This is a genomic window from Shewanella sp. SM55, from assembly GCF_025654025.1.
Lineage (GTDB): Bacteria > Pseudomonadota > Gammaproteobacteria > Enterobacterales > Shewanellaceae > Shewanella > Shewanella oncorhynchi.
Genome location: NZ_JAKKRS010000001.1, coordinates 692,056 through 744,651 on the forward strand (window position 1 = coordinate 692,056; position 52,596 = coordinate 744,651).

Annotated in this window: 37 protein-coding genes and 1 other RNA gene; 12 read left to right on the forward strand and 26 right to left on the reverse strand. The window is 45.9% G+C overall.

What is annotated here, in order from left to right; all coding sequences use genetic code 11:
• Positions 1-39 precede the first annotated feature (39 nt).
• Positions 40-1,395: an MATE family efflux transporter gene (locus L5L91_RS02980; protein ID WP_028760699.1), complete on the reverse strand. Its 1,356-nt coding sequence runs from the start codon at positions 1,393-1,395 to the stop codon at positions 40-42.
• A gap of 400 nt (positions 1,396-1,795) precedes the next feature.
• On the opposite strand from L5L91_RS02980, the gene L5L91_RS02985 reads away from it, so the two are divergent.
• Positions 1,796-3,337, forward strand: coding sequence for an MFS transporter (locus L5L91_RS02985; protein WP_263160750.1), 1,542 nt, complete (start codon positions 1,796-1,798; stop codon positions 3,335-3,337).
• A gap of 100 nt (positions 3,338-3,437) precedes the next feature.
• Here L5L91_RS02985 and L5L91_RS02990 read toward each other — a convergent pair whose 3' ends face one another.
• On the reverse strand, positions 3,438-3,962 hold the full coding sequence (locus L5L91_RS02990) for a DUF3087 domain-containing protein (protein WP_263160922.1): 525 nt from the start codon (positions 3,960-3,962) through the stop codon (positions 3,438-3,440).
• A 384-nt stretch (positions 3,963-4,346) separates the two neighbouring features.
• Here L5L91_RS02990 and L5L91_RS02995 point away from each other — a divergent pair, with 384 nt between their 5' ends.
• Positions 4,347-5,108, forward strand: coding sequence for a substrate-binding periplasmic protein (locus L5L91_RS02995; protein ID WP_263160752.1), 762 nt, complete (start codon positions 4,347-4,349; stop codon positions 5,106-5,108).
• A gap of 79 nt (positions 5,109-5,187) precedes the next feature.
• Here L5L91_RS02995 and L5L91_RS03000 read toward each other — a convergent pair whose 3' ends face one another.
• The 9 genes from L5L91_RS03000 to malQ all read right to left on the reverse strand — a co-directional run bounded on the left by L5L91_RS03000 (position 5,188) and on the right by malQ (position 23,965).
• Positions 5,188-6,294, reverse strand: coding sequence for a CobW family GTP-binding protein (locus L5L91_RS03000; protein ID WP_263160753.1), 1,107 nt, complete (start codon positions 6,292-6,294; stop codon positions 5,188-5,190).
• Positions 6,295-6,534: 240 nt separating this feature from the next.
• Positions 6,535-7,953 (reverse strand): DEAD/DEAH box helicase, encoded by a 1,419-nt coding sequence (locus tag L5L91_RS03005; RefSeq protein ID WP_263235635.1) that lies wholly within the window; start codon positions 7,951-7,953, stop codon positions 6,535-6,537.
• A 129-nt stretch (positions 7,954-8,082) separates the two neighbouring features.
• Positions 8,083-11,130: an EAL domain-containing protein gene (locus L5L91_RS03010; protein ID WP_263184765.1), complete on the reverse strand. Its 3,048-nt coding sequence runs from the start codon at positions 11,128-11,130 to the stop codon at positions 8,083-8,085.
• Positions 11,131-11,258: 128 nt separating this feature from the next.
• Complete coding sequence (locus L5L91_RS03015; protein WP_263235637.1) at positions 11,259-12,878, reverse strand: glycogen synthase; 1,620 nt, start codon at positions 12,876-12,878, stop codon at positions 11,259-11,261.
• A 103-nt stretch (positions 12,879-12,981) separates the two neighbouring features.
• Complete coding sequence (gene glgC / locus L5L91_RS03020; RefSeq protein WP_006085131.1) at positions 12,982-14,244, reverse strand: glucose-1-phosphate adenylyltransferase; 1,263 nt, start codon at positions 14,242-14,244, stop codon at positions 12,982-12,984.
• A gap of 185 nt (positions 14,245-14,429) precedes the next feature.
• Positions 14,430-16,964, reverse strand: a complete 2,535-nt coding sequence (locus L5L91_RS03025) for a glycogen/starch/alpha-glucan phosphorylase (protein WP_263160760.1) — start codon at positions 16,962-16,964, stop codon at positions 14,430-14,432.
• Between the two features lie 18 nt (positions 16,965-16,982).
• Entirely contained in the window at positions 16,983-19,178 is a 2,196-nt protein-coding gene (gene glgX / locus L5L91_RS03030; protein WP_263235638.1) for a glycogen debranching protein GlgX, read from the reverse strand.
• Between the two features lies 1 nt (position 19,179).
• On the reverse strand, positions 19,180-21,411 hold the full coding sequence (gene glgB / locus L5L91_RS03035) for a 1,4-alpha-glucan branching protein GlgB (RefSeq protein ID WP_263235639.1): 2,232 nt from the start codon (positions 21,409-21,411) through the stop codon (positions 19,180-19,182).
• A 127-nt stretch (positions 21,412-21,538) separates the two neighbouring features.
• A complete protein-coding gene (gene malQ / locus L5L91_RS03040; protein WP_263235640.1) occupies positions 21,539-23,965 on the reverse strand; it encodes a 4-alpha-glucanotransferase in 2,427 nt (808 codons plus the stop codon).
• 566 nt (positions 23,966-24,531) lie between these two features.
• Here malQ and L5L91_RS03045 point away from each other — a divergent pair.
• Positions 24,532-25,161, forward strand: a complete 630-nt coding sequence (locus L5L91_RS03045; RefSeq protein ID WP_028760712.1) for a peptidylprolyl isomerase — start codon at positions 24,532-24,534, stop codon at positions 25,159-25,161.
• A gap of 87 nt (positions 25,162-25,248) precedes the next feature.
• On the opposite strand, the gene L5L91_RS03050 is transcribed toward L5L91_RS03045, so the two are convergent.
• From L5L91_RS03050 to betI, 6 genes are all read right to left on the reverse strand, one after another.
• Positions 25,249-25,725 carry a MarR family winged helix-turn-helix transcriptional regulator gene (locus L5L91_RS03050; protein WP_198572150.1) on the reverse strand — a complete coding sequence of 159 codons (477 nt, stop codon included), beginning with the start codon at positions 25,723-25,725 and terminating at the stop codon, positions 25,249-25,251.
• Positions 25,726-25,826: 101 nt separating this feature from the next.
• Positions 25,827-26,531: a TorF family putative porin gene (locus tag L5L91_RS03055; protein ID WP_263160766.1), complete on the reverse strand. Its 705-nt coding sequence runs from the start codon at positions 26,529-26,531 to the stop codon at positions 25,827-25,829.
• Between the two features lie 14 nt (positions 26,532-26,545).
• Positions 26,546-27,763: a BCCT family transporter gene (locus tag L5L91_RS03060; RefSeq protein WP_263235641.1), complete on the reverse strand. Its 1,218-nt coding sequence runs from the start codon at positions 27,761-27,763 to the stop codon at positions 26,546-26,548.
• A gap of 350 nt (positions 27,764-28,113) precedes the next feature.
• Complete coding sequence (betA, locus tag L5L91_RS03065; RefSeq protein ID WP_263235642.1) at positions 28,114-29,799, reverse strand: choline dehydrogenase; 1,686 nt, start codon at positions 29,797-29,799, stop codon at positions 28,114-28,116.
• A gap of 9 nt (positions 29,800-29,808) precedes the next feature.
• Complete coding sequence (gene betB / locus L5L91_RS03070) at positions 29,809-31,272, reverse strand: betaine-aldehyde dehydrogenase (RefSeq protein ID WP_263206072.1); 1,464 nt, start codon at positions 31,270-31,272, stop codon at positions 29,809-29,811.
• Complete coding sequence (gene betI / locus L5L91_RS03075; protein ID WP_212600358.1) at positions 31,263-31,868, reverse strand: transcriptional regulator BetI; 606 nt, start codon at positions 31,866-31,868, stop codon at positions 31,263-31,265. Before betI ends, betB begins: the two co-directional genes overlap by 10 nt.
• Before the next feature lie 601 nt (positions 31,869-32,469).
• Here betI and yiaY point away from each other — a divergent pair.
• From yiaY to L5L91_RS03090, 3 genes are all read left to right on the forward strand, one after another.
• Positions 32,470-33,618, forward strand: coding sequence for an L-threonine dehydrogenase (gene yiaY, locus L5L91_RS03080; RefSeq protein ID WP_263167149.1), 1,149 nt, complete (start codon positions 32,470-32,472; stop codon positions 33,616-33,618).
• An 837-nt stretch (positions 33,619-34,455) separates the two neighbouring features.
• Positions 34,456-34,821, forward strand: a complete 366-nt coding sequence (locus L5L91_RS03085) for a hypothetical protein (protein ID WP_028760718.1) — start codon at positions 34,456-34,458, stop codon at positions 34,819-34,821.
• A gap of 288 nt (positions 34,822-35,109) precedes the next feature.
• Positions 35,110-35,316 (forward strand): hypothetical protein, encoded by a 207-nt coding sequence (locus L5L91_RS03090; RefSeq protein ID WP_028760719.1) that lies wholly within the window; start codon positions 35,110-35,112, stop codon positions 35,314-35,316.
• Positions 35,317-35,396: 80 nt separating this feature from the next.
• Here L5L91_RS03090 and L5L91_RS03095 read toward each other — a convergent pair whose 3' ends face one another.
• The 3 genes from L5L91_RS03095 to aceB all read right to left on the reverse strand — a co-directional run bounded on the left by L5L91_RS03095 (position 35,397) and on the right by aceB (position 39,410).
• Positions 35,397-35,765 (reverse strand): acyl-CoA thioesterase, encoded by a 369-nt coding sequence (locus L5L91_RS03095; protein ID WP_006080843.1) that lies wholly within the window; start codon positions 35,763-35,765, stop codon positions 35,397-35,399.
• 529 nt (positions 35,766-36,294) lie between these two features.
• Entirely contained in the window at positions 36,295-37,620 is a 1,326-nt protein-coding gene (aceA, locus tag L5L91_RS03100) for an isocitrate lyase (protein WP_012588215.1), read from the reverse strand.
• A 140-nt stretch (positions 37,621-37,760) separates the two neighbouring features.
• Complete coding sequence (gene aceB / locus L5L91_RS03105; RefSeq protein WP_212600360.1) at positions 37,761-39,410, reverse strand: malate synthase A; 1,650 nt, start codon at positions 39,408-39,410, stop codon at positions 37,761-37,763.
• 860 nt (positions 39,411-40,270) lie between these two features.
• On the opposite strand from aceB, the gene L5L91_RS03110 reads away from it, so the two are divergent.
• Entirely contained in the window at positions 40,271-42,715 is a 2,445-nt protein-coding gene (locus L5L91_RS03110; protein ID WP_263235646.1) for a TonB-dependent receptor, read from the forward strand.
• A 93-nt stretch (positions 42,716-42,808) separates the two neighbouring features.
• Here L5L91_RS03110 and L5L91_RS03115 read toward each other — a convergent pair whose 3' ends face one another.
• The 4 genes from L5L91_RS03115 to L5L91_RS03130 all read right to left on the reverse strand — a co-directional run bounded on the left by L5L91_RS03115 (position 42,809) and on the right by L5L91_RS03130 (position 47,769).
• A complete protein-coding gene (locus L5L91_RS03115; protein WP_105249794.1) occupies positions 42,809-44,578 on the reverse strand; it encodes a monovalent cation:proton antiporter-2 (CPA2) family protein in 1,770 nt (589 codons plus the stop codon).
• Between the two features lie 331 nt (positions 44,579-44,909).
• On the reverse strand, positions 44,910-46,643 hold the full coding sequence (locus L5L91_RS03120; protein WP_263235666.1) for a GGDEF domain-containing protein: 1,734 nt from the start codon (positions 46,641-46,643) through the stop codon (positions 44,910-44,912).
• Between the two features lie 63 nt (positions 46,644-46,706).
• Positions 46,707-46,919 (reverse strand): hypothetical protein, encoded by a 213-nt coding sequence (locus tag L5L91_RS03125; protein WP_028760725.1) that lies wholly within the window; start codon positions 46,917-46,919, stop codon positions 46,707-46,709.
• A gap of 58 nt (positions 46,920-46,977) precedes the next feature.
• Positions 46,978-47,769, reverse strand: a complete 792-nt coding sequence (locus L5L91_RS03130; protein WP_028760726.1) for an SAM-dependent methyltransferase — start codon at positions 47,767-47,769, stop codon at positions 46,978-46,980.
• 428 nt (positions 47,770-48,197) lie between these two features.
• Here L5L91_RS03130 and L5L91_RS03135 point away from each other — a divergent pair, with 428 nt between their 5' ends.
• Positions 48,198-48,689, forward strand: coding sequence for an outer membrane protein assembly factor BamE (locus tag L5L91_RS03135; RefSeq protein WP_263235647.1), 492 nt, complete (start codon positions 48,198-48,200; stop codon positions 48,687-48,689).
• An 89-nt stretch (positions 48,690-48,778) separates the two neighbouring features.
• Here L5L91_RS03135 and L5L91_RS03140 read toward each other — a convergent pair whose 3' ends face one another.
• Both L5L91_RS03140 and L5L91_RS03145 read right to left on the reverse strand, forming a co-directional pair.
• Entirely contained in the window at positions 48,779-49,111 is a 333-nt protein-coding gene (locus L5L91_RS03140; protein WP_263235649.1) for an RnfH family protein, read from the reverse strand.
• Positions 49,101-49,538 carry a type II toxin-antitoxin system RatA family toxin gene (locus tag L5L91_RS03145; protein ID WP_028760728.1) on the reverse strand — a complete coding sequence of 146 codons (438 nt, stop codon included), beginning with the start codon at positions 49,536-49,538 and terminating at the stop codon, positions 49,101-49,103. Before L5L91_RS03145 ends, L5L91_RS03140 begins: the two co-directional genes overlap by 11 nt.
• Before the next feature lie 278 nt (positions 49,539-49,816).
• On the opposite strand from L5L91_RS03145, the gene smpB reads away from it, so the two are divergent.
• The 4 genes from smpB to L5L91_RS03165 form a co-directional block, all read left to right on the forward strand.
• Complete coding sequence (smpB, locus tag L5L91_RS03150; protein ID WP_006080832.1) at positions 49,817-50,308, forward strand: SsrA-binding protein SmpB; 492 nt, start codon at positions 49,817-49,819, stop codon at positions 50,306-50,308.
• Positions 50,309-50,379: 71 nt separating this feature from the next.
• Positions 50,380-50,735: a transfer-messenger RNA gene (gene ssrA, locus L5L91_RS03155) on the forward strand.
• A gap of 268 nt (positions 50,736-51,003) precedes the next feature.
• Positions 51,004-52,251, forward strand: coding sequence for an integrase domain-containing protein (locus L5L91_RS03160; protein WP_263193384.1), 1,248 nt, complete (start codon positions 51,004-51,006; stop codon positions 52,249-52,251).
• 180 nt (positions 52,252-52,431) lie between these two features.
• Positions 52,432-52,596: transposase (locus tag L5L91_RS03165; protein WP_263235667.1), on the forward strand; the 165-nt coding region annotated here is incomplete at its 3' end.

Below are 52,596 nucleotides of genomic sequence, written 5' to 3' on the forward strand. Positions count from 1 at the left end.
CAATAAATCAGGCGAAACCAATACAACCCAAAGCAAGGATTAATGCAAACGAGCCTCGACTCGCTTCATGGCGTAAAACATCCATATGGTCAAGATTGTGCTACAGGTCGCGAGCGACACCCACACACCAATCACGCCGAACGCCCAGGCAAAGCAGTAGATGATCGCAGCGATAAGAATAAGCTTAGCGCCCGTCAGCATAGAAGCTTGTTTCGAACAGTTAATCGCTTGGAAGAAACTCGCACCGACTAAGATTAAGCCTTCCATAGGCAAGCCCCAAAAATACCAGCGCATACCTTCAATCGCCACTGGTGTTAAATTCGGATTATCACCGGCAAACAAATACACTAACCATTCAGGGCGAGAATAAATCAGCGCTAAACCTAAAGCTGCGGTGAGTAACGTCATACCAAAAGCAATATTGCGCGCTTGTTTAACCCTGTCAAAACGCCCAGCTCCCGCGTTAAAGCTATAAATAGGTTGAGTACCAAGCGCAATGCCCTCAAAAATCAGATAGAAGAATGCTTCTGTGTAACTCACCACACCATAGGCTGCCACGTGTAAGGGGCCGCCCACCCATAAAAAAGCTGTGTTGTGTAGGGTTAATACTATCGATAAATAGAGATTCATCAAAAAGCTGGGGAAACCAACGCGGGCTATATTAAGGCAATTATCGAGCTTGAGCTTCATCTGCTCAAAAGTGATTTTAAGCTGAGTGCGCGGACTGAAAAAATGCTGCAAACACAAAAGCCCCGTTACCGCCTGCGACAACATAGTCGCAATCGCAGCACCTGCTAAACCAAAGGGGAAAACCACAATAAACAGCCAGTCTAAGAAAGTGTTTAATACACCACCCAAAATCAGCACCCAAGTCACCATGGATGGCCTGCCATCATTACGCAGCAGTGTGGTGAAGGTCATTGAAATTATGGGAAAATGACACAGTGCAAAATACCAGAATAAGTATTCGTTAGCGTTTTCGAGCATCTCCCCTTGCGCCCCGAGAGCAACCAAAATATCTCGCGAAAATATCCCACCAACAAGGGCAAAAAAGCATCCCGTTAATAAACATAACGTAAAGGCATTACCCAGTAGTTTACGGGCCTTGACTACATTACCTTGGCCAAGATTGATTGACACTAATGCCGCACTACCCATACCTATCATGGCGCCAATAGCGTATAAAATCGCGCCCACAGGGTAAGCTAGCATCATCCCCGCCAGCCCTGTTTCACCTAAATAGTGGCCAACAAAGATGCCATCAATTGTCACATATACGCCCGTGACCAACATAGAGGCTATGGTGGGTATGGTATAGCGCCAAAAAAGCTTCGCAATCGGCTCCTCGAGCAAGCTCATATCCGCAGGAGCATGATTAGATGTTGTTGCTGTCATTAGCGTTTCTCACAAAAAGGGGGGCTAGAGTCGTATCTATCTAGAAAAATGATCGGGTGAACAAAAATGCGACAATGGATTGTACCTAAAAATAGCGAGAACTCAAAGCATGTTCATTGTGAATAATTAACAATAAAGATTAATCATCACAATGACTTAAGCAGAAACAGTCCAATTTCAGCCAAATGACAAACTCAGTACAGTTCAATAACAGATGTGGGTTAATTCATCATTTTCTGCTACTTTTTTGGTGTTTAAGGCCGAATTAGGTAAAGTATCCGTTCAAGCAAGCCCATTAACGTATTTAAGCAAGATGAAATCATTAACTTTATAAATTTAAGTTTTTGATAATTAATGGGTTAAACAGAAATAAATTCAATAACAATAATAAGGGAAGGACATGAGTCAGAATAGTCCAAATGCAGGCAACGATCTGCGAGAAGTCAAACAGCTCGGCATGTGGGCCTCCATTACTAGCTTAGGTTATGTGTTTTGGTTAGTTGGTGGTATGGAGTTAGTCGAGCGTATCGCCTACTACGGTGTTAAAGCCAGTGCTGGATTGTACGCTAAAGCGCCAGAGTCTGCGGGCGGCCTTGGGATCAGCCTAAGTGACTACGGCATTATTATTTCCCTCTGGGCGATCATGCAAACCTTTGTGCCCGTGTTCACCGGTGGCATGTCTGACCGAGTGGGCTACAAAGAAACCATCTTCGGCTCCACCATCATTAAAATCTTTGGCTATCTCGTCATGGCATTCTTCCCCAGCTTTTGGGGCTTCCTTGTCGGTGCATTACTCCTTGCCATAGGCACAGGGATATTTAAACCGGGCATTCAAGGCACCTTAGTGCTGTCCACTAATCGCAACAACACTTCAATGGCTTGGGGCATTTTTTACCAAGTTGTAAACATTGGCGGTTTCCTAGGGCCTTTAGTTGCTGTGCATATGCGCCAATTGTCGTGGGACAATGTATTTTTCGCCTGCGCCGCGATTATCTCACTCAACTTCTTATTCTTACTCACCTATACCGAGCCAGGTAAAGCCGAGCGACTGGAACGCAATAAGCAAATAAAATCGGGTGAAGTCGAACAAGAATCCCTGTGGCGTGATGCTTGGCGCGAGTTGAAAAAGCCGATTGTAATCTACTATATGCTCGTTTTTTCAGGATTTTGGTTCTTGTTCAATGCCTTATTCGATGTGCTGCCTATCCATATTTCCGAATGGGTCGATACCAGCGTAATCGTCACCTCCCTCTTTGGCAGCGAAGGCACCAGTAACGGCATTCTGCAATTTTGGCTTGGCCTCAATAACGAAGGCACTAAGGTGATGCCCGAGGGCATGCTAAACCTCAATGCGGGCCTGATTATGACCTGCTGCTTTATCGTTGCGGCGCTGACGGCTAAATACCGTATTACTACCGCTATGTTTATTGGTTGTTTGCTGAGTATTTTAGCTTTTGTGTTTATCGGTGCTTTCCATGCGGCATGGTTTATCGTATTCGCGATTGCCATGTTCTCCATTGGCGAAATGATGATTAGCCCGAAGAAAAACGAGTTTATGGGTAATATTGCTCCCGAAGGCAAAAAAGCCATGTACTTAGGATTTGTGATGTTGCCCCAAGGGATCGGCTGGGGATTAGAAGGCTACTTTGGCCCTAAACTCTACGAGATTTATGCATCAAAGGAATTGTTTTCGCGGGATTTATTGCTAGAGCGCGGCATGAACAGCACTGAGGTCAGCGCCATTCCCCAAGGTGAAGCCTTTACTACCTTGGTGAGCTACACAGGTGAAAGCGCCCAGGAACTCACCCAACTGCTGTACCACAGCCATAACATTGGCATGGCGTGGTACATCATCGCCGCCATAGGGACTATCTCAGCGGTAGGGATTTACATCTATGGTAAGTGGTTACTCACACTACAAAGAGCCCAGCAAGCCGCCTAAGTGAAACTCGCTGACCTCATTCTGGGCAAGGACGACAAAGACAAGATAAGGGCTAGATGATGGCAAGGTGAGGAGCGATCCTCATCTTACCTCATCAGTATCAGAAAGATCTTGTCAGCAACTCAGGCGTAAATTGTTCGGGCGACAGCAATAAGCCTAGGCTTTCGATTTGTGCATTCAAACGATTGAGATCTTGAGTCAGTGCCGGCAAGGTCAGCGTATTGTCATCGAGTACATACACTTGCCTTAAACTGGTGTAATAAAAAAGCAATATAATCAAAGCATTCACGTCATTTTGCGCCGCAGCGGCTTTAATCTTTATCAACTTGCGATAAATACGATTATGGAGCTGCTTCAATTGCCACACATAATAAATTTCACTGAAAAAAGGTCGGTCTTTTAAGTTGTAAATCACGGCGCTACACAGACCCAGACTGAAAATCACGCCTAAGAGATTCAAGTGAAAATTACCTGTTGGCTCACCTGGCACTGGCGTCGCCCCAAACAGCGCAATGAGTCCAGTACCAAAAATCAGCGATAACACGACTAAGCTAACAACTAGAATCACAATGAATAAATTCATATTTTTACGATACAAGGTTTTATCTATTTCCTGCAGCTTCATAACATCCCGCTCAAATAAACCGCCCAGCATTGGCGTATAAATCAATGAATGGCAGAGCATACCGCAATCCCCTTTATTCGGCCTTAACTGATTTAAACGCATAAGGAAAATACATTTCTCCACCCCATCAGTGAATGATACAAACTGAAACCTTTAAGCGTAACTAAGCTGACTGAGGGATAGGATGACGTATCGATTGAAGATCAACGGCTTAATGCCCTTACGATTAATCTTCCATTTATTTCAAAACATTAAAATGTTAACGTGCAATCAAATCTGAGTAAAATTTGCTAACCTTAACCCTAGTGAATTGCATAACGATATCGCCGCTTTTACGAGAGACAGTGTTCTAACCTCCCGCATTCAAACCACACAAGGAATGCCATGATACTCAGCAAAGGCTTTGCACAAGTCGTCCTTTTGGCGCTCAGCAGCCTTTGCTTGACTGCACAGGCCAAAGACCTGCTCGCAGTGGGTTCGAGTTTCAGTCAAATTTTTGAACTACAAGCCAATGGCGAATATACCGGCTTAGGTGTCGATATTTTGAATCGCTTCGCCCAGCAGCAAAGTGTGAACATTCACTATCAAATTACCCCATGGCGCCGCGCTATCTCTATGGTTGAACGTGGCCAAGCGGATATTCTTATTGGTCCCTACGATACCCCAGAACGTAATGCCAACTTGGTTTTTGCGGCGAAAGCATTTTACCGCGATGATATGGTGTTTTATGCTCGGGCAGACAATGAAATAGTGTGGAATGGCGACTATGCCAGTATTAAAACGCAACGGATTGGAAAAATGCAGGGTTGGAGTTATGGCACACGGTTTACTGAACAAACTAAATCATTAAATATCAATGAATTTGTCGATATTAAAAGTGGCATAGAACGGCTTTCGCGGGGTGATTTAGATTTACTCGCCACCAATAGTCGCAATACCAATGCAGTGCTCGCCCAAATCAAAATCCCTAAAGCAATTACGCCAATCATGCCGATAATCGATGTGCGAGACGGCTTTATGGCTTTTCCGAAACAAGCTAAATTTGATCCGCTAAGAATTCGTTTTGACAGCTTCTTCGAGGAGATGATCCAAAATGGCACACTCACGACACTCGGCCAAAAATACCGCGTGACCTTGCCTTACTGAGCCGGCCTTACTATTCCCACCAAATCTGACCCCTCTTACCTATGCTCACACCTGTAATAAAGAGTGATGGGGAACTCTGTTAGCTAAGACAAGCAATCAACTGCAGCTCAATCTCGTTCCAATTGACGTCGTCCATGGTAATCATTTCTAGTCTGGAATCTAAGGTGTCATCGAGTTCAACCACAGTAAACTCATGGTCAATCCAGTTAAATCCTGCAATTCCATCAGTAGTGATCATCACGGCCTTTAATCTAAGCAACACTTGCCCAACGTTGGATGACTGAGCTTGCCGCTGAATAAAATCCATTAATTTATCAAAATCAAATTCTTGACTCGGTTCAAACACCCAGCCGCAGCTAAAACAACCTTCACCTTGATTCTGCTTTCGCACTATACCGCGATCATCAAAATCAAGTGCGACTTCGATTGCACCTTCGGCAAAGAGGCTCAACTCACTCAAGCGCGAACCACCAGCACGAAACAAGCTTGGGGCAGTCGTCGGTAGGCTGCCCAGCTTTAGGCCCGCGCTAGCATGCCCATTTATATTGAGTGACACGCGCCTTGGTTGGTTAAGATAGTCCAGCAAAGCGCTAGGTAAAGGCTGTTGATTTGAGTGGCTCACTACAGGAATATCAGTACGTTCAATATGGCTTAAATAAGTCTGCAATTCATAGAGTAACTTAGTATTTTCAGCATCATACAAGTCAGACTTAGTTGCGATGATCACATCGGCCACTTGCAACTGTTGAATAAAATTTGCATGTTCACGATAGCGAGGATCGTGGATCTTACGCGCGTCCACCAAACATAGAGTGCTACGCAGTGAAATCACATTCTGATAATGGGGCGCACTCAGTACTTTAATGATTTCATTAGGATGCCCAAGCCCAGTCGGTTCAATCAATAAGCGGTCAGGTTTCGCTTTCGCAATCAACTGATTGATGGCCACTTGTGTCGGTACGCCCGCGGCGCAGCACATACAGCCACCCGCAACCTCACGAATTTGTATGCCGTTATCGGAGGAATTCAGTAACCCCGCATCAATGCCGACCTCACCAAATTCATTGACCAACACAGCCCAAATTTCATCCGCGGGTTTAGTCGCCAGCAATTGCTTAATCAGAGAGGTTTTACCTACACCTAAAAAACCTGTAATGATATTGGTGGGAATCGCTTTGATAATCATAAGGAAACTCGCTCGAATAGAAAGCTTGGCGCTCGAGTGTAGAAGTATTGGCTTTGAAGCTCAACAAAAAGCGCATCGGTGAGGATGCACTTTTAGAATAGCGACAGGCTATGTAGCAAAATATGCAACTGACTATTCAACAGTCAAATCAACAAACTAGGCAACCGTTAAACGGCTAAACTAATAGGCACTTTGCACTTATTAGCCTTGATTGTTGGGCTTAGCTTATTTTGACTTAGCTTATTTTGACTTATTGGTGCGAGAGCCAAAACCTGACTTATTGCTCACCAAATTCGACTTAGGTTTAGTTGCATTAAACGGCTTACCTGAGCCAGAAGCTGGCTTAGCACGGCTAGAGGATTTCTCTGCACCTGCTTTGCTGTCCAGCGCTTTACCTTTAGCGTACTTGCCCTGACGAGACTGACCAATAGTGCGATCCTGCGGCGCCTTATGGCTCCACTTTCCAATCGGCTTAATCGGTGCCGCGGGCGCATCACGGTAACGGGCAGGCAAAGGCGTGCCTTCTTCATAACCAGATTGTACCGACACGGGCAGTTTTTGCTCAATCAAAGCTTCAATTTCAGCGAGCATTTCATCGTCAGAAGGTGACACGAACGAAATCGCGCGACCGGTTAATCCAGCACGGCCTGTACGGCCAATGCGATGGATATAATCTTCGGCAAGGAAAGGCAATTCAAGGTTGATCACCATAGGCAAGGCTTGAATGTCTAACCCACGTGCAGCCACATCGGTTGCCACCAGCACCCGCAATTTACTGGCTTTAAACTCTTCCAACACCCGATTACGGGCGCCTTGAGTTTTATCGCCATGGAACACGCCTGCGGCTATGCCATCCAGCTTTAATTCTTGTAATAAATGCTCGGCGCTTTCTTTCGTGCTGGCAAAAACCAGTACTTGGCGCCAATTGTTGCGGCCAACGAGTTCTGACAACAGCTCGGCTTTACGACGTTTATCAACGCGATAGACTTCCTGCACAACTGTGGATGCGGTAGTCGTGTCAGCAACATTCACCCACTGAGGTTCATTCAGCATTTTCTCAGCGAGTTGTTTGACGGCATCGCTATAGGTCGCTGAAAACAACATGGTTTGATGCTGCGGCGCAATTAAGCGTTTCACTTTTTCAATGTCGCGCACAAAACCCATGTCTAACATACGGTCGGCTTCGTCGATCACTAACGTGGTAACGCTCGACAAATCTAACTGGAATTGGCCGATAATATCGAATAAACGACCAGGAGTTGCCACCAAAATATCAACGCCCTGCTCAACCCCTTTACGCTGGGGATTCATGTTGGCGCCGCCGTAAACAGCTAAGGTTTTCAGGGGTAGGAACTGGCTGTATTTTTGGATATTTTCGCAGACTTGAATCGCAAGTTCGCGGGTGGGCGTCATCACCAACGCGCGTAAAATCGGTTTATCATTGCTGTCGCTTGTTAAAGACTCAGCCGCCAACTTTTCAAGTACAGGCAGAGCAAAGGAAGCCGTCTTACCTGTCCCCGTTTGGGCGCAGGCCATAATGTCTTTGCCTTCAAAGGCAAGCGGGATCACTTTCTCTTGCACTTGAGTGAGTTGCTGATAGCCACACTCAGTTATCGCATTCAAAATAGGAGAAGATAAACCGAGTGTTTCAAATTTCATAGGGACTCTTTAGCTAAGTAGTAAAACTTTGATGCGAGGTGATACTCAATGCCCCAACGCGGGGCCGCGGAGTCTAGCAAAATCCGCGGCGTTTTTATAGGCAATTATCGCCACTAAGTTAATATCTCCTCAGACATGGGAGACTAAAAGCGGATCCTGTAAGTATTTTTGGCTAAATTCACCCGCAGGCACAGGTCTTGAGAACAAGTAACCTTGGCCGTAGTCACAGCCTGCAGCCAACAAGACTAGCCGCTGCGCATCGGTTTCGACACCTTCGGCAATCACCTTCATTCCCAACTTGTGGGCCATCACTATAATCGCCTCGCAGAGAATTTGATCGTTTGAATCGGTATCGATATGGCGGGTAAAAGATTGATCAATTTTAAGATAATCAATGTCAAACTTTTTCAGATAGGCGAGTGACGAATAGCCAGTACCAAAATCGTCCAGCGACACTTGCACACCCGCATCGCGGTAGGCCAGTAGTTTTTCGGTTACACCCATACTGGCATCCAATAACAAGCCTTCGGTAATTTCAACGCACACGCCCGCGCCTGTAATATTAAGATCTTGCAATAACTTCAACCAATCATTGAGCAGCGTGCCTTCATCACGAAATTGGATTGGGGATTTATTGACGCTGATTTGGATTTCAACCCCTAATTCATGACGCCACGCCGCACTCTGGCGAGCGGCTTGCTCGAACACCCAATTGCCGATTTCAACAATCAAGCCAGTATCCTCCGCCACAGGAATAAACTCAGCAGGCGACACAGCACCACGCTCTGCATGATGCCAGCGGATCAAGGCTTCAGCCTTGGTCACTTCACCCGTTGCTAAGGCAACAATCGGCTGATAATGCAGTTCAAATTCTTTATTCACGACCGCTTGACGTAAGTCTTGAATCAAGCGCATGCGGTATTTGGCGTATTCCTGCATCGACGGGGTGAAATAGTTGAAGCGATTACGCCCTTGATCTTTCGCCGCATACATCGCCTGATCCGCATGCTTGAGAAGCCCTTCAATACTGGTAGAGTCATCGGGATATAAAGTAATCCCAATACTGACGCTGATATAAGCGGTTTCTTCCCCTAACACATAGGGTTCGGCAATTCGTCGCAAAATATTCTCGGCGACGCGCTCAATCCCCTTATGGTCTTCCATCGAACTTAACACCACAGTAAATTCATCGCCGCCAAGACGCGCCACGACGTCAGCATCACGCACACAGGATTTCAATCGACTCGCGGTTTCTATCAGCAGTAAATCGCCCATGGCATGGCCTAAGGTGTCATTCACTTCTTTAAAGAAATCTAAATCCAAGAACAATAAAGCAAAGTGGTTGCGATTGCGGTCAGCATTTTTCACTTCACTGCTTAAATACTCCAACAACATGCGCCGATTAGGCAACCCCGTCAGCGTATCGTAGTTAGCCTGTTTCCAAATCAGATGTTCATTTTGCTTCTTATCGGTAATGTCTGAGAACAGGGCAACACGTCGATAGGGATGGCCTTCTTTATCATTAATCGTATTAATGGTTAACCAGATAACATATTCCTCGCCATTTTTGCGCCGCTGCCACATTTCCCCCTGCCATTGGCCTTTCTCGCGAATATCATTATTCATTTTGTTGTAAAAATCGCGGCCATTGAGGTCACAATAAAGCAGCCGAATATGTTGGTCCCGCACTTCAAATTCGCGATAACCCGTCATCACACTAAAGGCAGCATTGACGGTAATAATCACGCCCTTTTCATCGAGGACACTCATGGCTTCAGAGCTGTTATCGTAAACCAGTGCCGACAACTTTAAGGATTCTTCGATAAGTTTTGCGTCGGTAATATCGGTATAGGTTCCGCACATACGCAGAGCATTGTTGTTTGCATCTCTGCTCACGACTTTACCTGTATCAAGGATCCACCGCACCTTACGGTTTACGGTATTTAAGCGGTACTCCATCTTATGTTGCGCCGTTTCGCCACGAATATGGGCCTCAATCGAATGCAGCACTTTAGGCCTGTCCTCGGCGACTATCGCATCCATCCATTGGCGACTATTAGCGTTGAGCATATCAACATCGCAGCCAAGAATATCGGCACTGCGGGCATTACGTTCAATGCGGTCATTGCGAATATCCCAATCCCACACTCCAAGATCGCTACTGCTTAACACCAGTTCGAGTTGTTCTCGGCTAGCGAGCACCTCTTGGTCGGCAATGGCCTGTGAGGTGATATCTAAATATCCAGCAATAACAAGCAACACGGCATTATTACCACCGCGCTTACAGGCGACTGTCATATGGGTGTAAACCACGCTACCGTCCTTAACGATAAAACGTTTATCCATCTCGTAATTATCGATATCCCCCCGCAGCATAAGCTCAAATTTCAGGGCATCCGCTTCTAAATCATCGGGATGGGTAATTTGTGCCCACGTCATCCGTAGCAATTCAGCTTCTGAATACTTGAGCATTTGACATAACCGTGGATTCACCTTTATCCACTTTTGATCTATCCCCGTTATTGCAATACCAATATTGCCCGCGTTGAATTGGCTCCGAAAAAGGAAATCATCCTGCAGACGAATTTGTTCATCACGCTCTAATTCAAAACGTCGCGATAACAAGCGGCTCAATAGCCAAGTCGCAATTGGGAAAATGGTCAATACTGGGAGGGTCACTTTGGCGAGCAATGGCATTGCTATGCCATCGGGTAGAAATAAGAACCACAACAACATCACGATATGAACGGTATAGGCAAAGAGAAAAATCTCTCCACCTGAAATATTGGCTAACAGAGACTTACGATATTGACGCCAGATCACCCCGATTAACCCGGATGACACTATCACGCCGACGCCAATCCATATACCAGCGCCACCGATACTGATGCGATACAGCGCCGTCATCACGACAGCAACTAAGGTCGGTAAACCACCGAAAAATAGACCAGAAATACAGAGAATAACCGAACGGGTATCAAAGAAAACGCCAGGCAAATATACCCAAGGCGTACTCATAATAGTGATACCAATACCACCGATGAGCATCCCAATAATGATGCGCCACAGTAAAAAATACTGCCGCTGGTGTTTTTTAGGGATCACGTCGTACAAAAATACCAACGCCAGCAATAAAGCCGCATTTTGTACTAACGGAAAGAGAATACCTTTATCCATAACTCAGAGAGCGACTCCAAAAATGAGGGGGCTTGATACCATTTTAACATTCCCCCACAAGTGTAGCAGAATCACTTAGAAATCATGCGTTAATTCCCTTTGCCGCATCACACTTTGGACTTACCACATTACATTTTGCAATAGAGTTGTTGACGATATTGCTCTGCAATAGAATGCCAGTCAAAACGCTGTGCCATGGCCGCAGCACGCACTTGTGGCCATGTTTTTCCCTCGAAACAAGCAATGGCTTGCACCAACCTTTGCAAAAACGCTTCGGCTTGCTCATTTAAGCTATTGCCGTTAAAAGCAAAACCATTAACACCATCCTCAACGGTATCCTTTAAACCGCCTACACTATGCACTAAACATGGCTGTCCCGCGCGCATAGCCAACATTTGACTGATGCCACAGGGCTCAAAGGAACTTGGCATCAAAAATAGATCGCCATGCTGATACAGCGCTTCGGATAACGCCTCGTTGTATCCCTGCAAAAATAATAGGTTATCGTATTTAGCCCCTAACGCTTGGAAAGACTTAGCAATCGATGCGTCGCCACTGCCGAGTAAAATCAGCAGCGCCGTCGGTTTTGTCTGCTTCAATGCTTTAAGTAAGGTCTCAAGCACAGATAAACCCGAGGGCAATTGATGGCGCAGCAGTAAGACTTTTTGATCGGTCAAGCGGCCCACCGAAGTCAATAGCAGACTCGGTACTTGCTCCGCCATCGCTTGACGCCAATGGGCTTGAATGCGGGCAAAAGCAATCATGTCCACGCCGCTCACTTGCGCTTGATGTCCCTGCCATTGCACTAACGCAGTCTCAATCGCACTGAGCAATTGCTTGAACTCGGGTACTTGAATACGCGCAGGTGGCTTAGCGGGTAAATCCGATACTGACGAATATACACAGCCATTTAAAATCCCCACCACTTTGTCATCATTGGCCTTGGCCTGTAAGTCTTGCTCTAACCCTTCACCACCAAAAAATCCCGCTTCAGGTTTGGACGGCTGCAACACTTCCTTGGCATAACTGGGTGAGACTAAATGCACTTTGTCGCTCAGCACTATGCCCATGCGCATAGGGTTAACACAGTAGGGATAACGGGGATCGGTGATCAGCTGTTTTTGCCCCTGCGTCAAAGTGGCAAACAGCTCGGGAAACCAAGCAGCAAAAGAGGATGAATCTTGGCTTAAGGGACGTATCCCCTGCAGCGCAAGATTGTGGATAGAGAACACACACTCAATGTCTTTGAGAGCACTGAACTCAGGCACGAATGCTCTTAACATGGCTAAGCAGCCCGCATGCCAGTCATGTAAATGCAGCACAGTCGGCATAGGCACTCGGCCAGTAACTAATGCTGTCGCGACGCTCGCGCAAAGGAAAGCAAACTTAGTCGCATCGTCGGAGAAAGGACGCTCGGCACTGCCTTGGCTATAAATCTGCCCAGGTACGGATTGCCATAATGCATGTTCGAGCAGATAAATCATCGCCTCTGGCACATGGGGATGGGGCATGGAGAACACATGCACTCGCTCCAAGCGACCACCAAAGGCCACAGTTAACTCACCCAGATCTTGGGGTTGATTCGCTACCGCAGTTAAAAAGCCATAGCTTGGCATGATCACATCGGCGCACAAATCAACACCCGCCAGAGCGGCGGGTAAATCACGGATGACATCCGCCATACCGCCAACCTTGGCGCCCGCAAGGGCACCGTTTTCAGCCGCGACCATCAAAATGCGTTGTTTCAATTAATTGGATACTCCCGCTACTTCAACTGTGCAGCTTTTATTCAGCTGCCTATACCTAAGCCATTTTTACTTTAATGATCAATTTACTTTAATGATCAAAGCACTATTCATAGCCTACAGGCAAACCTAGCATGTCACGGGTCACTAAAGTCACGCCTTTTTCGGACACCCTAAAGCCTTTAGCTCTGTCGTGATCATGGTTATAACCTATTACCATGCCTTCGGGAATAATGCAGCCACGGTCAAGTATCGCATTCTTGATTTTGCAATGGCGCAGCACGACTACATCGGGTAGCACTACTGAATCTTCAACCAATGAATAAGAACAAACGCGTACTTCGTTAAACAATACGCTACGGCGCACTGTCGCCCCCGAAATAATACAACCGCCCGAAACAATCGAGTCCAACGCCATACCGCGTCTGTCATCGTCATCAAACACAAATTTAGCCGGAGGCAATTGTTCTTGGAAAGTCCAAATTGGCCATTTCGCATCGTACAAATTCAGTGCTGGCGTAGGCGATAACAGTTCCATATTCGCTTGCCAGAAAGAGTCTAGCGTACCCACATCGCGCCAATAGGCTTGCTCGTTCGGGAAAGCGCTCTTAAAGGGATAGGCGAACACATTATGTTTTTCGATGATCGCAGGAATAATATCCTTACCAAAATCGCGATCTGAGCTTTCGTTTAAGGCATCTTTCTTGAGCTGGTCAAACAAAAACTCTGTGTTAAACACATAGTTGCCCATAGATGCTAAACACATTTCAGGATTACCCGGAGAATGCTTAGGTTGCAGCGGCTTTTCTTCAAAGCCTAAAATGCGCATCTCTTCATCGACTTCCATCACCCCAAACGAACCCGCTGCTTCGGCAATCGGCACTTCAAGGCAAGAGACTGTCATATCTGCACCCGACTCGGCATGGGCGGCTAATAACCCAGCATAATCCATGCGATACACGTGATCGCCAGACAACACCATCACGTATTTAGGCAGCTCGTGGCGAATGATATCGATATTTTGAAATACCGCATCGGCCGTGCCTTGGTACCAGTTTTCCGAATAGCGTTGTGAAGCGGGTAAAATCTCCACCGACTCGCCCAGCTCCTTCTTAAAATGGCCCCAACCGCGCATCACATGGCGGATCAAAGAATGCGACTTGTACTGTGTGACCACACCCACGCGGCGAATACCTGAGTTGATGCAGTTAGACAGCGGGAAATCGATAATACGAAACTTACCACCGAAATACAGTGCAGGTTTAGCACGCCAATCCGTGAGTTCATGCAAGCGAGACCCGCGCCCACCAGCTAAAATCAACGCATAGGTTTCACGAGTTAAATTACTGATATAACGAACATTAGACATAGGCTCTTACTCCGAAATCGGCAAACTGATTGCCCATAAATGGCTTATCGATACGGCAGACACTGCCGTACTCCCCTGAGTATTTCTCACTTGCATTCCCCATTCCTTCCATTGATTGCTGCATTCCTTTCAAACACTTATACTCATCCGCTATAACAAGAGACTTATAACCAAGAGCCCTACCCTTACAGTTTCCAAATTTCATCGCGATAACCTGCGATCGTCACATCACTCGAAAAACGTCCACTGGCGGCGGTATTGCGAATACTCATCTGCGTCCACACCTGCGGATCTTTATAGGCTCGCGCCACGGCTTCTTGCACGACTCGGTAACTGTCAAAGTCGGCGGCCGTCATCCATTGATCATCGCTACTTTCGATGGCGGTAATAATAGGATCGAAAATCCCCGGCTCCAGCAGATTGAAGTGACCACTTTTGAGTAACTTCATCACCTCAGATAACGCCAGTGAATCGTCAATAATGCTGCGCGGATGATAGTGGTTACGTACCTGCGAGACCTGCTCCGCATTGAGTCCGAACAGGAAGAAGTTCTCTGAGCCCACTTCCTCTAACATCTCGATATTGGCGCCATCCATAGTGCCGATGGTTAGGGCGCCGTTCATCATGAACTTCATATTGCCCGTGCCCGATGCCTCTTTGCCCGCGGTTGAAATTTGCTCGGACAAGTCAGTCCCTGGGCAGATTTTTTCCATGGCGCTGACGTTGTAGTTTGGTAAGAAAGCAAAGCGTAGGTAAGGCGTCACCATAGGATCGGAATTGACCATATGAGCAACATTGCTGGCGAGCTTGATGATCAACTTAGCCATAAAGTAACCGGGCGCCGCTTTACCGCCGATCAATACACAACGTGGCACCATGTTTTCGGTGTGGCCTTGCTGGATCTGATGATAGAGATGAATCACATGCAATATGTTGAGTAACTGACGTTTATATTCGTGAATACGCTTCACTTGCACGTCAAACAGCATAGCCGGATCGAACTCAACCCCACATTCCTTAACAATCATCTTAGCCAGCAAAGCCTTGTTGGCTTGCTTCACATCACGCCATTTTTGGATAAACGCATTGTCCTGTGTGAGGGCATTGAGCGCCGTTAACTGGCTTAAGTCTGTCACCCATTCTTGACCTAAATGGGCGGTCAGTAACTTAGCTAAGGCAGGGTTACAATGGGCAAGCCAACGCCTTGGGGTCACGCCATTGGTGCGGTTATTAAACTTATGCGGCCACAACTCATAGAAATCCTTAAACAACCCAGATTTGAGTAGTTGCGTGTGTAAACCCGCGACACCGTTGACTGAGAAACTCGCCACAATCGCCAAATACGCCATACGCACATGGGGATGTGGACCATCTTGAATAATTGACATACTCGCCAATTTCTCACTATTTCCTGGCCAATGGTGGGCGACTATATCTAAGTAACGGGCGTTGATTTCATAAATAATTTCTAAGATGCGTGGCAACATTTGCGCCATCATACGCACGGGCCAACGCTCTAATGCTTCAGGCAACAGGGTATGGTTAGTGTAAGCCATGGTCTGACTGGTAATCGCCCACGCACTGTCCCATTCCAAACCGTATTCGTCGATCAATAACCGCATCAACTCAGGCACGGCAATGCTAGGGTGAGTGTCATTCAACTGCATGACATTTTTAGCGGCAAACTGCGTAAAATCATGACCATGACGACTCACCCAACGTTTGAGTAAATCCTGCAAGCTAGCGGAGGATAAAAAGTATTGCTGACGTAATCGCAGCTCTTTGCCGTTCTCGCTCGCATCATTTGGATAGAGCACCATAGTGATCTGCTCGGCCAAGTTTTTACGGGCCACCGCTTCCGTGTAGTCGCCTTGGTTAAACTCAGCTAAATCAAAATCATCGGTGGCTTCAGCCTTCCACAATCTCAGGGTATTTACCCGCCCATTGCGATAACCGGGAACTGGCATGTCATAGGCGACGGCGAGCACATCTTGGGTTTCAACCCAAATAATGTGCCTACGGCCTTGTTTATCGACATAGGATTCGGTATGACCAAAAAATGGCACTATTACGTTGTGGGTAGGGACACGCACTTCCCACGGATTACCTTCGCGCAACCAACGGTCAGGGCGTTCAACTTGGTAACCGTCGACTATCTTCTGGGCGAACATGCCATATTCGTAACGTATGCCATAGCCTGTCACTGATAAGTCCATGCTGGCGCAGCTATCGAGGAAACACGCGGCTAATCGACCTAGGCCGCCGTTGCCTAAACCAGCATCATGTTCGGCCTCTTCTAACTCTTCTAGCGATACGGCATAGTTGCTCAAGGCATCACGGCTATCTTGTTGCAAATCTAAACTCAGTAGTGCATTACCTAGTGCTCGGCCCATCAAAAATTCGAGGGATAAATACGCCACTTGCTTGCGCTTAAAATGGCTGTCATCCACTCGAGTCTGACGCCAATTATCTAGCATCTGTTCTTTCACGCTGTAAGCTAACGCTTGAAATAATTCGCAGCTCACGCCTTCGCCACGGCTGAGTCCATAACGTAAATGGCGCTCAAAAGAAGCGGGCAAAGCATCGCAGGGTTCACAGGGCTCAGCGGCTTTAGACTTAGTCTGACGCTTAGCGGGAGCCTTCTTGCTCGCGGCTTTTGACTGAGCTAGTGTTACTGGTTTTTCGCTGGTATTGGGGCTCAGCTCGCTTTTGTCACTCATAGTTAATTCCTTCATTTCCTATAAAATCAAATCAGCATGAAAAAGCATGAGACTACGATCTTGCAGTAAGTATCGCGTCGCAGAGATCTGAACATCCAGCAGCTCAGTTTGGGTATGAATAAGGCATTGCCACGGACTCAAGTGCTCGAAAGTCGGCAGGGTAAAAGCGAGAGGGTTGTCGTCGGCATTAACCATCAACAGTAAAGCTTGCTGCTTGCCTTGATCTTCTAAATCACCGGAAAGCACCACAGACAAACTGCGGCACATAGATTCGGTCCACAAGCTCTTGGTCATTTGTTCACCTTGGCGACTAAACCAATCTAATCGAGTACCAATATCGGCTAAGGATTCAGCCAATAACTGTTCGTGAATGAAGCGCTTAGCACATAACAGCGGGAAACGTTTCCGCAGGGCAATAAGCTGCTGAGTAAAGGCCAACAACTCAGTGTCCATGCCCTTTGCCGACCAATCAAACCAGTTCAGTTCATTGTCTTGGCAATAGGCATTATTGTTGCCTTGCTGAGTGCGGCCTGTCTCATCACCGCTCAACAACATAGGCACACCTTGAGATAAAAATAGCGTAGTCAATAAGTTACGTTGTTGACGACTGCGAAGTTCTAGAATTGAGCTATCTTCGGTTTCCCCTTCAATCCCATAATGATGGCTGAAGTTTTCTTGGTGACCATCGCGGTTATCCTCCCCATTTGCCAAGTTATGGCGCTGGGTATAACTCACTAAGTCTTTAAGAGTAAAACCGTCGTGACTGGTTAAAAAATTAAGACTGGTCGCAGGTGGACGGCCACTGTGCTCAAAAAAATCCCCCGAGCCGTGAAAACGCCGAGCAAATTCGGGCAACATGCTGTGATCGCCGCGCCAAAAGCGGCGCATAGTGTCTCTATATCTGTCATTCCATTCGCTAAAAGCCACGGGAAAATTGCCCAATTGATAACCACCAGGGCCGATATCCCAAGGCTCAGCAATTAATTTCACTCGGCACAAAACAGGGTCTTGCAACAGCGCATCGAAGAAACCTGAGCCGGGATCAAAACCATAGGCCTCGCGACCTAAGCAAGCCGCCAAGTCGAAGCGAAACCCATCGACGCCCATGATTTCTACCCAATAACGCAGCGAATCTAGCACTAGCTGTAACATGCGTGGATGATTGATATTTAAGGTGTTTCCGCAACCCGTATCATTAATATAAAAACGCTTATCATTCGGATGCAGACGGTAATAACTGAGATTATCTATGCCACGAAAACTAAAGGTCGGCCCAAGTCGACTCCCCTCTGCGCTGTGGTTATAGACCACATCGAGGATCACTTCGATACCTGCGCCGTGAAGTGCATCCACCATGGCCCGAAACTCACCAATATCGTCGGAGGATAGATAACTCGGCTCAGGGGCAAAAAAGCCGATACTGTTGTAACCCCAATAGTTAGTGAGCTTTTTCTCGAGCAAAAATGGCTCAGTGAAAAAGGCCTGTACAGGAAGTAACTCGACACACGTTACCCCAAGTTCGGCCAAATAATCGATAGCTGGCTGAGTCGCTAAACCCGCAAAGGTGGCACGTTTATGGGGTTCAATCTCAGGATGCGCCGCCGTAAAGCCTTTAACGTGCATCTCATAAATGATGCTGCGCTCTAGGGGTTTGGGCTGAAACCTCGACACAAGGGGCTGAATCGACTGCTTGGCAGCTATCTCGATTAATGGACGAATGTCCACGACCTTGCATTTTGGCACATAGGCAGCGTTATCTAACTTACTGAAAGATAAATCTTCATCCATGTGGTTCAGCTCGTAACCATAGTTAGACTCATGGTCGCGATATTCACCGACGAGCTGGCGCGCATAGGGGTCGAGCAATAATTTATTGGGGTTAAATCTATGACCAAGCAGAGGCTCATAGGAGCCATAAACGCGATAACCGTAGAGTTGCCCCGCCTTAAGCCCTTGCACAAACACATGCCAGATTTGCTGGGTTTGTTCAGTTAACACAATACGCGCGATTTCTTGCTCGCCATTGTCATCAAATAAACATAACTCGACCGCTGTGGCGTTAGCTGAAAATAACGCAAAGTTGACGCCATCGCCTTCAACATTAGCACCGAGCGGAAAAGGCTCACCTACCCCTAACGCCCATTTTTCGCTTTGAAATGGGTGGTTTTTAGCGTCAGGATTAAGCTTAATATCATCAGCCGTAGGCTTTTGCATGCTAGTTCGCCTCAGCCAATCCAGTTGCAGGCCCTATCACTAGGCAGCCCAAGGGCGGCACAGTGATCAGCGCGCTCTGCGCCATTCCCTGCCACGGTAGCGACTCAGCAACCACAGTGCCCGCATTACCTTGATTACTGCCACCATAAATCTGGCTATCGCTATTAAGATATTCGCGGTAATCCCCCGCCAAAGGCAAACCAATACGGAACCCAGTGTGCAATTGGGGCGTCATGTTGATGACAAACACTAACGGTGCATCACCCGCTAACCCGTAACGCACAAAGGTAAAGATGCTGTCGCGGCTATTCTCACAATCTAGCCAACTGAATCCTGCCCCCTCGTAATCCTGAACTGATAAGGCTGGCATTTTTTGATATAAGTGATTGAGATCTTTAAGCCAACGTTGCACACCTTGGTGCGGTTCATAAGCCAATAAGTGCCAATCTAAACTCTGGTTATGGTTCCACTCATTTCGCTGACCAAACTCGCAGCCCATAAAGAGTAATTTCTTCCCGGGATGCCCCCACATAAAACCGTAATAAGCACGCAGGGTGGCAAATTTCTGCCAATCATCACCGGGAATTTTATGCAGCAACGAGCCCTTGCCGTGGACCACTTCATCGTGACTCACGGACAACATAAATTGCTCGGTATAGGCGTACATCAAACTGAAGGTCAATTGATGATGGTGGAATTGGCGGTAAAGCGGATCGCGGCCTAAGTAGCTTAAGCTGTCATTCATCCAGCCCATGTTCCATTTAAAGCCAAAGCCAAGACCTTGCTGATCCGTCGGCTTAGTCACCCCTGCAAAGGCGGTGGACTCTTCGGCGATCATGCAAATGCCGGGGAAAGCTTGGTACAAGCGTTGATTCAAAATTTGTAAGAAACTAATGGCCTCGAGATTCTCCCGTCCACCATAGGCATTGGGCAGCCATTGGCCCGGCTCGCGGCTGTAATCGAGGTACAACATAGAAGACACCGCATCGAGACGCAGGCCATCGAAATGAAACTCCCGCAGCCAGTAACAGGCATTACTCAACAAGAAACTGCGCACTTCACCGCGATCATAATTATAAATTAGGGTATCCCAATCGGGATGTGTACCCTTGCGAGGATCTTCATGCTCATACAAACAAGTGCCATCGAAACGCACTAAGCCGTGGGGATCCTTAGGAAAATGCGCCGACACCCAATCGAGGATGATACCAATTCCCGCCTGATGGCAGGCATCCACAAAGGCCTTTAACCCATTGGCATCGCCAAATCTGTGGGTCGGCGCATAGAGACCCACTGGCTGATATCCCCACGAACCATCAAAGGGAAACTCGCTGATCGGCATCAGTTCGATGTGGGTAAAGCCTTGCTCCTTCACATAGGGAATAAGCTGTTCAATCAAGTCTCGATAATCAAGATATTGCTCGCCTTGCTCTCCCTTACGACGCCACGAACCTAAGTGCACTTCGTAGGCCGACATGGGCGCTTTATGCCAAGCAGTCGCCGCTCGCTTACTCATCCAAGCGGTATCATTCCAGCTATGGTGGGCTTTTTGGGGCACGATAGAAGCATTGTGGGGCGCGCATTCCATTTGGGTTGCCATGGGATCGGATTTAGTATGGCGCTCACCATTTTGATAAACCAAATCAAACTTATAGTGTGCACCTTCAGCCACATTGGGTAAAAATAGCTCCCATAAACCATTGGCAATATGTTGGCGCATCACATGGCGAGTATCGTCCCAATGGTTAAAATCTCCCACCACAGAAACCCGCTTAGCATTGGGTGCCCACACACAAAAATGCACGCCTTCGACGCCTTGGGTTTGACGCCAGTTGGCACCTAAAAATTCATAGGCTCGCTCGGCGCTGCCTTCACCAAACAGGTAAATATCGTCACTATTGAGCAGTGAATCAAACTGATAAGGGTCGACTATATCTAACTGACACAGGGGATATTCCACCCGTAGCAAGTAGAGAAACGGCTTGACGCGTCGTCCCAGAGTGCCGGCGAACAGTCCCTGCTCGTTGACCTTGTCCAGACTCGCCACTTTGCGGCCATCTTTAATGCTGATCACATCCACACTGAGGGCATTGCGAAAAAAACAACGAACAATTAATGCCTTACCCTCGTTGGCACTGTGCATACCCAAGAGCGAAAAAACATCAGTGTATTGACCATTAAGTAGGGCGACGTCGGCACCATCGTAGAAATAGGCATTGGCTTGAGTCATCATTTTTCTTCCGTTTATCAGTCAATTAAACTTGCAAATTGGCACTCTTTACCCACATCCCCCTAATAATCTCATCTTTAGGGATGGCATAATGTGGTGCGACTTAGGCAGCCTTTCGCTGGTGCTAGATTTAGCTCGGTAGCTGTCTCGCCACAGCGATATTTTGTAATCGCTGCAGTATCTCTGGCGAAATCGATACTTGCGTTAAATTCAGCGGCAGGCGACGCTGCCAATTTGGATATTCGAGCCAAGTACCGGGAATATTCACCGCATGGCGATCGGCTAATAAATCGCACAGTTGCACGCTGTATAGCGCACTATTACCGCGAGCTCCTAAGGTCATCCAAGCCGTGAGCAAGGTTTGAATATCGAGTTCGGCTATCGCCACATCGGCTAACAGACCTTGAGCGACTAACAGTGAAATGAGTTGCTGCTTTTCATGTTCACGCCCCGCGAGCGCCTCGCCTAGCTGGTCGTCAGTTTCAAACAGGGATAACTGTCGACGCAGGTGTAAATCACTGCCACACCACCAAGCCACTAAAGTCGGCACATCGTGGTTCGCCAGCATCATTAAGCTTTGGGACTTATATTGATCCGGTGATTTAAAGCCTTGATGGTCTTTGCAGAAATAGAACAACTCGTTGGAATAAATGCCAGAAGAGTAGAGACGATGAATAATGTCAGGTGGCACCAGTCCTAAATCTTCGCCAATCACCACACAGCGAGCACGTTGGCTCTCAAGGCAAACGATGGCAAGCAAGGTTTCGACGGGATAATACACATAGGCACCGTGACCGAGTTGCTTATCCAGCGGCCACCACCAGAGTCGCAGTAAGCCCATCACATGATCGATACGCAAGGCACCACAGCTTTCCATATTGGCGCGGATCAAGGCGATAAAATGGCTGAAATTATGTTGTTTTAACTTCACAGGATCGAGTGGCGTTAAGCCCCAATTTTGTCCTTGGGGTGCAAAGGGATCGGGCGGTGCACCTATGCTGGCATTCAAACAAAACTGCTCGGCATTGGCCTGCACTTCACTGCCGTGCAGCGCTGCACCAACAGCCAAATCACGGATCAATCCCAACCCCATACCCACCTCTTTAGCTTTTAGCTGACAGAGGTGTAACTGCTTTTCAGCCACAAATTGCAGGTAAAGATAGAAACCTTCCTCTTGCACAAACGCTTTAGGACTACGTAAATATTCCGCTTGAGCAAACTCTTGTAGCGCACTGCCCTGCTCACGCACAAATTCATGGAATCTTTGCGCTCTGGGCGTGTCATTCGCCAGATGCGTGTCACAAAAAACGCGATATAACTGCTCAAAGGCACGGTATTTCAGCTCGCTCACTTTAGGATAATCGAGCCAATTATCACGATTCAGTAAGGCGATAGCCTCTACCCAAGTAGAACTTGAAAATTCAGTGGCAAGAGTTTGGTATTCAGGAACGCTTTGTAATTGAATATATAGAGGATTAAGTCTGCGGCGATCGCACGGACTATAGGGACTCGGATGCTCTGGCGCCGCGATATCGAGGGCATGCAAGGGATTGAGTTGAATGAAATCCGCGCCTTGTGCCGCCACCAGCCCGATCAGTTGTTCTAAATCACCAAAATCGCCAATGCCCCATTGGCTCTCACTGCGCAAACTGTAGAGTTGAACGCTGATCCCCCAAGGTTTATGGCGTTTACCTTGGGCGACAGCCGTGAGTACGCCTTGGTAGGCGGCCCGCGGCGCCACCATTAAGGTGCCAGAAAACAAAGTGCTGGTATCAGCTTCAGCCGTCACACAGCTCTCTAGCGCCAAGCTTGGCGCTTGTGCACTTGTCGATAGGGTATGTTTTAAGCTTAAAGCTATGCGATGAAAGCCCAAACCTAACACAGAGAAATCACTCGCATTTTTGTCGGCTACATGCGCAAATGAGTCTTGGTTTTTGATTAAGGCAGGGTTGTTAGTGAACTCTTGGCTGCTCAGGAAATAGGACGCTAAATTCACCGCCTCAGTCTCGGCGGGCATTAAGTTGTCAGGGAAAGCTTGGGTCTTGGCCTCAGCTAGATCGAGGCGTGCGAATCCCAGTTGCGTAAGATCAAGGCGATAGTGTAGATAAAGCGTTTGTTCAATGCGGTAATCGCCAATGGACTTAAGCGCCGAGAAAGGCACATCAAATACGATGGACTCACCCTGTTCGCATTCAATCGCCACACTCAGATCTGAGGTGTAGGTTTCCGGTAAACAAAGGCTTATCCAAGGTTCATCCACAAAACACCAATGGAATTCAGGTAGAACCTGAGTCCAAGGACGGGCATCCAGTAAATCAATTTGCGACGCGATCAGTGATTCGGTCAATACCGTATCGACACAGGTCAGCCCAGCATCACTCGATAACGCTTCTGTAGCAGGAGCATCAATGGCAGTACCTGCCACGCTGTTTTTTTCCTGTAACATACAGGTCAAGATACCTTGCCTGTCTACCTCGGAAATATGGATATTTTGGCCAAAACAATCAGTAAATTCTGCTCCAACTCCCCGCAAATACAGCAACTTTTCCAGCCCCATATTTTGTCGCCCCCGCGACCGCTCATCCATAGCTTTAGATATACAGTAACCATGCCAACGAAAAGTAACAAGAAGATGACATAAATATTTCAGAGAAATAACAAAAAACATTTTCAAAAAATCAGTAACTTACTAGAAGCACTCAGTTAAGTTGGCGCTCAGTAGCTATCAGGATATAAAGAGTGGAATGCACTAAATTGGGGCATGCGTTCAGCAAGAGGGCAAGCATGGCTCCTAAAGCATGCAATAAGTGAAGAGCAAAGGGATAGAAATAACATGACAAGCGTAAGTCATTTTTATGTCATTGCATTCAGACTAATACTAACAAATAAGTCAGGTGACATATTAACCACAGATATCAGTGCAACACTTTGTATCAATTGTGTTTTATAACTTGAACAGCCTATCTCTCCTCTGTCAACATCTCGTCTCGCTACAGCATAGAAACATAATAACAACATTAAATTCATGGAACCTGATATGCCCTCGCATATACGCCAGTGGCTCAAACCCATGGAATGCTAAAGCAAAAACACCCCAATGATGATTGAGAATAAGGATATGAAATGAAGAAGTTATCAGGATTACTATTTGTCGGCTGCATAGCCTTGACGGGTTGTGAAGGAAGTACAGATGGTGATTTAACGCCGACGCCACCGACACCCGATCCCACTCCGCCAGCCTTAGCTGCGGATGTGTGTTATTTAATGAAAACGACGAAAGGCGATATCACACTTGCCATTGACTTAACTAACATGCCAATCACAGGTAAAAACTTTAAGCAGTATGTTGATAAGTCTTTCTATAACGGCACCTTATTCCATAGAACCATCAATAACTTTATGATCCAAGGCGGCGGTTTTACCACTGGTCTCAAAAGCAAACCGACCAGTGCCTCAATCAAGAATGAAGCCGCAGTCGGTATTAGCAACAAACGTGGCACTATTGCGATGGCAAGAGCAAATGCACCTGATACCGCTGCCTCTCAGTTCTTTATCAATGTATTAGATAATCCACATCTAGACGCGTCAGCGAGTAGTTATGGTTATGCCGTGTTTGGCAAAGTGGTTGACGGCATAGAGGTGGCAGATCAAATCAGCATAGTCCCAACAAAAAATATCGAAGGCTTCCAAGACACACCAGTACAAGAGATCCTCATCAATTCAGTAACAGAAACAAGCTGCCCTGCAGTCTGATCTAACGCTTAATCGGCTAAAAGCAAAAAAGCACTGAGAATTCAGTGCTTTTTTATCTTATAACTTTAGTCGTTGAAAAAACGAAACTTACTCATCCCCTTGGATCTTCCCCACCAAGAGCATAGGCGCCGCATCAATTTTATCGGCGTCCATCATAGTCGCTATACGCTCAACGGCTGAGAGCAATTGACTCTGCTCCCATTCTTCAAGATTCTGATAACGCTTAATAAAATGATCCTGTAGCGGTTTAGGTGAGTCCTGTAACAGTACTCGGCCCGCATCACTAAGGTATAAATGCACCTTACGTTTATCAGTCTCACTGCGCAGACGGATCACTAAACCACGTCCCTCGAGTCGATCGATAATGGTCGTCACAGTCGCAGGGCTGAGCGTAATTTCTTCCGCCACGGTTTTAGCCAATGGCGCATCCAATTGGGCGATTTTCTGCATCACCATCAATTGCGGCCCAGTTAAACCTGAGTGTTTGTTCAGCTGGCGAGAATGAATGTCGATAGCGCGTATCACTCGGCGCAGCGAAATAAGCAGTTGTTCGTACTTTTCCATCGTTCTTTTCATTCTCCCCATTCTAAGCAACGAGTGCACCTTACCAGAAAGCGCGACTGAACTCACCCACGGGAGGTGCTTTTACGGTAAAATCCCTGATGTTACAACATGAACTGTCGCGATACCGACAACACGAGACGCTCGTCACTGGTATCTAAGTTCATGCTGGTATCTTCGGCTGCAAGACTGAAATCAAAGCCACTCCAGCTGGTCAGATAGGCGACACGGAAATGATTAAAAGATTTGCCACCATCCCATGACCATTTATCCTCATCAAGTGATGTCGAGCGATCGACACTAAAGCGAATATCATGTCCTTCAGCGACACTAACAGTATGGCCAAGCAACATAGTGTAATGCTCACCACCCAAACCAAAGTAATCCCATGTATAGGTCAACTTAGCCTCAGAGTGACCCAGTGAACTATCATATCCTAACTTGCTATACAGCTCAGGATAGTTGTACTCATCGGAAAACGACTCGCCGTGGTAAGTGTAATAGGCCAGTCCGACATCGAAACTCAGTTGCTCATTGAGCTGATAAAACTTACCCGCATAGGCATCGAGCTCCAACCAAGTGCCATCGCTGCCCCCAAAGTCGACGTTCGAGGTAAAGCCACCCACGTACCATCCCGAATCAAAACCGTAATCCAAATTGCCTTGCAGTGCTGGGCCGCTGTCAGTTTGGCTGACACCGTTAAAGGTGTAATCCGAAGTGGCCGTCACAGTGGCCGATAATCCGGCATTGGCCGCTGTTGACATCAATAACAACCCACCGGCGATAAGATAAAAACATTTTGATTTCATTATTAATTTTTCCATTAGTTAGCTAGCTCAATTTTAGTAAAGTCGATTTTGTTCTCTTTTGGCGAGCGCTCAATGGCACGAACAGTTTGCAATTGCGTCATCATGATGTAACCAAAACAGCTAAAGATCAGGCCCAGTGCGATTGCACCAACCCATTGAATTTGAAGAAAGTCTAATTGAAAGAGTAATGTCAGACTGCAGAGCAAGACTAAGTTAAAACTGACATATTTAAACTTGCCTAACCGCTCAATGGTCAGATTAAGATTATCGGTATACAGGCGCACCAGTGAGTCGAGGGAATTGATTACAAAGGTCACTCCCACGATCACCATCGCCAGATTATAGAAACCCGAAGTATCTAAGCCATTGGCGCTGTAGTAATAAAGTACGGTGAACCAAATCGCGATGGGGATAGACGGATACACCATCATGGCCAACAGCACTTGATAGGTTTTCATGCCGCCGACAAAGCGCGAGGTAAATTGACCGATCATAATGCTCCACGCAAACCACCAGAACAGATAAAACTCATGGTAGTCATTGATGGGTAACACAAAATGTTGAATATTGCCGAAGTAGTCACCCAGCATGGCAAAGGTCATAAAGAACTCGCCCACACTCGAGTCAGCCGATAAAAATGCACTGGCCCACATGATGGCAATCAGGCCTAAAAATAACCAAGTGCTCGCCAGACTCAAAATACGCACATAACGTATGCTAGTGCTGGAATACACTGCCGCGGCGATCACCATAAATACGATTAAATAGAAGCTACCGACTATGGTTTCGCCATCACCTAATTCGAGTAAATACCAAGGTAAATTGCTCAATAGCAAATAGGCGGTAAAGGCGCAGGTGCCAATAATTACGATATTATTGATGAACTTAACCCAAGGAATATCGAAGAATCTCACCCTAGGCTCGATGACACAAAAATAAAAACAGGTTAAAAAGTAGAAGCTCCAAATCAAGAAGGCCCAGAAGCCAAACTCAATCGCCAGCGGATTACTAAAGCCATATTCAGGACTCGCCGCCACATTGGCGTAACCCGCAAACTCGGTGAGCGGAAACATGATCAAGCCAACATCAAGTCCTGAGGTAAACAGAATCGCGATAAAGGTAAAAGTACGCACAGGCGTCACGCCGATACAGCGAATATTGCCCCAACGGTAAATCACAAACGCAATCGCGGTAAAAGTGAACAGTATCCCTGCGGATAATAACCAAGTCATAATGAGCACTCAGTCCCAGTCGATACTGGGTATAAGTCGGCATCTGGATATAAACCCATAAAATGTAACTCCATGTTTTTATTTAATAATAAAAACTGAACCATTTTTAAAGGCAACGTTCTGCCCTCAAGCCTTAAATATCGCTACTTAAAAACACTCCGCGATAGTTAAACCCTGATAGATGATCAGTCGTGAAAGCGGTCATTTGCACACTCACTGCGGGCTGACCGACCCTTTAGACAAAATGAATCATGACCCTTTTGAGTCATCAATTAATGAGTCACTTCAAAATTGAAGCCGCCAGTCCGTCGATACGACGGACTGAGCAGGCGTGTTGTTAACTTATGGCTTTAACTTGTTGCAGTGCTTCTTTGTGTGGTTTGCCAAGCGTCGGCAACCACAACGGCGGAATCTGCTGGCGCTAACATCTCAGCGTCTAAGATCAGATCCGCGGCGCGCTCGGCCAACATTATGGTCGGCGCGTTCAAATTGCCGTTCGGGATAGCCGGGAAAATAGAAGAATCCACCACCCGTAAATTCTGCAATCCGTGCACGCGGGTTTCGGGATCCACCACAGCCATCGCATCCGTACCCATCTTGCACGAACAAGAAGGATGATATGCACTCTCAACCGATTGACGCACAAAGGCATCGATTTGCGCATCGGTTTGCACTTGTATGCCGGGTTGAATTTCCTCACCGCGATACTCATCGAATGGCGCTTGATTGATGATCTCACGGGTTAAGCGTACGCAGGCCCTAAAGCCTTCAATATCATCGGGATGCTGTAAATAATTGAACTGAATTTTGGGCGGCACTTTTGGATCTGCCGACACTAAGGTCACGGCACCACGGCTTTTAGGCTTGTTATGGCCCACATGCACCTGAAACCCATGACCCGCAAAGGCTTCTTTACCATCGTAACGCATAGCCGCTGGTAAAAAGTGGTACTGTAAATCCGGCCACTCCAGACCCGCTTTTGAGCGAATAAAACCACAGGATTCAAAGTGATTCGTGGCCCCTAGGCCAGACTTATCTAAGATCCAACGGGCACCGATTAAGAACTTGCTGAAAGGATCTAGCTTGCCATTGAGTGAAATCGGTTTAAGGCATTTGAATTGGAAATAAAACTCTAAATGATCCTGTAAATTCTGGCCGACACCGGGCAATTCATGTTGTAACTCGACCCCTGCATCGGCCAATACTTGGGGATCACCAATGCCAGATAATTGCAGCAAATGCGGCGAACCTATTGAGCCCGCGGCTAAAATCACTTCTTTATTACAACGAATATCTTCAACTTTGCCTTTGTGCTCAATGCGAACGCCAACGGCCGCTTGCCCTTCCAATAACACTTTATGCACTAAGGTATGGGTCAACACAGTAAGGTTACGTCTGGCCATCGCTGGGCGTAAATAGGCATTGGCGGTTGACCAGCGTACGCCTTTTTTGACCGTCATATGCATAGGGCCAAAACCTTCTTGCTGCGCGGCATTATAATCGGCGGTCGATAAATACCCAGCAGCGATACCCGCATCCACAAAGGCTTGGTACAAGGGGTTTTGCATTTGATTGCCGTTATTCACCCCTAACGGCCCTGACTCACCGCGATACTCATCACCACCAAAGGCCCAGGTTTCCGCCTTCTTAAAGTACGGCAAGCAATGGCTATAATCCCAATCGGTCGCACCTTGCGCCTGCCACTCATCAAAGTCCCTGGCATGACCACGAACATACACCATGCCATTGATCGAGGATGAACCGCCAAGCACCTTGCCCCGAGGGCAATGCATCTTGCGATTATCTAAATATGGCTCAGGCTCAGTTTCAAACTGCCAAGCATATTTAGGGCTGTTCATCGGAATTGATAACGCCGTCGGCATTTGAATAAAGATGCTCTTATCGCTGCCACCGATTTCTAATAACAGCACTTCGTTTTTAGGATCCTTTGACAAACGATTGGCAAGCACACAACCCGCAGATCCTGCACCAACTATGATGTAGTTATAATATTTTTGCTCTAATGACTGAGTCAAAATGCCTCCTTAAAATGGGCTTTCTAAGGGCTGTAGACCCACGTAAACGGCTTTAACTTGGGTGTAATGCTTGAGTGTCTCGCTACCGTTTTCACGGCCAATGCCCGACAACTTATAACCTCCCACGGGCATTTCGGCTGGCGAGGCACCATAGGCATTGATCCAGCAAATACCCGCCTGTAACTGATGAATGACCCGGTGAGCACGGCTGATATCTTGGGTAAACACCCCAGCGGCCAAGCCCATAGCGGTATTGTTTGCCCGAGCAATCACTTCGGCTTCATCTTTAAAGGTAAGCACGGACATTACAGGGCCAAAGATTTCTTCTTTACAGATGCGCATCTCGTCGGTGCAATCGGTGAAAATCGTCGGGGCAACAAAGTAACCATTAGGGGCATTCTCTGGCGTTAACGTTATGCCTCCCGTGAGCAGAGTTGCGCCGTCATCGATACCTTGCTGAATATAATCGAGCACTTTTTGCTGGTGATCTTTGGAGATCAAGGCGCCAAAGTTAGTCTCTGGCGCCATAGGATCGCCCACCACAATATTGGTTTGAGTACGCATAAGCAGTTTTTCGATAAAGCGTGGATAAACTGACTCATGGACAAACACCCGCGTCCCATTAGTACAGACTTCACCTTGGGTATAGAAGTTACCGAGCATGGCACCTGAAACGGCATTATCGATATCAGCATCATCAAATACGATCAGCGGTGATTTACCACCGAGTTCCATAGTGACGTCTTTTAATGAACTTGCCGCCGCGGCCATGACTTTCTTGCCTGTACCGACTTCGCCTGTGAAGGACACTTTGGCAATATCCGGATGCCCCGTTAACCAAGCGCCAACCTTGCCATCGCCCATGACGACGTTAAATACGCCATCAGGTAAACCCGCCTCACTTAAGAGTTGCGCTAATTTCAGTGCGCCAAGCGGCGTTTCTTCCGAAGGTTTAAAAATCATCACATTGCCGCTAGCTAAGGCAGGTGCGGCCTTCCAACAGGCGATTTGCAATGGATAATTCCACGCGCCAATGCCAGCACAAATGCCTAAGGGCTCGCGGCGGGTGTAATAAAAATCCCCACCGACTTGCTGCTGCGCGCCTTCAAGCCCTGGGGCAATATGGGCAAAAAATTCGATAGCATCTGCGCCTGTGACCACATCAACCACTGAGGCTTCTTGCCAAGGTTTACCTGTGTCGCACACTTCGATTGCCGCGAGTTCATCATTACGAGCCCGCAATAATGCGACCGCCTTTAACAGAATACGACTGCGTTCGGTGGCACTCATGGCAGACCAAATCACAAAGCCTTTTTTGGCGCTCTCGATGGCCGCTTGCTGAATTTTTTCATCGGCCACTTGCACTCGGTACGCCAATTGCCCAGTGGCAGGATTGACGACGTCGAAGGTTTCGCCGCTATCGTTAGCGAGCAGCTGACCCGCAATAAAGTTGTACTGTACTTCTACTGACATGTTTTGACTCCATGCTGCTTTATCACATTGTGGATAAAGGTTTTGCATAATTTTTCGGCCTGAACAAAATCCTGCTCAGGGGTTTCACTTAAGGCGCTGCGTAACCAAAATCCATCGATCATCGCCGCCGTTTGCTTAGCAGCCATCAGAGCAAACTCTTTGGGCAACACGTGCCGAAAGGAAAAATGTAAGTTGCTGTATAAGCGGCGACTATTAATATTCTGCAAACGGGCTAACTGGGGATCGTGGACGGCCTGTGCCCAAAAACTCAGCCAAGTGTGAGTGACATTTCGTGAGCGCTGTAACTCGGTAAAATTCGCTTCAACTATCATCATTAAGCGCTCTGTTGGCGCCAACACTTGTCCTTGGATTCGATTGAGCAACGCCTGCTTTAACTGCTCGAGCAAGTGGCGCAGCGTCGCTTGGATCAAGCCCTGCTTACCACTGAAATAATGACTGATGATCCCCGACGACATCCCCGCCAACTGACTAATGCTGTTGATGGTCGTGTGCTGCAATCCATGCAAGGCAACCGATGCTAATGTCGCATCGATAAGCTGCTGTCTGCGTATCAATTTCATTGCGGCTTTAGGCATACATACTCAAGGAATAACCACTCTCTCAATACTCTGAACGACGTTAATTGAACGTTCAATTAACAATCATAGTAATGATTAGTGATGTAACTATCAACCTAAAATGCCACAGTGACAAAGCTCACAAGTTAGTTATGTAAAAAAGAATTAATCTGTAAAAACAAGATAAATGTATAGATTTCTTTGACTTGAGGCCCTACCACAACCACAGCAGCACGCATAAATTAATATTAGATATCAAACTAATTAACTGGAGTTAATGCTACGAATGAGAGTATTAATGAGGTTTAACCTCTGTTAGATTTAACAATTGAGCCGTCAAACTCTGGATAAGAAAGTGGGATAAAAAGTAAACGAAAAATGCACAGAAATGATGCATCACCAGGGGCGCTAACAACGCTAAAAAAACCATATCGTACGCCAACACTAATACCCGTCATAAAAGTCCGAAATTTAGTTACCCAGTTCCAACTTTAGTGGGAAATTACCCTCAGATAAGCGCCGAACTCGATCAAGCTCACACTTTCACTACCTCCAAATTGGTAGCTTGATCACCAGAAAAGAACACAACTTAATCTTTACAAGCAAATAGGTGGATTTTATGGCTGCTAAATTTTTTATTCCTTCTGTCAACGTATTAGGCCAAGGCGCAGTGGATGATGCTATCGGTGACATCAAAACCTTAGGCTTTAAACACGCACTCATAGTGACAGATAAACCCTTAGTCAAGATTGGCTTAGTGGGTGAAGTGGCCGAAAAACTCGGTCAAAATGGCATTACCGCCACCATCTATGATGGCGTACAACCTAACCCAACAGTGACGAACGTCGAAGCGGGTTTAGCCCTGTTAAAAGCCAACAAGTGTGACTTTGTGATTTCACTCGGCGGCGGATCACCCCATGATTGCGCCAAGGGTATCGCCCTTGTTGCCACCAATGGCGGCAGTATTAAAGACTATGAAGGGTTAGATCAATCCGCAAAACCACAGTTGCCGTTAGTAGCCATTAATACGACGGCAGGCACAGCCAGTGAAATGACGCGCTTCTGTATCATTACCGACGAAGCCCGCCACATTAAAATGGCGATTGTCGATAAACACACCACGCCTTTGCTGTCGGTCAACGACCCTGAGTTAATGCTGAAAAAGCCTGCGAGCCTAACTGCCGCAACCGGTATGGATGCACTGACTCACGCGGTTGAAGCCTATGTGTCTATTGCTGCTAACCCGATCACCGACGCCTGTGCGATCAAGGCCATGGAATTGATTCAAGCTAACTTAGTCAACGCAGTTGAAAACGGTCAAGACATCAACGCCCGTGAACAAATGGCCTACGCCCAGTTCTTAGCGGGTATGGCGTTTAACAATGCCAGCTTAGGTTATGTGCATGCGATGGCGCACCAATTAGGCGGTTTCTACGATCTGCCCCACGGTGTGTGCAACGCCCTGCTGCTGCCCCATGTGCAGGAATACAACGCCCAGGTCGTCCCTGCTCGCTTAAAAGACATTGCCAAGGCTATGGGCGTGGATGTGTCTGCGATGACAGATGAGCAAGGTGCCAGTGCGGCGATAGCGGCAATCAAAAAACTGTCTGTTGCGGTTAAGATCCCTGAAAACCTGACCTTATTAGGCGTGAAAGCGGAAGATATTCCAACACTTGCGGATAACGCGTTAAAAGATGCCTGTGGATTCACCAATCCAAAACAAGCGACCCATGCGGAGATCTGTCAGATCTTCACTAATGCGCTGTAATCGCCATACCTTACCAATCGCAAGTTAGCACACAACAATCGTGCGCTAACTTGCTGGATAACGACTTATTGTCCTGCTAGTGAGTAAACACGACTTCATCCTCCAATGAATTCGTTTTAGGCCCCAATAGTGCACAGATTATTGCTGCACTATTGGGGCCTTTTTTACACCTGTATCAACAAGATGGCGAGGTAAGTTGCTATCTTAAAAATTGAGTAACAAAAACCAACATAAAACTCAGTGTCTATGCACCTTTGCACTGACAAAACACTCACAAATCAGCATATTCAAGAAGAAAGGATCTGAACCTAAAATATTCATAGCAAAATGATATAAAAAACGTGATCTCTGTGGGTTACAGACTGTTACAGATCCGATAAGATGGCCCCAGTTCGCTTTTTCCCTGCAAAAGATGAAGCCAGCTGAGAGGCCCGTTCTAACGAATGGGCCTCTGTCCATTCTGCCTTCTGCGTTTCCTCTGCAACAACTTATGCTGCCACTTAATCGTATTGCGCCCACCAAAGCCTAATTAACCTATTTACTCCGCTGTTCGCTCTTTTTATCAATAAGACTTACTGACGACCAAGTTGTTGCTTTATTAATCAGTAATTCAGCAAAAGCGAAACTTCACCCAAAACTGAGATCTAGCACAAAGTTATTGGCATAAAACTCATGCTAAATAGAGACATGACAGATTAAGTAAATGGTTAATTTTCATGCAGTAACTATCCTTCTCCGTCAAAAAACATCAAGGCTATATAGACTTAATTAATGATTGACCGAATTCAAAAACGATGCCTATGATGGCAACAATATCCTCGAACAGGTAGGTACGCTATGACTGCAATCACCCATGTATATAACTACACAGTTAGATGTCCACATTACAAAGATCCTGAACATCCCGTTACTTGGTTAAATCATATTGAAATGAACCAGTCCTGTGAGATCGCGTTAAATCGCATCACTAAATGGCACGAGCTTTCTGGGGAAAAAACCTTCGAAACAAATAAGTTTGTGGTTCGTAAAGCCGAAAATGAAGATGCTTACTTCTCAATGCAGAGTGACAGACTCAAAAATGACGGCCATGCCTTAGTCACCTTTAAAATCTTTTTAGACGATTGCTGTGACGATGCGGCGCCTGAAGAAATCATGCAGCACCTGATTGAAGACTATCAACAACGCTTAGCCAAACTCGAATAATCTTTGCAGTATTATTTAGCGACCTTAGACGCCAGTGCGCAAAACGCCACTGGCGTTTTTATTTGTCGAGTTCGATAACTCAACCCACGACGTCATTTAATGCTCTTAGTTTCACTCACTCGGTTGACACTCGCCCAGAAGCATTGCAACAGCGACTCGGCAGATAATATCGCCATAGCGTGATTCAGCTCAAGATCTGTTATATTGTCCCGAATGTCATTTAGCACAGTAAAAATGGCAAGGCCCAGTAAATTGAGTTACGAACTTAAATTGAGGATTAGCATCACAATGAATAAAGCGACGCTCATTATTATTCCTTTATTACTCGCTACATCCGCCTGTGCGGATTTAAAGGACGCAGGCCGTGCCATCGGCACAACGACTAAAGAAGTCACCACAGAGATAGGCCACGCGACTCGAGACACGACAAAAGCCATAGGTCATGCTTCACGGGATGCGGTCAAATCGGTAAAAGAAGATTTAACCAAAGACTAATGACAGTGACGCCTAGGCGTCACTGCTCATTTTAAGCATCTTATACATTTAAGCATCACGCATTTTAAGCGCCACGCCCCTTAAGCCGCATTCGCCCGAATACCATGGGGCACAGGCAATCCTTGGGCATTGACATGCACAAACACCATCTTATCTATGCTCACCACTGGCGCCTGCGTCATCTTATTGCGTACTTGACAGCTGACAGTAATCGAGCTGTGGCCGAGACTCACCAGCTCCAGACCAAACTCAATCACATCCCCTTGATGCGCTGGCGTCATAAAGTTGATTTCAGAAATCAGCTTAGTCACATGGCTCGTGCTCTTCATCTGGCAGGCAGCAAAGATGGCGGCCTCCTCGTCTATCCAACTGAGCAACTGACCGCCAAACAGGGTATTTGCTGGATTTAAATGTTCAGGTTTAACTAAACGGCGACTGTAATATTTCATGGCGGTGACCTCAATGTGAATGCCAATAATCAGCTTTAATGCACTGTAACTTCCCGTAATATTCAGAGCATTATTCAGGCCACATTTGATAGCTATTAAATAACAATGAGATAGCAATAAGATGCTGTAAAATAATCCGATTATTGCACCAAGTCGCATCAGAGTTGCACCATATTAATCAGCGCAATAGTGAACCAATAAGCAAAAAAATAGCGACTCATAGAGTCGCCAAGCTAAGGCAAGCAAAAACTTACTGGGTAGGAAGTTAAGTCACAAGGTTTGACTTAAAAACCCGCACAGCACATGTAGGCGAACTGCACGGGGACAACAGCTGCAAAGCAGCTAAACACAGGTTTACAGGTAACACTCTTTCACACTCGAGATTTAAGCTGCAAGCTCAGTAACTCATCACAGTCCGCCTTGCCCTCTATTTCGAGTTTTTAACCACGCCTCACCACAAACATCAGCATAAGGCGTGCTAAGGAGTGATCCACAATCACAATGGATCATCCTAAGCGCTGCTTACTGCTTAAAACTGCTCTTCTTCGGTAGACCCAGTCAGTGCAGTCACTGAAGAATGGCCACCTTGAATAACCGTAGTCACTTGGTCGAAATAACCTGTGCCCACTTCCTGTTGATGCGCCACAAAGGTGTAACCTTTCTTCGCTGCAGCAAACTCAACTTCTTGAACTTTCTCGACATAATGCTTCATACCTTCGCCGCGCGCATAGTCGTAAGCGAGGTCGAACATGTTGTACCACATGTTGTGGATGCCGGCTAAAGTGATGAACTGGTACTTGTAGCCCATGTCTGACAATGCTTGTTGGAAGCGCGCGATAGTGGCGTCGTCCAGATTTTTCTTCCAGTTGAACGAAGGCGAACAGTTATAAGCAAGCAGTTGATCTGGGTACTGAGCATGAATCGCTTCAGCAAAAATACGCGCTTCTTCAAGATCCGGTTTAGCGGTTTCACACCAAATCAAATCCGCATACGGAGCATAAGCCAGACCACGAGAAATCGCTTGGTCAAGACCAGCTTTAACACGGTAGAAACCTTCATTGGTGCGCTCGCCAGTCACGAAATCACGATCGTATGGGTCGCAATCTGAAGTTAACAAATCGGCCGCGTTAGCATCGGTACGTGCGATAACCAGTGTATCGACACCGCTCACATCCGCCGCTAAACGTGCAGCAACCAGCTTTTGTACCGCTTCTTGGGTTGGCACTAATACTTTGCCGCCCATGTGACCACATTTTTTCACTGAAGCTAACTGATCTTCAAAGTGAACACCGGCAGCGCCCGCGTCGATCATCGACTTCATCAGTTCGAAGGCATTTAATACGCCGCCAAAACCCGCTTCTGCGTCAGCAATAATTGGCAGAAAGTAATCAACAAATTTTTCATCTTCTGGATTAACGCCATTGCCCCACTGAATTTGGTCAGCGCGACGGAATGAGTTATTGATGCGTGACACCACAGCTGGCACTGAGTTGGCAGGGTATAAAGATTGATCTGGGTACATAGTGCCGGCTAAGTTAGCATCGGCTGCCACTTGCCAACCTGAAAGGTAAATCGCTTCGATACCCGCTTTCGCCTGTTGTACCGCTTGACCACCCGTTAACGCACCCAGTGAATTCACATAGCCTTTTTTAGCGCCACCGTTAACCAATTCCCATAACTTAGCAGCACCGCGCTTAGCGATAGTATTCTCAGGCACGATAGAACCACGAAGTGCAACCACTTCTTCTGCGGTATAAGGACGACGCACGTTTTTCCAACGTGGGTTTTCAGCCCAATCTCGCTTGATTGCATCAATCTGTTCTTGACGTGAAGTCTGAGTCGTTGCCTTAGTCATAGTGTCGCTCCTTTCTCTTTGATGTTGTAGCTATCATGAAACTGCCCCCCAGTTTCACTCTGCTAAATTGTTTGGTTGGCGGTAGCCCCGCCACAGCTAAATCTGGTTTACCTAAAACGGTTCAAGCAAATGAGTTCATTCTAAGCTGTCAGCATTTCGTAACCGGGTAAGGTTAAGAAATCGACCAACTCGTCGGAGGTGGTAATGTCTTCGAGCAATACCGCCGCTTGGGTGAATTTGCCATGGGTGAATCTGTCGCTACCCACTTCTTTTTTCACGTTCGACAGCTCTTCAACCAACATGTCTTTAAAGAGTTGCTTGGTCACGAGTTTGCCGTTTGACAGCGACTTACCATGTTGGATCCATTGCCAAATTGATGCTCTAGAGATCTCAGCCGTAGCCGCATCTTCCATTAAGCCGTAAATAGGTACACAACCATTGCCACTGATCCACGCCTCTAAATACTGCAGGGCGATACGAATGTTCAGACGCATCCCTTGTTCAGTGCGCTCACCGTCGCAGGTTTTAAGTAACTCGCTGGCAAGGATCGGCGCATCGACATCACGGGTAATATGTAATTGATTACAGTGATCTTGGCCTATGTATTCGTTGAAAATCCCCATAGCGGTGTCGGCAAGGCCAGGGTGCGCTACCCAAGTGCCATCGTGGCCGTTACGCGCTTCTAGTTCTTTATCCTTACGCACCCGCTGCAATACGGCTTCGTTCTGAGCAGGATCTTTAGCAGGAATAAAGGCTGCCATGCCGCCCATCGCTAAGGCACCGCGTTTGTGGCAGGTCTTAATCAAGAGTCTTGAATAAGCGCTTAAGAAAGGCGTATCCATAGTGACGGCTTGGCGATCCGGTAAGACTCGGTCGCTATGACGTTTTAATGTTTTGATATAGCTGAAGATGTAATCCCAACGACCACAGTTGAGTGCGACGATATTGGAACGTAATTCATAGAGAATTTCGTCCATTTCGAACACGGCAGGCAAAGTCTCAATCAAGCAAGTACATTTAATCGTGCCCGCTTGCAGACAAAACCGTTCCTCAACAAAAGCAAACACTTTTGCCCACCAGCGCGCTTCAATATGACTTTCTAACTTAGGAATATAAAAATATGGACCACTGCCCTTGGCCAAAAGTTGGCGATAGTTGTGGTAGAAATACAGTGCGAAATCAAACAGTGAGCCAGGAATCGCTTTGCCATTAAACTGCACGTGTTTTTCTTTAAGGTGCAGACCACGAACGCGGCAGATAAGCACTGCAGGATTTGGTCCTAATTTATAGTGCTTACCCGTGTCCGGTGCTGTGTACTCAATATCACCACGCACGGCATCACGTAGATTGATTTGACCTTCGACGACTTTTTCCCAGCTCGGTGCTAAGGAATCTTCAAAGTCGGCCATAAACACTTTGGCGTTGGCGTTGAGTGCGTTAATCACCATTTTACGTTCAACGGGACCGGTGATTTCCACGCGGCGATCAAGCAAGTCATCGGGAATACCGCGAATCTGCCATGCACCATCACGGATAGCGCGGGTTTCAGGCAGAAAGTCAGGTAATGCTCCTTTATCAATACGTGCTTGTTTATCTTTACGTTTAGCGAGTAAGGCGGGTACTTCGTCGGCAAATTCACGACAAAGGGATTCGAGTAAGGCGACAGCCCCTTCGGTAAAGATGACTTCTTGGCCTGGAATGTCACGACCCACAATATTAAGCGTGGCGTTTGCTGTAGCTTTACCCAGTGTCGAATTCAATTGCTGTTCACTCAAAGTGTGTTCCGTCATCTTGATGCCCTCCCAAGAGGCTCCACTATCACAGGCTTAACGCTGACATATAAAGCAGTAGCATCCCCAATCACCACAGCTTATAAACTCACCAAAAAACCATCAAATGTTTGTTTCGAACTAAAACTTACCGACAAACGTTTGTATTTGCAACAGTCCAAGATTGACAAAAACATGCATTAACCTAAGTAAAAACCATGCTAAAATTGGTCTGACCAAGCAAGAAAATTAACTACAAATAACTGATAAATATGCAATTAAACATTTTAATCACATATGACAATTGCAGTTAAATGAAACTTGTCAGACAACTTTACCAATCAATACGCAAAGTAATTAATTACGTAATTAAATAACTAAGAGTAAATTTATTATTACATCATTTTTACTATATTAGACCTAAGTAGAAAATGCTCAATGTTTTGAACTAACCTAGAGGTAAGTCAGATAAATTCATATGAATCATAATGATAAAGACTGTTGCTATTGCTGCAAATTAAAACGACCGTTTTATTTTGACGTTTACGTAAACGAAACAAGTGTCGTGTGCGATTCAAACTAAGTACCAGGTTGCGTTTCCCGATCAACAAGGTGGGATGTGATGGTTAACTCAAAAAATAAATCACTTTTTTATAAAAAAAATGAAACAAATTTGACATTACAGCGGGATGAAGCTTAGACGCGACTTTTTATGAAGCTTTTCTCCTGCGAGAACCCATACCTTACTTCCTCAAATACATGCCTTTTCGTAACACTTATTCGCAGCACTGCACATTTCAACCACGACATCTGAAACATATGTTGCCAACTTAAATGCAAATCATTACTATTCGCGACCTATTTATTTGGGGGAACCATTAATGAAATCATTTCGTTTGTCACTAACTGCACTCGCCTGCCTTTCCGTTTTATCGCAAGCTGCATCCGCCGAAGCTAACTCGGTATCAGCAAATACTGAAGCCAACGTTGAGCGCATCACGGTTTATGGCAGACAAAACTCAGTGGTGAAAAATTCAGGGCTAGCGACTAAATCCGACATGTCTCTCATGGAAACACCCGCTGCAGTTGTAATTGTTGACCAAGAACTGATCGAAACCCAAGGTACAGATAATCTGCAAGACTTGATCCGTAACATCAGTGGTGTGACTCAAGCGGGTAATAACTATGGCATCGGTGACAACATAGTCATCCGTGGTTTAGGCGCAAATTACACCTATGACGGTATGTATGGCGGTGCTGGCCTTGGTAACACTTTCAACCCCACGCGCTCTTTAACCAACGTTGAATCCGTAGAAGTATTAAAAGGCCCAGCGACTGGACTCTATGGCATGGGGAGTGCTGGCGGTGTCATCAATTTAATTGAGAAAAAACCGCAATTCGAGTCAAAAAACAAATTTACCGCCGAAGTTGGACAATGGGATACCTACTCCCTTGCTCTGGATAGCACGGGCGGCCTGAGTGATGATGTCGCTTACCGTTTAGTGGCAAAATCCGGCCGCAGTGATGGGTATCGCGATATAGGTACAGACAGAGACGAAATCTATGGCGCCTTAAAATGGGTATTAAGTGATAGCCAAGATGTAATGCTTTCAGGTGCTTACATCAAAGATGCTATTGCCGTTGACTCTATTGGCCACCCGATTCGAATTTACAATGCCGATTCAGTCGGCGGTAAGAGCGCGGGAGAGGTCACTTGGCAGGATTTGATCAACGATCCAAGTGGTAAAGGTCTACAACTGACCGATGCACAGCGTCAGCAGTTAGCGGCCTCGTTGTCGGGTGCTGACGGCTTAAGGCCCTATTCGTTTGGTGATGCAGGGCTGATTTCACCCATGGCGAAGGACAATGAAGGCGAAGAGTTAAGATTTAAACTAACCCACAATATTTACTTCAACGATAGTCTGTTTCTTAATCAGCAATTACAGTATCGCGACTACACTTCAGGCTTCGCCCGCCAAACAGGTGCTTATAACTACGTCTACTGGAAACAAGGCAAAAACCCGATCAACGCAGATCCCCGCGCGCCATTAGTTGAAAACGGCGTACTTTATCCTTTTGCTGCAAGACGTCAGGAATACCGTAAAGTGGATGCCGACGAGACTTCGTGGCAGTACTTTGCCGATTTACGTTATGACTTCCAAATTGGCAATATAGACAATGAATTATTGGTCAATGCCAACTACGAAGACCGTAATATTCGCTTCCAGCAATATTCTATCTTCGATGCCGATCAAATCTATAAAAACAAAGATGGCAAAATCATTTACCAAGGATCTCTGCCTTATATATACGACATCCGCAATCCTAACTGGGGCACAGGTAAATTCGAGGACTATGACCCACTCAAAACAGCGAACTATGACAAAAAAGTCAGCGCTTGGGGCGTAGGTTTACAACATGTCAGTTATCTGCCATACGGCTTTACCACGCGTATTGGTGTTGCCTTTAATGAGATTAAACAAGCCTATGAGCACTTTGGTGTTGATCCACGCTATAGCACTAGCCAATCCCAAGCGACACCAGAAGCCGATACCACAGATAACGGTATGACCTATAACCTAGGGTTAACCTACATGCCAATTGAGGATTTATCATTTTTCATCAACCATTCTAAAGGGCGCACCGCTTACAGTGTACTTGATGCAGTAAAAGATAATGCTACCGACCGAGATGATTCAGAATCAATTAGCAATGATCTAGGTATGCGCTTTAAAGCATTTGAGGATCAATTGCTTGGCTCACTGGTATTCTTTAAAAGCTCGCGTACTAATGTCGCCTATAACAACCCTGATTATACCAATGGCATATTAACCCCTAATATTCCCGTATATTTTTACGATGGCAGCGAAGATACTCAGGGGGTCGAACTCGATCTCAATGCCCACCTGAATGATCAATGGCGCGTTAACCTTAATGGCATGTACCAAGATGCAAGGGATAAGCAAAACCCGAATGACGTCGCAAATTACGACAGCCGTCAAAAAGGTGTGCCTTATGTCACCGCCAGTGCTTGGGTTACCTATGGCGCGGATTGGTTTAGATTATCAAACCCAATCGAGCTGAGCCTTGGTGCAAAATTTGTCGATGATCGCAGTACGCACTCAAGCTCATTTGGTATTCCAGACGGTTATGTGCCTAGCTATACCGTCGTTGACTCGGCGGTGAGCTACAACGCGGATTCTTGGAAAATCCAGCTGAACATCAATAACCTTTTCAATAAAGACTATTACAGTAAAGCCATGTTCCTCGGTGGTATGCCGGGTGAAGAACGCAACGTCAAACTGCAATACAGCTATAGCTTTTAACACTTAAACATCAGCGTTAAATTTGATGTTGTAAACCAATAAAAAAGAGAGCATTTATGCTCTCTTTTTTATATCCAAATCAGAGTGACAACATTAACTCACATTCTCCCTATCGCCACGCATGAGGGATTCCAACTCTGCCTTACCCTTATTCGATAGATTGATTAACGTCGCCAAATCATTTTGATGGGCTGCGCTAGCAATCACCAGTTTCTTATCATGTTCAGCAAAGATTTTTACCCGCTCATTGGCTTGTACCTGCGATAAACCTAGGCCTTGGAGAATCTTCTCACTGGCCGATAGCGCCGAACCAAAGGTCTCACGAAACACATCCGTCACCCCAAGGCTCATCAAACGATAAGCATGGTTACGGTCCCTCGCCCGCGCGACTATGTTGATATGGGGAAAATGTGTTTTCACTTGCTGAGCAATTTCAATGGAATCCTCAACACTGTCAACGGCCAACAATAATAAACGCGAGCGCGCGATCCCCGCCGACATCAACATGTCTAAGCGTCTGGCATCACCAAAATACACTTCACCACCGTATTTACGAATAACATCCACATGACTCGCATCCTTATCCAAGGCGACAAAAGGGATACCTGATGAGGCCAAAATACGCCCCGTGATCTGGCCTACTCGACCAAATCCAGCAATCACCACTTCAGATTCGGTGACATTAATCGTATCTGGCAGACGAGTATCCACCACTTTGGCTTTAGTTGCTCGGAACAAAGTAAACAATAGAGGTGTTACTGCCATAGACAAACCAATAGCAAGCACAAGGACTTGCGCAATTTTATCGCCGACAATACCAGATAGCTGCGCCTGAGATAACAGCACAAAGGCAAATTCGCCCCCTTCAGCAAGGATCAAACCTAGTGCAATACTAGGCCGCCATTTGTGGTGCCGAATGCGACCCAACACCATAAGCACAAAGGTTTTAATCAACAACATAGCCATTAAAATACCCAGAATAAGTAACGGATCAGATATCAATAATTTCAAATCCATACTCATACCGACAGCCATGAAAAACAGCCCAAGCAATAAGCCTTTAAAAGGTTCTATGTCAGTTTCGAGCTGGTGCCGATAACTTGAGTTAGCGAGCATAATACCCGCCAAAAATGCCCCCATACCCGCGGAAAGTCCCAACCACTCCATTAACTCAGCGCTACCCATGACCAGCAATAATGCAAAAGCGGTGAGCACTTCACGCACCCCACTGCTTGCCACTAGTTTAAGGAATTTAGGCAGTAAATATTTCCCCACTAACACAAAACCAACGAGCGCAAGACACGTCCAGTACCAAGGCACCGCATGATGTTCAATCTGAGCAGAATTGGGCGCCAAATATGCTGTCAGCAGCAACATAGGGATAACCGCAAGGTCTTGCATTAACAAGACACCAAAAGCATCACGTCCAAGTGGGGTTGTAAGCAACCTATGCTCACTCATTAACTGCACGGCAAAGGCTGTCGATGATAAAGATAGCGCGGCGCCAACCACTAAAGCCGCCTCAATAGACAAGCCAAAGCCCCAAGCCAAACCTCCAATCGCAGCCCATGACAACAACAGCTGACCACTGCCTAAACCAAAGATAGCACTGCGAAGTTCCCATAATTTACTTGGATTCAATTCGAGTCCAAGTACAAACAGCATAAGTACCACACCTAACTCGGCAAAATGCAACACGGCTGCAGGATCAGAAACCAACGCCATACCACCTGGGCCTAAAATAATCCCTGCAGCCAAATAGGAAAGAATAGGGCCCGCGCCAAAACGTTTACCCAAGGGAACAAAAATAACCGCCGCCAATAAAAATAGCAGCACCGACGTGAGTAAACTCGACTGTTCCATGAAGGCTCCAACGGAAAAAGGAATGCGCATTGTTCTATGTAAGGCCCCAGCAATAGCTAGGCAATTATCAGCTATGATATCCCATTTATTTATTAACAAGGTCAAGGCAATTCATTAAAAATGAGAAATTTTTGATACGAAAAACACTTAAGCGTGGGGGAAATCAACTGGAGCAACAAAGCAGAGTAAAAGAGCCCTTAGAGACACCTTAGACTGTTATTGCATTTTAGCGAGTGGCTGCAAAATAAAAAACGAGCAATAAACTAAGGAAGGATAAAACCAGTAAGGGCCTACCAACTCTGGATGAGACTAAATGCTCACTCGACTTGCATTACACAGAGGGCGATGCGATATGACGCCGTAAATCAGTTGCCTGCTTGTCACATTTTAATATGTCAGAATAGCGTACTACGGTGTTGCGACCATTGGCCTTAGCGGCATAGAGCGCCATGTCGGCTCGATGAAATAATGGATCCAAACTCAGATCATCAGCCATTAAACCGCTCACGCCAAAACTCGCCGTTATGACGAACTTATGCCCTGAATGTTGGGTATCAATGGCCTCGATACGAGCTCGACATTGCTCAGCCACTTCCATACCTTTCTCTTCATCGGCATAAGGTAATAAAATCGCAAACTCCTCACCGCCGATACGAGCAAAAACATCACCATTTCGGATATGGGATTTAAGGGAGTCAACCACCTTTTTAAGCGCCCAATCGCCAGTTCCATGACCAAAAGAATCGTTGATGCGTTTGAAGAAATCTAAATCGAATAAAATGACACAGAACCCCCCGCTACGAGCCGTGGCTTGCACAAAAAGGTTTTCTCCCAACTCTTGCCCTGCACCACGATTCAATATGCCTGTTAAGGCATCCATTCTCGCCATACGCATAAACTTACGTTTCTGCATCTGACCTACGGCTAACAAAATCCCAAGGAAGAACAGCCCACCCACTAGAATAGTGATAAACATCAGCATATTGGTGTATTCCCGCTCTTTTACCATTTGCTGAGCGATGTAAAGTTCACGCTCTTTATTGAGTAAATTGATTTCACGCGACTGTTCATCGGCATTAAACTTAGCCGCCTGATAAGCGAGGGTTTTCATTCTAGATTGGTCAAAAATCAATTGATTATAATATTGTTCTTTTCTTGTGTATTCATAGGCTTGCTCAAATTGTTTATCCGCCGCCATCAGTTCGGCAAATACCTTATATGCAATATGCTTATATTCGATGTAGCTATTATCATCGGGGAATGAAAGCACTTTAACGGCGTGACTTTTCGCTTGAACCTGCTCACCCATGGCAAAGTAATTCTCGGCAAGTAGTGCATGTACATGGCTAATTTCTAACTGAAATTGAAAAGCTTCATACCCTTTTAAGGCTAATAGCAGAATCGCTCTCGCGCCTAAAAAGTCGCCCCGCTCCTGCAAAACCATAGCTTTGCCTTTCATCGACATAGTCGCCAGAAGGGGGAATTGCTTCGCATCACAGTATTGACGGCTATCTTCGAAGGCATCGAAGGCGTCGGGATTTTTCACGCCGAGTAAATAAATAGCGCGCAACAATTTGGCATGACAAATATCGCGGACATCGGTTTCCTTTGCGAGTTGTAGCACCTTATTGGCATAAAGGCCCATATCGCTATAAGCGTCCATTTCGGAATAAATATTGGCAATTCTTAGATATGAGTGCCGTTTAATCGTAACATCATCAATATTCACCACTAGGGCTAATGCTTGAGCGACTGCAGCCAAGGCTTTGTCATAGTCACGGATCCCTATATATACCGTGGCTTTGTAACTATAAACTGACGCCAATAAATCAGTATTTGGCACTAAGGTTTCGGCTTGGTGAAGATCATCTAACGCTTTAGTATATTCACCGATGAAAAAATAACCTATCGCTCTATCTATCCTCAGTCGTCCTTGTTGTATTGTAGTTAAACGACTGAATTCTTTCTCATATTCGGCAAGCTTTTTCTGCGCAGCACTAAGATCAGATTGCAGTAATACATCAAGCTCATTGAGTGCCTGATCAAAATCGAGAGAGTTAGCCATCAAAGCTGTCGAACACAAGGCGAAGATGGCTAATAGGGCACAACGTAACCGTTTCAAGATTAGTTAATTATTACCATGATTGACTAAAATAAATGTTTGATAATTTTGGTCGCCACTCAAAACTTTTAGTTTTGTCATATCCCCTGTCATTACAGCGCTAATTTCTTCATCAGTTAACCCATGGGCACGCATAATGGCCTCAGGGTCCTGTTGATACGCTTCCATCAGCAGTGCATCTTGGCCTAACTGGGTAAAAAAATCGGATAATGCAGACATACCTTTCCTTATTTATATGATGACTCCCGAATTCAGCTCAGAAGTACAGCACTCACAATTAGCCTAAATCTTCAGGTCTAATGCCTAATTTAGTTAAAATAGCATAGTTGTATTCGAGTTTTTTTGCTGGCGGGATCAGTAAGGTACTGATCGGAGATAAGTTTGCCTCGGGCAGCTTACTCAACGGCAAATACTCAATTCTAGGGGCTTGAACTGGCAGATTAGCAGCTTCGTAGATCACCACTTGATGATCTCGCGGATACCATTGATTCAGTTGTTCAACCAAAATCTGCAGCCTGTCACTCGTAGTATGGAACTGAGTTAAGGTATGTTCACCAGCAATCGCAATTTGCCATAACAATAAATGGGTTGTCGGATCGGGCACATGATTAAAAAACATAAACTGGCTAGCTTCAAAACTTTGATGCCCAGAGCTGCCGGGGTCAATACCCAGATCAGCCCATAAACACGCCTCGGCCGAAATCCCCGGCTCCATCTTCGCTGAAAACCCTTCTGCCCTCGCCCGTGTAATCGCCATATGGGAAACACAGGCAAAGACTCCAGGATGACCATAGAGCGCACAAACGGTTTTTTTGCCAGCCCTTACGGCCTCCAATATAGAATTAACCATTTGTTCGTAGGTTTCTCGGCGATTTTTAACTTCACCATTTTGTGCATAAAACGGCTGTAAATTGATGACATTGGGATTAATGTTCTGGATCCAACGCTGCGAAAAACCATCGGGCAAGAGTGAAAACACGACATCAGCGTGCTCAATATAACTACGACTCATCACACTGATCTGTCCGGCCAGTTGTAAACCCGTACCTACGCAAACTAAAGAACCCAATGCATCTATCCCACTATTTTATTTCGAACACTGCAAACTTACGGCAAAAAGCCACAGTACAAGAACACAATAAAAACATATCGGTAACTTTAATCTGATTTTAACGAGATTACTATGCTTATCGCCACACATACTGTCTATCGACTTGCTAACTAATTGCTTGGCTTTAAAGAAGAAATCGCTCACATTTACTCTTTTCCCAATCCAGCCAACAGTAAACCTGTACGGCTCTGAAGCAGAAAATCATACTCATAGCCCCATATGACTTCAGCGAATAAATATCCTTAAAGATTGAGAACTAAAGCCAACATACTGGGTCGAAAAGTCACACAATTCGATCTATGACGGTTGCAAAGCCCGATTGCCCTTGTCATGAGGGGGAATGCTTGGGTATTATGGCCGCCAGATTTTCAGAAGTAGCGCATACAATGATCAATAAAAAGCAAAGTCTTACCCTACTGGGCGCTGTGGCGCTCTCTGTTTCACTCAGTGCCTGTAGCGTGTTCGATTGGTTGATTTATAAGCCCGATATTCCACAGGGCAACTACATGGAACCGCAACAAGTTGAAAAGTTGCGCATTGACATGACCAAAGAACAAGCCGAATACATTCTCGGCCGTCCGGTATTACGAGATAGTTTTGCTGACGATACTTGGTACTATGTGTATCACTACAAGAGTGGGCGTGATGCCAGCATTACGCATAAAGAACTCATACTGCACTTTACGGGCGATAAACTTACCTCAGTGAAAGGCGATTATGAACTGAGCAAAGAATTTAGTACGCCGCTAGAACAAAGCAGCTTGCCAACAGGTAATAAAATTGAGCTAGTGCCACAAATTCCAGCACAGCGCGCCGATGAAAAGCCATTAGTGAAAGAAAATCAAGCTGAAGCGCAAGTTCAAAAACCAATTAAGTAATATCCTAAACTTTGCTTATGCTCTTCTCAGTCAATCAAATACAAAAAAGCGCCCAAGGGCGCTTTTTTATTGAGCAATGATGTCAGTATTTAAGCCCGTCCGCCCGTCACTTTATTCGCGCGGCCTTCATCTTTAGCTTTATCTGCTCGGCGACGACGCACATCCTTAGGATCAGCAATCAAAGGACGATAAATCTCAACCCTTTGCCCCGGTAAAATCACTTGGTCATGCTTAACCACATTACTAAATACACCGAGCTTAACCGTCTCTAAATCGATCTCAGGAAAAAAACTCACTATGTTACTTAAACGCACCACCTCAATCGCTGACGTGCCGGTATTCACATTCACCGAAATCACTTTTTGCTGTGTAGGCAAGGCATAAACCACATCAACTACAAACTTATCTGTCTCATTTGTCACTGTAAATTACCTTAGCGCGACTCGTAAATGCCGTCACCATTGATACCATAAGATCATTAAACACTTTACCAAAGGCCATATCGGCTAACGAGCTTGAAAACTCAAAACTCAGCTCGAATTCTACCTTGCAGGCCTCTTCAGTCAGCTCAGTAAAACGCCACTGCCCCAATAAATGCTTAAAGGGCCCATTTTCCAATGTTAAATCAATACTCTTACCAGGAACCACTTGGTTGCGAGTCGTAAATGTCTTACGGATCCCCGCTTTACTCACATCAACAGATGCCAGCATAGTCTTGCCATCAAATTCTAAGACTTTGCCACCCACACAACCGGGTAAAAATTCCTTATACGACTCGACATCATTCACTAAGTCATACATTTGCATCGCACTAAAACGGACTAACACACTTCGAGAAATTTGCGGCATAGGACTTAGTACTCTTCACTAACGTATTCACAGCGACCTAAGTAAACTCAAACGCACGAAAAGAACACACGTGCAATAAACAACTTAGGCCAACAATCAAAATTTGCACGGATTTTATCACGATACGTAAAAAACGCACCCCTTGTGCACTTAGGCTGATACTCAACCCCCTAATCACGTTCAAAAAACCAGCAACAACACGATAGAGGCTTGAAATTAACTAAATAAACCCTTATATCAATACCAAATTGATTCACCGTGCGTATAATGGCGCCACTATGGTAAAGAAAAATTCAAGCAAAGCCGCGCCTGCGACTATCGCACGTAATAAGCGCGCAACCTTCGAATACCGTTTCGAAGAGAAAATGGAAGCTGGCCTATCCCTCATGGGATGGGAAGTGAAATCTATCCGTATGGGTAAGGTCAACTTGTCCGACTGTTACGTATTTCTGAAAAATGGCGAAGCCTTTATGCATGGCTGCACCATTATTCCCTTGAATACGGCATCGACACACGTTGTCTGCGATCCCCTACGTTTGAAAAAACTGCTACTCAGCCGTAAAGAGCTAGATAAACTAGCGGGCTTAGTTGAGCGCCAAGGCTACTCTATTATTCCTATCTCAATGTACTGGCGTAAAGGTGCATGGGTAAAAGTGGAAATTGGCCTAGGTAAAGGTAAGAAAGATCACGATAAGCGCGAAGATACTAAAGCGCGTGAATGGGAAGTTGAAAAAGCACGCGTGATGAAAAAAGAAAAAACGCACGGATAATGAACAAACGATTGAACTTGAAGCAAATGATGCTAGGTGATCATAGTGCTACGGGTTACAATCAAATTCTTGGGGGCGATTCTGGATTCGACAGGATTCACGAAACCCTGGGAGCATGCCGAGGGGCGGTTGGCCTCGTAAAAAGCCGCACAGTTATAGTTGCAAACGACGATAACTACGCTCTAGCAGCTTAGGCTAGCTAGCCATCTGACACAGGTCTCTCAAATGGGCGGTGTATACAGATGGTCATCTTACATTTGATAGCGAGGGAACTCCGTCCGGGGGTGAACCGCGAAATAGTACCGGACTCGCCCGATGAAATCCTGTCTTTCGGAGTTTATTCGGGTTAATTAAAAGAGAGACTAAGCATGTAGTGCCTTGGATGTAGGTGTTCTGGACGCGGGTTCAAGTCCCGCCGCCTCCACCAAATATAAGAACAAAGACGTCTCAGGACGTCTTTTTTCTTGCCTGAATAAAAATAAAATCAATAACTTAGCTTAATTTTCAGTCCATAGACGTCCAATAATGGTTGGTAACATCCATGCTTTTTAGTAACATCAGAAGTAACACCAGTACTTAACCTTAAAGCGTGGTGTTACTAAAAATGGTGTTATCTATTACAAATCAATACCTTATATAAGTATTAATTTTAGTAACACTGAGTATCAACAAAATACTGGTGCTAAGGTGTTGTTATGGCAAGACTTGCTAAGCCTCTATCTGATACAGAGATCAAAACTGCTAAACCAAAAGATAAGGAATACAACCTTGCCGATGGTAGTGGTCTACAAATCAGAATTAAGCCAAATGGCTCGAAACTCTGGCTACTTAACTACTCACACCCAATAACGAAAAAACGCCAAAACCTTAGCCTAGGCTCTTATCCTGATATCTCACTATTATCAGCTCGTAAGCTCGCACAAGAAGCTCGAACTCTTATTGCCCATGGCACAGACCCTAAAGCCCATAGAGAAGAGCAAATGGCAGCAAAAGCGGCCATAGTCGAGCATACTTTTGGCAGAATTTCCGCTGAATGGTTTGATCAAAAAAAAGACGCTATAACAGAAGATCACGCGGCAGCGACCTGGCGTTCCTTTAAACGTCACCTACTGCCTTCACTAAAAGACATTCCTATCAGTCAAATTACTGCCCCTATGGTTATTACATTCCTAAGACCAATAGAAGCAAAGGGAAATTTAGAAACGGTAAAACGACTCGCGCAGCGGCTTAATGAAGTTATGATCTATGCCGTCAATACAGGGTTAATTCATGCAAACCCATTGTCAGGAATTAAGGCCATTTTCAAAAAGCCTCGCAAAGAACACTTAGCAGCTATGAAGCCAAGTGAATTACCCGAATTAATGCAAGAAATTGCCAACGCAAGCATTAAAAAAGTGACCCGCTTTTTAATTGAATGGCAACTACACACCATGACTCGCCCAAACGAAGCGGCTGCTGCTCGTTGGGATGAAATCAATTTTGAAGAGCGTATTTGGCATATCCCTGCGACAAGAATGAAAATGCGTCGTGATCACATCATTCCACTGACAGAGCAAACATTAGCCCTACTACAAGCAATTAAACCAATCTCAGGACATAGAGAATTTATCTTTCCTGCAGAAAGAGACCCAAAAACTCACTGTAATGTACAAACAGCCAATGCAGCTTTAGTACGGATGGGATTAAAGAACAGAACAACCGCTCATGGTTTTAGATCGCTTGCCAGTACTACACTCAATGAGCAAGGATTTGATCCTGACGTAATAGAGGCGGCCCTTGCTCACACGGATAAAAACCAAGTACGTAGTGCCTATAACCGCAGTATTTACCTTGAGCGCCGTCGAGTGATGATGACATGGTGGAGTGAGTACATCATGGATGCAGCTAAAGGAAACGTAAGCCTTGCGCATAATGCCAGAAACTTGCGACTTGTAGCCCAATGAAATAGCTCTTTCCTTTATTTAAAGCTACAACATAAGTAAGGGGCTGCCATATGGCAGCCCCTTACTTATATATTCCACTATCAAATAACCTTAGTGGGTAGACAAATGTAGTGGCACACTAATTTTGGCCACCTAAATAGAGGTGATATTATTACCTCGTAGATGACTTTAGGTGAACACATGAGATCGACAACCAGAAAAACATTTAGTGCTGAATTCAAACTTGAAGCAGCCCAATTAGTCCTCGATAAAAACCATAGCATCATCGAAGCTGCAAAGGCGATGAACGTAGGTAAGTCCACTATGGATAAGTGGGTGAGACAGTTAAAACTAGAACGCCAGGGT

Excerpts from the sequence above, each read along its gene's own strand:
- L5L91_RS02980 (WP_028760699.1), bottom strand. The coding sequence starts at position 1,395 with ATGACAGCAACAACATCTAATCATGCTCCTGCGGATATGAGCTTGCTC.
- L5L91_RS02985 (WP_263160750.1), top strand. The coding sequence starts at position 1,796 with ATGAGTCAGAATAGTCCAAATGCAGGCAACGATCTGCGAGAAGTCAAA.
- L5L91_RS02990 (WP_263160922.1), bottom strand. The coding sequence starts at position 3,962 with ATGAAGCTGCAGGAAATAGATAAAACCTTGTATCGTAAAAATATGAAT.
- L5L91_RS02995 (WP_263160752.1), top strand. The coding sequence starts at position 4,347 with ATGATACTCAGCAAAGGCTTTGCACAAGTCGTCCTTTTGGCGCTCAGC.
- L5L91_RS03000 (WP_263160753.1), bottom strand. The coding sequence starts at position 6,294 with ATGATTATCAAAGCGATTCCCACCAATATCATTACAGGTTTTTTAGGT.
- L5L91_RS03005 (WP_263235635.1), bottom strand. The coding sequence starts at position 7,953 with ATGAAATTTGAAACACTCGGTTTATCTTCTCCTATTTTGAATGCGATA.
- L5L91_RS03010 (WP_263184765.1), bottom strand. The coding sequence starts at position 11,130 with ATGGATAAAGGTATTCTCTTTCCGTTAGTACAAAATGCGGCTTTATTG.
- glgC (WP_006085131.1), bottom strand. The coding sequence starts at position 14,244 with ATGTCTAATGTTCGTTATATCAGTAATTTAACTCGTGAAACCTATGCG.
- L5L91_RS03025 (WP_263160760.1), bottom strand. The coding sequence starts at position 16,964 with ATGAGTGACAAAAGCGAGCTGAGCCCCAATACCAGCGAAAAACCAGTA.
- glgX (WP_263235638.1), bottom strand. The coding sequence starts at position 19,178 with ATGCAAAAGCCTACGGCTGATGATATTAAGCTTAATCCTGACGCTAAA.
- glgB (WP_263235639.1), bottom strand. The coding sequence starts at position 21,411 with ATGATGACTCAAGCCAATGCCTATTTCTACGATGGTGCCGACGTCGCC.
- malQ (WP_263235640.1), bottom strand. The coding sequence starts at position 23,965 with ATGGGGCTGGAAAAGTTGCTGTATTTGCGGGGAGTTGGAGCAGAATTT.
- L5L91_RS03045 (WP_028760712.1), top strand. The coding sequence starts at position 24,532 with ATGAAGAAGTTATCAGGATTACTATTTGTCGGCTGCATAGCCTTGACG.
- L5L91_RS03050 (WP_198572150.1), bottom strand. The coding sequence starts at position 25,725 with ATGGAAAAGTACGAACAACTGCTTATTTCGCTGCGCCGAGTGATACGC.
- L5L91_RS03055 (WP_263160766.1), bottom strand. The coding sequence starts at position 26,531 with ATGAAATCAAAATGTTTTTATCTTATCGCCGGTGGGTTGTTATTGATG.
- L5L91_RS03060 (WP_263235641.1), bottom strand. The coding sequence starts at position 27,763 with ATGACTTGGTTATTATCCGCAGGGATACTGTTCACTTTTACCGCGATT.
- betB (WP_263206072.1), bottom strand. The coding sequence starts at position 31,272 with ATGTCAGTAGAAGTACAGTACAACTTTATTGCGGGTCAGCTGCTCGCT.
- betI (WP_212600358.1), bottom strand. The coding sequence starts at position 31,868 with ATGCCTAAAGCCGCAATGAAATTGATACGCAGACAGCAGCTTATCGAT.
- yiaY (WP_263167149.1), top strand. The coding sequence starts at position 32,470 with ATGGCTGCTAAATTTTTTATTCCTTCTGTCAACGTATTAGGCCAAGGC.
- L5L91_RS03085 (WP_028760718.1), top strand. The coding sequence starts at position 34,456 with ATGACTGCAATCACCCATGTATATAACTACACAGTTAGATGTCCACAT.
- L5L91_RS03090 (WP_028760719.1), top strand. The coding sequence starts at position 35,110 with ATGAATAAAGCGACGCTCATTATTATTCCTTTATTACTCGCTACATCC.
- L5L91_RS03095 (WP_006080843.1), bottom strand. The coding sequence starts at position 35,765 with ATGAAATATTACAGTCGCCGTTTAGTTAAACCTGAACATTTAAATCCA.
- aceA (WP_012588215.1), bottom strand. The coding sequence starts at position 37,620 with ATGACTAAGGCAACGACTCAGACTTCACGTCAAGAACAGATTGATGCA.
- aceB (WP_212600360.1), bottom strand. The coding sequence starts at position 39,410 with ATGACGGAACACACTTTGAGTGAACAGCAATTGAATTCGACACTGGGT.
- L5L91_RS03110 (WP_263235646.1), top strand. The coding sequence starts at position 40,271 with ATGAAATCATTTCGTTTGTCACTAACTGCACTCGCCTGCCTTTCCGTT.
- L5L91_RS03115 (WP_105249794.1), bottom strand. The coding sequence starts at position 44,578 with ATGGAACAGTCGAGTTTACTCACGTCGGTGCTGCTATTTTTATTGGCG.
- L5L91_RS03120 (WP_263235666.1), bottom strand. The coding sequence starts at position 46,643 with ATGGCTAACTCTCTCGATTTTGATCAGGCACTCAATGAGCTTGATGTA.
- L5L91_RS03125 (WP_028760725.1), bottom strand. The coding sequence starts at position 46,919 with ATGTCTGCATTATCCGATTTTTTTACCCAGTTAGGCCAAGATGCACTG.
- L5L91_RS03135 (WP_263235647.1), top strand. The coding sequence starts at position 48,198 with ATGATCAATAAAAAGCAAAGTCTTACCCTACTGGGCGCTGTGGCGCTC.
- L5L91_RS03145 (WP_028760728.1), bottom strand. The coding sequence starts at position 49,538 with ATGCCGCAAATTTCTCGAAGTGTGTTAGTCCGTTTTAGTGCGATGCAA.
- smpB (WP_006080832.1), top strand. The coding sequence starts at position 49,817 with ATGGTAAAGAAAAATTCAAGCAAAGCCGCGCCTGCGACTATCGCACGT.
- L5L91_RS03160 (WP_263193384.1), top strand. The coding sequence starts at position 51,004 with ATGGCAAGACTTGCTAAGCCTCTATCTGATACAGAGATCAAAACTGCT.